Below are 57671 nucleotides of genomic sequence, written 5' to 3'. Positions count from 1 at the left end.
TCAGGGCTGAAGGCTTTTTTCAATGCGCTCTGAATGGTGGATTTCATGATGTCGTCCATATTTTCAGATTTCGCTTTATTCGCAAATCCAATCCCAGCTCCGAAGTCTTTCAAATCTCTTACACCGATATTTGAAGTCATGATGATAATCGTGTTTCTGAAGTCAACCCTTCTACCGAGCCCATCTGTCAAGATACCATCATCCAATACTTGCAGTAGGATATTGAATACATCTGGGTGTGCTTTCTCTATTTCATCTAGCAATACTACTGAGTATGGTTTTCTTCTGACTTTTTCTGTCAACTGACCACCTTCTTCATAGCCTACATAACCTGGAGGTGCTCCTACCAATCTGGATACGGAGAATTTCTCCATGTACTCTGACATATCAATTCTGACCAAAGAGTCTTCTTTGTCAAATAAATAGGTGGCAAGCATTTTAGCCAATTCTGTTTTACCTACACCTGTTGGTCCTAGGAAAATGAATGAACCGATTGGTTTTTTTGGATCTTTCAATCCAACTCTGGTTCTTTGAATTGCTTTGGTTAGCTTCTTGATCGCTTCGTCTTGACCGATGACCTTACCTTTCAAATCCTCAGCCATGTTGAGCAATTTAGCCCCTTCTTTTTGAGCGATCCTTTTGGCAGGAATGCCAGTCATCATCGCAATTACCTCAGCCACATTTTCTTCTTCGACTTTGTAGCGTTTAGTTTTGCTTTCTTCCTCCCATTTTACCTTGGCATTCTCAAGTTGCTCGAGTAGTTTTTTCTCTTTATCCCGAAGTTGTGCTGCCTCTTCATATTTTTGGCTTTTGACAACTCTGTTTTTCTCAATCTTAATCTGCTCTACCTCTTCCTCAAGTTTCAAGATGTCTTCGGGCACATGGATGTTGTTTATATGCACCCTAGCACCCGCCTCGTCCAAGATGTCTATAGCCTTGTCGGGCAAGAATCTGTCAGAGATATATCTATCAGATAACTTGACACAAGCTTCTATCGCCTCAGGAGAATAGATGACATTGTGATGATCTTCGTATTTATCCTTGATGTTGTTCAGGATTTGTACAGTTTCTTCTGGTGTGGTAGCATCTACCATCACCATCTGAAATCTTCTCGCCAAAGCTCCGTCTTTTTCGATGTATTGTCTGTATTCATCTAGGGTAGTGGCGCCGATACATTGGATTTCTCCTCTAGCCAATGCAGGCTTGAACATGTTAGAAGCATCTAAGGAGCCACTGGCGCCTCCGGCACCTACTATGGTGTGTAGCTCGTCAATGAATAGGATTACGTTTGGAGATTTTTCAAGCTCGTTCATGACAGCTTTCATTCTCTCCTCGAATTGACCTCTGTATTTGGTTCCAGCTACTAAAGAGGCTAGGTCCAAAGTGACCACGCGCTTATTGAAAAGCACACGTGAGACTTTTTTCTGAACAATTCTCAGTGCGAGGCCTTCTGCGATGGCTGTTTTACCAACACCTGGTTCACCTATAAGAATTGGGTTATTTTTCTTTCTTCTAGATAAAATTTGAGCTACTCGCTCGATTTCTTTTTCTCTACCGATGATTGGATCTAACTTGTCATCTTCTGCCATTTTGGTCAAATCACGTCCAAAGTTATCTAAAACAGGTGTTCTAGATTTTTCGGCACCTGGTTTTGACGAGCCAGAAGATCCACTTCCAGAAGATCCAAATAGCTTGCTGCTATCTTCATCTGGATCATCAGCCTCAGCTTTTGATCTTGGACCATCTGTTTGAAACTCCAACATTTCCTTCACCGCATCATAATTGGTGTCGAATTTTTGTAAAATCTGTGTGGCAATATTGTCCTCGTCACGCAAGATGGATAGCAATAAGTGTTCTGTACCAATCAAGGCACTTTTGAAGATCTTAGCTTCCAGATAGGTGATTTTTAATACTTTTTCAGATTGTCTTGTCAATGGGATATTGGCAAGGTTCTTTACATTGTGTGTTGCGGTGCCTTTGACAGCACGTTCCACAGAATTACGGAGTTCATCCAATGGAACTCCCAACTTCTTCAATATGGAAACAGCCACTCCTTCCCCCTCACGAATCATGCCCAGCAAGAGGTGTTCTGTACCAATGTAATCATGTCCTAGGCGCAAAGCTTCTTCGCGACTTAGGGAGATCACCTCTTTGACTCTGTTTGAAAATTTTGCTTCCATTTATATCCTTTCTAAATGATTTGAATTCTATTCTAATGTTACCGATTTTGTTTTAAAAACACAATCCTTTTGCTCATTGTTCAATCATTTTTTTGTGATTGGATCAGAATGCTTTTGGATTCTGGACCCATACAAAATAATAGATCGATAATGCTCAGGTTAGGAACAAAGTCTAAGCCAAATAACTGTGGATAAGGTATAGCTCTGTATATGCTCCTCTCTGTATACGACTTTTTGGCATTGATTACCCCCCTGATATCTCTAATTCCTTCATTTGCCATGCGCTCGTCCAGTTTTTGAACCTGAGTTTTGCTTTGAAGCATTTTCAGACAAACTGTCAGTAAGGCCAAGTTCATATCTGCTAATAAGTCAAACTTTTTAGCGAAAACCTTTTCGAAATATGGGAAATAATATTCAAAATATGGGGCTTTTCCATAGGCACTTTGGATACCTCTAAGGTGCACATTAAGCCATTTTTGATCATGATCAATTTTGATTTGACTTGTTTTGATCTTTTTATTTCCTCCAAATACAGGTATGCTTAAGGTTTCTGTTTTGTTGGCTAATTGAATTTGAGTTCTATTTCTGTAGGTTTGTTTCTGATAGTTTTCTTCTAAATCAAGATAGATTACGTCTTCTTCCCAAATTGCCGAGAAATATTCAATCGATGGAAGATAAAACAACTCCGTTATGATTGCCATAAGTAATATCCCCTAATTTTAATTAAAGTAACTCCTCGATACTCCCCAAGCCTTCTCTGATGACTTCTATCTCCTCTCCACTACAATCAATGACTGTAGATGCGACGTTATTCCCATACCCACCATCAATCACGATATCTACCAAATGTTGATACTTTTCAAAAATCAACTCAGGATCTGTACTGTATTCGATTACATCATCTTCGTCTCTGATGGACGTGGTTAGAATTGGTTGCCCTAGCTCCTTGACCAGAAGTCTCGGTATAGCATGATCCGGAACTCTGATCCCTACCGTTTTTTTATTACTATTGAGGATCTTCGGGACAGAATTATTAGCTTCTAAGATAAAGGTATAAGGGCCAGGTAATGCCTTTTTCATCATCTTGAAGACAGGGGTGTTTAGAGCTCGAGTATATTCAGAAATATTACTCAGATCATAACAAATAAACGAAAAGTTATGCTTTTTTGGTTTGATTCCCTTGATTTGACAGATTCGCTCTACTGCTCGCTGATTGTGAATGTCACAGCCCATACCGTACACGGTATCTGTTGGGTAAATGATGATGCCTCCATTCTTCAATACATTGACGATGTGCTCAATTTTCTTGATCTCTGGATTTTCAGGATATAGTTTAATTAGTTCTGCGGCCATAGGTTTAGGTAGTTGGTAAGTTTTATTTTAAAGCGGCAGCTTGTTGTCCGCTTCTAGACTTTTGATTTGAGAGATGATTGGGATATCTGCCTCTGCCCAATCAAGTAGGGCCAGTTTAGAAGGTTTTACCCAAATGATTTGCTGATGCTCTCTGAGTATCAATTTACCTTTTATATAGCGACAAACAAAAGGAATAAGTTCAATTTCTTTGTCAGAATGGTAGCTGTGAAAATTTGATTGGAGCAATAAAAGCGGTTCTATTTCTATGTTTAACTCTTCTTTGATTTCCCTTTTGATACATTCCTCTTTGGTTTCTCCTGATTCAATTTTACCACCAGGAAATTCCCATTTCAGGGCATGTGACATTTCTTGACTCCTTTGAGCGCATAGGATTTTCCCCTCTTGAATGATAATTGCGCAGGTGACTTGTATCCTTAATGACATCAAAATTTGAAATTGAAAAGCTCGCTGAACAAAATTCCCTATTTTTGCGCTTTATCAAAGAGATTTCTTTAAAAATATGTTTGACGATAAGAAAACAAAATATTACCTCGTCGGTGTCATAACCTTCTCTGTGCTTTTGACTTCGTTGTCCTTTTATTTTTATCAGGCATTCTTCAGCCCCAATACTTTATTAGAGAAAGAGGAGCCTTATTTACTCAAAATTCCAAGTAATGCAACTTTTCAGACGGTATCAGATAGTTTGTACTATGCTGAAGCCATTCAGGATGTGATTTCTTTTAGTTTCGTGGCCAAGGTGCTTGGGTATCAAGAATTGGTGAAGCCAGGGCTTTATACCATACAGCCGAGGATGAATAACTTAGCTTTGGTGAGAAAACTACGATCTGGAGATCAGACTCCCGTGAAGATTACTTTCAATAATGTGAGAACAAAAGAGGACCTAGCAGAGAAAATCACCAAGAACATAGAAGTACAAGAGTTGGATTTTTATGGACTCTTAACAGACTCGGTTTATATCAGAAAATTTGGGTTTGAAGAGGAAACCATCATGTCTATGTTTGTTCCCAATACCTATGAAGTATGGTGGAATACCAGTGCAGAGAATCTGTTCGATAGGATGTATAAAGAATACGAGCGCTTTTGGACTGAGGAGCGTAAGCAAAAAGCCAATGATCTTGGACTTTCTCAATTAGAGGTGTCCACCTTGGCTTCTATTGTGCAAGCGGAGACACAAAAGGCTGATGAAAGACCTAAGGTGGCGGGAGTCTATCTCAATAGGTTGAGAATTAACATGCCCCTACAGGCTGATCCGACATTGGTTTTTGCAGTTGGTGACTTTTCTATCAAGCGAGTACTCAATGTTCACAAAGAAATAGAAAGTCCCTATAATACCTACAAATATTTAGGTCTTCCTCCCGGCCCAATCAATCTACCAGAGATATCTGCATTGGATGCAGTTTTGAATTATGAAGATCATAACTATCTTTATTTCTGCGCAAAAGATGATTTCTCAGGATATCATGCATTTGCCACCAATCTCAATGAGCACCTAAACAATGCCAGAAGGTATCAAAATGCATTGAACAAAGCTAAAATTTATTGAGGATGTTCCAAGCAGAAACACAAGTCAGAGTCCGCTATGCAGAGACCGATCAGATGGGTTATGTGTATTATGGCAATTATGCCATGTACTTCGAAGTTGGTAGGGTAGAGGCGCTAAGGTCAGTAGGCTTTTCATACAAAAGGATGGAGGCAGATGGAATCATGATGCCTGTTTTGGAACAACAAACAAAGTATCTTAAGCCAGGAAAGTACGATGAATTATTGACCATAAAAGTTAAAATCCCTGAAATGCCTGGAATTAGGATTACTTTTGAATATGAAGTTCTTAATGAGGCCAGTGAATTGATTACCACAGGAAAGACGACTTTAACCTTTCTGAAGACTGATACACATAGGCCAAGCAGGCCTCCGCAGTACCTTTTGGAAATATTGAAACCTTATTTTGAATAGTGATTTGGTGAAAAAAAGACTCAGACTATTATCGATCAAATTTACAAGAGAGGCAAAGAAATTGCGATCTATTCATTTTGGCAATCCTGACCAGAATGTCTATGATGTAGGCAAGATTTTTCTTGAACAAATTAGAAAAGATGAGATCATAGAAAGAGCTGGCTCAGTTGCATTCAGTTTTACAATTGCAATGTTTCCTTTGTTGCTTTTTTTACTTAATATGATTCCCTATATCGGTTATTTTTTTCCAAATGTGACCACGCAAAACATCCTACTCTTTATTGGGGAGATCATACCACCAAGCATATATGGTGAAGCTGAATCTACGATCATGGATATTGTCAGTCGTCCAAGGCAAAGCTTACTTTCATTAGGTTTTTTTCTTGCTTTATTTCTTGCGACAAATGGAGTCATGTCATTGATGAGTGCTTTTAACTCAGTCTACAGAACAAAAGAAAACAGGACTTTCTTGCAGACAAGGTTGATTGCAGTGGGTATAATTTTTGTATTGGTGATGACTATTTGTGGCGCTGTAGTCATTATGATATTGGGAAGTAGTATTCTTTATAATATTTCGGAGTGGGAAATTGTGTCCAGCAATTTATATTATTATTTGCTAGCCTTTTTTAGGTTTTTTGTCCTTTTGGCAGTCTTTATGGTGGCGACGGCTTATATATTCCGATTCGCACCAGCAGTACATGACAAGTGGAAGTTTTTCTCTGCTGGTTCTGTGACAGCAGGCTTATTGATAACTTTGGGATTCTATCTTTTTTCTTTCTATCTGAATAATTTTGCTACTTACAACAAGCTTTATGGTTCCATTGGAACTATGTTAGCTGTGATGTTGTGGCTTTTTATTACATCCTTGATTATTCTGGTTTGCTTCGAAATCAATGTTTCTTTAGATAAAGCTGCTAAAAAGAAGACAGTAACTAGAGCACTCAAGCATACGCTTTAATATAAAAAAATGTAGATAAGGAATAATGCCAGATAGATAATTTATAGCTGGTCATTGATTCAATTCGATCCATCAATGACAAGTAAATCATTGATACCTATTCCGTAATTGTGGAACCTATCCTGAAGACCAGGGATCAAGTTAAATCAATACAGACCTGCCATAAATTGCTAATTGGAAGATTCCTGGAAACCATATAGTTAAGTTTTCAACATCCTTCCATATTCATGCGAGCAATATCACTTCCCCTATTCGCAGCTTGAATGAGATCATTGCAAGCTGTAGGGTTTCTAAGTACTTTTTTACACATGCCTCTTCTAGCGAGCGCATCTACATGGTCTGGCTTTCTCTTAAGCAAAGCTTCAAAATCTTCCAATGCCCAATGATAGGCACCTGTTGCCATATTGGCTATACCGAGATTGTATAGTGTTACTAGATTGTCAGGATCCAAAGAAAGCGACATGTTAAATGAGCCAGCAGCTCCGAATGTGTCACCTAATGCTGATCTGGCCATGCCCTGATAGAAATAAACCCTAGCGTCCTTAGGTCGCATTTCCTTGGCATAGCCAAGAAACTCTTCCGCACTTTTATAATTTTCATTTTGAAGCATGGCTCGACCTAATAAGAATAAAATTTCAAAATCACCACCATCGTGTTTGGCTGCTATTAATAAGTGCTTTTCTGCTTCCCTGAAGTTATCCATTTTCCAGTATAGCTTACCAATTCCAGCATGTGCTTGAGCATAATTTGGGTCTATGTTGATGATCCTTTTATAATCTTCAAATGCCTCTTCAAAATTTTCCAACTCCTCGTAAGCTCTTGCTCTCAAGTGTAGGGATTTGATGTCTGTCACATGGACAAAAAGTGTTTTAGAAAATTCAGAGATAGCTTTTTCATACTCTCCATTCCTAAAAAGAAGCTCGCCTTCCGAAAAACTACCAAGACACGAGGAAACCACTATGGTCAAGAAAATGAGGATGTTGAGTTGTTTTTTCATGTTGTATCATTTTTTCAAAACTAATAAAATAGACATTCAATTAAAAATTATCTCTTATTTTTTTTAAACCATGAAATCCAAAGCAATTGTCAGGGTCGTATATCTCGAAAATCAAATGAATTGAGCCATGTTTAAAAAAATTGTTTTAGGGTTAATGATTGTTTTCGGAGCGTTGATCGTAACGCTAGCCGTTCATGTGTATATGGTCACTCAACCGAAGCAGGGCGCTATGCCTAATTTGACCATGAGTAGGATTGACTTTGAATCTCCCCTAGATTCTCTCAGTGCGGTCAAAATCAAAACCTACACCAGTCTGATGGAGGGTGTAAAAGATGTGAGGGTCAATAAAGAGTCAGGTCATATAGTTTGTCTTTATGATAGAAACAAAAAAGCTCCTCAGGAGATCGTAGATGCAATCAGTAAAGATTTTTACCTCAGCGCAAGTCTTTATCAGCCATCAGATGAAATGCTTGCCCAAAGTTGTCCAGCTATCAACAAGAATTCTTTGACATGGAAGCTGGGAGCATTCTTCCAAAGAACATTTGAAAATTAACTAACACTAAATTTTATGATTATGAAAAAGTTAAATGTATGGCTAACCGGATCAATGGTAATAGCCGCCCTGGTTTTCACCTCCTGTAATAGAGATGATGATGGGCCGATGATGATGGATGATTCGTTTTATGCTGTTCAGCTTGGTGGAGAAGCGAGAGTCGCTGACCCACTTAATCCAGGACAGACCATAGAGCAAGGTTTCTTGAATCTTAGAACTGTAGTGACCAATACAGTTTTGACAATAGCAGAAAACGAGGGTGGAAAATATGATGCATTGCAACCGTATTTTTCTGTTTTACTAAATGAAGTAGGTAGAGGGGAGACATCTGGTTTTAGTACTTTGGTATTAGATTTCACGGAATTTTTAGCTGAGGCTACAGGGGCAAAGAATTTTCAATACACTGGCTTAGACATGGAAGCAGCTCACGACCCGGTGAGAAATAGTCGTATGAATGGCAGAATCAACAACGCAGATTACGACCTTTTTGTGCAAGCTGTGGTAGAAGGTGCTGCTCAAGCAAATATTACTTCAAGTGAGGTGATCGGTCCTGTAGGTCAATTGTTAGAATCAGTAAGAGAGCCTATCGTACAGCGAGCAGACAATGAAGGCTTAGACCTTTACACTAGATTGGGAGGTTCAGGCTTGATCAATGTAGCTGATGATGGAGAACCAGTAAGATTAGTCGAGGCTGGATATGCACCTCTGGAAGCAGTGGTGACCAGTACAGTATTGGTAATTGCAACCAATGAAGGAGGAAAGTATGATGATCTACAGCCTTATTTCTCTGTTTTGCTAGCAGAAGTGGGAGCAGGTAATTTATCTGGTTTCACCACTTTGGTGACAGATTTCTCTGAGTTTTTAGCGCAGGCAATCGGTTCGGTTAATATTGAATATACAGGGCTGAATATGGCAGACGCTCACAATCCAGCTGTCAATTCGAGAATGACTGGATTGGTATCTGCTGCTGATTATGATTTGTTTGTAGAAGCTGTGGTGGAAGGTGCACTTGAGAATAATGTGCCTATGCCAGTCATCCAAGAATTTGGAGGGCTATTGAATAGTGATGGATTAAGAGGTGCTATTATTCAGCGGTAATCAGTTGATATATGCATTTTAAGAAAAAACCAGCCTTGATGAAGGGCTGGTTTTTTTGTAATTATTTAAACTAGTTAGGCTGAGTGAATTTTGAGGGTTTGATATCGTCCATCCCTATGGGACTTTCCCTTCATCGAAAGTTTAGTGGCTCAGTGTGTTGAAACCCACCGTTATGATGTCGGTCGTGCCCGCCCGGATGCCCGGTCGGACGGGCCGCTGGTACTGGAAAGTCTGGGATATTTCTTAAGATAAGAGTGAGTTTCCGTATCAGTTCCGTAGGAGTGACCGATGTATTAGTCATGGATTTCAATCCATGACAAGAAATTGGCCATAATACCATGAATTCTGCTAGGGGTAAGGGATGTGTTTAATTATCAATCAGCAAATTAAAAAACTGCTGAAAAAATTCTATTCGCCGGATTTGAACGTTGCTTTTTTTTTGAAATTTTTAGCTTTTCTTTTCAAATAATAATCATTTATAATTTGTAAATTAGTATTATGGAATAATTATTAATCGAAACAAAAGATAAGTCGAAGCTTGATCTTGTGAAATCAATGCTTGAAGCAATGAAAATAAATTTTCTTGTTATTTCTGAGGGTTTTAGTGATGAGGAAAAAACCCTTGATAATATTAAGAAAGGCTATTTAGAAGCCAAAGATATGGAGGTTGGAAAGGTGAAATATAAGACTTACTCAATGTTTTCAGAAATGAAAGATGACTTATAAGTTAGCTTTTACGAAAAGTTTCGGGAGAGAATTGAAGAAACTTAAAAAGAAGTACCCTTCAATCTTGAAGGACCTGGACAAAATAGCCGTTAAACTTTTAGAAAATCCATCTTTAGGTGTTCTCGTTTATAAAAACTGCTACAAAGTTAGAGTTCCAAATTTCAAGTATGAATAAAGGAAAGTCAGGCTCTGCTAGACTAGTGACCTATGTTGTTTATTCTGAATCTACTGTGTTTTTAGTGGCTATTTTTACTAAATCAGAGAGGTCATCAATTACAGATAAAGAAATTAGGCAATTGATAAAAGAATTGGAAGGGGATTAGTAGGTGTTGAAATTTAATTTTTTTAAGTGAGATAAACATTACTCATTTTTATCAGCTGCTAAACAAGCTAGTAAGAGAGCAGCGGACAGGAAGTCCGGAGGAATTTGCGGAGAGATTGGGGGTGAGTAGAGCGAAGCTGTATTTGATGCTAGATGATTTAAGAGACGAAGGGATTGAGATTAGATTTTCAAAGCGCTCAAATTCATTTGTTTACGAGAGTTGCAACGGAGTGTCAGTGGTGTTTTCTCTGAAGGTTCTTGGATCAGATGAAGTTCGGAATATCTCTGCTGGAAAAATTTCAAATTATTTTCCAGCGTCTAAATTTTTAGACGGAACTATCATTTCTTTGATATATGATCAATCAGTAAAAAGACACGCTAGCTAATTCGATTTGCTTGTGAGAGATTGGGAGTTCTCAATGCCCGGAAAAGATTGGGAAAGAATGAAAATTTATTTAGATTATGGAAAAGTTTAAGGAATTAAACAAAAATGAATTGATGGAGATTTATGGAGGGAAAGTTGATTATTATGAATATTCTTGGACTGGAACTAACAATCCTATTATTTATACAGCAGAAGCAGTTGTAAATGGAGGTAAGGCCATTGCAAATGCAGGCATTTGGATTTGGAATCAATTAGTAGATTAATTGAAAACAATTCAGAAATTCATAATTGTGCGCATCGGTGCTTTACGGTGCGCACATTCTCTTATCGAAAAAAATCATAAATGAAAAATAATTTTCCTTCTAAAATCTTGCATAGTGCTGAATTAATCGTGGTTCCTTTCTTTATTTCAGCAATAATTTGTATGCCTTTTTTGTTTTTTGGTATTGAAGATTCAATTTATGGATTTACACTTTTTATTATTTATGGAATAACAATAGTTGTTTATGCTTGGTTAAGGAACAAAAGAAAGTGGCCTTTTGATTTTAGTTTTAGGTTACCTAGCATCCGATGGATTGCTTATTCTTTGTTATTTATTGTTACCATGATTCTGGCTATTAGTCATCCTCTGAACTATTTGATTAACCTTTTATTTCAGAATAAAAACAAAGGTATGGCAATGGAATTATTTTCAATCTTCTCATTTGGAGCTGTTTTTATTGGTCCAATAGTAGAGGAATTGATATTTCGGGGTATTATCCTTAATGGTCTTAGAGATAAATATGGAAGTAATTTAGCCTTGACTATTTCTAGTATTTTATTTGCCATTATTCATATTCAACCTGCTCAGATAATTACAGCTTTATTGATGGGACTGGTTTTTGGTTATATATTTATCAAGACAAATAGTTTGGGTTTAGTAATTCTGTTACATTCTGTAGCCAACCTGACGAGTATATTAATTGGGGAGTTTTTGAAAATTGATACTTCCATAGACAACTTGGAAAGTTATATGATTTATGGAAAATGGACTTTCTTCATTATTGGGATCTCTGTTTTGATTTGTGTTTATTTGTTTTTGAAATATTGGAGAAGGAGCGGTGAATTGGAATTTAGCAGAAAGTGAAGATTGATTTTTTTAGAGCAATAATCGTCCATCCCTACGAGACTTTCACCGAGTCGCAAGTTTCGTGGCTAAGTGTGTTGAAACCCACCGTTAAGATTTCGGTCGTGCCCGCCCGGATGCCCGGTCGGACGGGCCGCTGGCACTGGAAAGTCTGGGATAATTCTTAAGATAAGAGTGAGTTTCCGTATCAGCTCCGTAGGAACGACCGATATATTAGTCATGGATTTCAATCCTTGACAATGAGGTAGCCATGCTATTCAGAAGTCACGTAGTGACGACCGATATAGTTTTTGATCAATCAGCAAAAAAAGCGAGACAAATTAATTTGCCTCGCTTTATATAAGTTTTTAATTCTATAAAACCCCTTTCGTACTCGGAAGTTGATTGAGGGCATTTAGATCTCTCTTCACGGCCATTTTGATGGCTCTTGCCATGGATTTGAAAATTGCTTCGATTTTGTGGTGTTCGTTTGAACCTTCGGCTTTGATATTCAGGTTACATTTGGCTGTGTCGGAGAAGGATTTGAAGAAATGGTAGAACATCTCCGTAGGCATTTCTCCAATTTTTTCTCTTTTGAATTCTGCTTCCCAAACCATCCAAGGACGGCCTCCAAAGTCTATTGCACATTGTGCCAAGACATCGTCCATCGGCAAAAGGAAACCATAACGATAGATGCCCTTTTTGTCTCCAAGCGCCTTTAAATAAGCTTCACCAAGTGCCAAGGCTGTATCTTCAATCGTATGATGCTCGTCGATGTGCAAGTCCCCTTTGACTTGAATATCCAAATCAGTACCGCCATGCTTGCCCAGTTGCTCTAGCATGTGGTCAAAGAAATGCAAACCTGTGCTGATATTGCACTTGCCTGTTCCATCCAAATTGAGGCTGATTTTAATGTCAGTCTCTGAAGTTTTTCTATCTACTGATGCTTTTCTCGCTGGAAGTCTGAGGAATTCATAGATTTCATCCCAAGAAGTAGTGCAGAAGTCTGCTTCTCCAAAAGCTTCTCCAATGAAAATGGATTTGGTTCCGAGGTTTTTTGCGAGTTGCACATCTGTTTTCCTATCTCCGATCACATAGGAATTGGCTAAGTCATAGTCGCCGTTTTGATAAGCTGTGAGCATACCGATCCCTGGTTTACGAGTAGGTAAGTTTTCGTGTTCAAATGACTTATCGATATGCACAGCCGAAAAAATGATGCCTTCTCCTTCGAGGGTCTTCATCATTTTGTTTTGGGCTGGCCAAAAGGTGTCTTCTGGAAAAGAATCCGTACCTAAGCCATCTTGATTGGTGACCATGATCAGTTCAAAATCACATTCCTCAGCTATTTTCCTGAGATTGCTCAATGCTTTGGGGTAGAATTCTAATTTCTCCAAGCTGTCAACTTGGAAATCAGTAGGGGGCTCGATGATGATGGTGCCATCTCGATCAATAAATAATGCTTTCTTCATGGCTTGTATTGCGCTAGAGCTTTTAATAATGCTTCGTTTTCATTTCTTGTTCCTACAGAAATTCTCAGACAGTCTTCACAAAGGACTACCTTGGATCTATCTCTGATGATGATGGTTTGTTCGATTAAGTATTCGTAAATTTTTCTAGCTCCCTCGGTCTTGATCAGAAGAAAATTCGCGTGAGAAGGATAGATTGTAGATACAAAAGGGAATTTTTCTAGTTCAGTTTTAAGGAACGCTCTTTCTGCTAGCGTATCTTCAACTATTCTTTGAATTGCACTTGCATTATCCAAAGCTTCTAGTACCTTTTCTTGGGTAAGTCCAGAGATATTGTATGGAGGCTTGATCAGATTGAGGATTTTAATGATTTCTTTGGAAGCATAAGCCATCCCCAACCTCAAAGAAGCTAATCCCCAAGCTTTGGAAAAGGTCTGCATCACCAGTAGGTTAGGATAATTAGTCAGCTCAGTAGTGAAGCTAGGTTCATCGCTGAAGTCGATATAAGCCTCGTCTACCACCACGATACCATTGAAGTTATTCAAGACTTCATAGATATCCGACCTTCTCACTTTATTACCGCTTGGGTTGTTTGGTGAGCAGATGAAGATGATTTTGGTACGTTCATCCACAGCAGCTAGAATTGCTTCTGGTCTCAGTTGATAATCAGTGCTAAGATTGACTCTTTTGATAGCGATATCATTGATCCCAGCACTTACTTCGTACATGCCATAAGTAGGTGGAAGTAAGATGATATTATCTTGACCTGGATTGCAAAATGCCCGCATGAGCAAATCAATAGCTTCATCACTGCCATTGCCTAAGAAAATCTGATTGGCAGGCACATCCTTAACCTCAGCTAGCTTCATTTTGATATCGAGCTGATAGGGGTCAGGATAGCGATTGAAATTTCCTGCTGCAAGAGACCCGTATGGGTTTTCATTGGCATCTAGAAAGATGCCTGCCTTGCCTGAATATTCATCCCTTGCTGAAGAATAGGGTTTGATCTTATTGATATGTGGGCGTAAAAGTTTTTCTAAGTCAAAAGCCATCAGGAATTTTCTTTAAGGTAGTTGAGTCTGATTGTGACCGCATTTTTGTGTGCCTCCAAGAGTTCATTTTCTGCCATGATCTCAATAGTAGGGCCGAGGTTTTGGATTCCTTTGGCACTGATCTTTTGATAGGTGATTTTCTTGGTGAAGCTGTCTAGAGATACTCCGCTGTAATTTCTAGCGTAGCCATAGGTTGGCAAGGTATGGTTGGTGCCAGAGGCATAGTCTCCCGCTGACTCAGGAGTGAAGTTTCCAATAAATACCGAGCCTGCATTGATAATTCTGCCTACTACCTCATCTTCATCTTCTTCTTTGACACAGATGATCAAATGCTCAGGGGCATATTCGTTGATCAGATCGATGGCTTTGTCTTGGTTGGGCATGACCACAGCGACAGAGTTGTCAAGCGCTTTTTTGGCGATTTCTCTACGACTTAGTTGTTCCACCTGAAGATCTACCTCCTTCATCACTTTTTGCGCTACTTTTTCAGAAGTAGCTACTAGAATCACTTGGGAATCTATACCATGCTCAGCTTGAGAAAGTAAGTCTGATGCCACAAATGATGGGATTGCAGATTCATCTGCATAAACCAGGACTTCAGATGGTCCTGCTGGCATATCAATAGCTACCCCTTTTTTTACTGCCAATTGTTTAGCTGCGGTGACGTATTGATTGCCTGGGCCGAAGATTTTGTCTACGGCTGGAACAGTCTCAGTGCCATAGGTCATAGCAGCCACTGCTTGCGCTCCACCTACCTTGACGATCCTATCTATGCCGATCAAGTCAGCAGTGAAAAGGATAGCAGGATGGATATTCCCTTCTTTGTTTGGAGGTGTACAAAGTACGATTTCTTCACATCCGGCAAGATTGGCTGGGATTCCAAGCATCAAAACAGTAGAAAATAACGGAGCTGTACCCCCCGGGATGTACAAGCCAACTTTTTGAATGGCAACTGACTTGCGCATGCAAGTGACTCCATCCATGGTATCCATGATCAAGTCGGGAGTTTGCTGTGCTTCATGAAATTTTTCTATATTTTCTTTTGCTTGAATGATCGCTTGCTTGAGTTCGTCTGCAACTAGCAATTTGGCAGCGGCAATCTCTTCTCTACTTGCTAGTAGGTTTTTGATGTTGACATGATCGTATTCTAAAGCAAACTTTTTCAAAGCTTTGTCACCTTGACGCTTTACCTTGCGTATGATAGGCTTGACAATTTTCTCTATGTCTTTGGTCTTCTGAACAGGTCTAGCCAATTCAGTTTTCCATTCTGATTTGATCGGATTGATGAGTGTTTTCATGATTTAGCAATCAGTTTAGCAATAAAAGTCAGTGCTTAGATGACCATTTTCTCAATTGGAACCACAAGGATGCCTTCTGCTCCAGCTGCTCTGAGCTCTTCTATATTTTCCCAGAATTGGTCTTCACTCAGTACAGAGTGCACAGAAGACCAACCTTCCTGAGCCAAAGGTAAAATAGTTGGACTGCGCATTCCTGGAATCAAGGAGATGATTTTATCTAAAGATTCGTTAGGCGCATTGAGCAATACGTATTTATTGCTCTTGCCTGTTTGTACGGCATTCATTCTGAAAAGTAGTTTGTCTACGATCGCCAATTTTTCTTTATTCAGATTTTTGTTGGCTATAAGAACAGCTTCGGAATTGAAGATTTGCTCTACTTCCTTGAGTCCATTCATCATCAAAGTAGACCCTGAGCTTACTATGTCGCAGATACCTTCTGCTAGACCTATACTAGGAGCTATTTCTACTGAACCAGAGATTTCGTGAATTTCAGCGTTGATGTTTTGAGACTTCAAGTAGTCGCTGAGGATTTTTGGATAGGAGGTGGCAATATTTTTACCCTCAAAATAGGAAACTCCAGGATAGGTTTGTCCTTTCGGAATGGCTAGTGATAATCTACATTTAGAGAATCCGAGTTTCTTAAGGACAGAGACATCCTTATCCTTTTCTACTAGTTCATTTTCTCCTACAATGCCTAAATCCGCCACTCCGTCAGCTACGTAGCCAGGGATATCATCATCTCTTAAAAAGAGGAATTCGATGGGGAAGTTGGTGGAGGTGGATTTCAGTTTGCCTGTGCCATTATAAAATTTGATGCCACATTCTTTGATGAGGCTGAGAGAGTCGTCGCTTAATCTACCGCTTTTCTGAACGGCAATACGAATAATATTTTCCATGTATGCAAATATACGTTTATCAAATACAATACTTAAATAGAATTGGGTTTTTGGGCTGCATCATTATACCAACAGCCAACCATGGGCGATATGTAAATAATTTTCCTCCTTAAGAGGAATGATGCATATGATGAACAGCCACAGCGGGAGCTGTGTTCAAAAAAAGTGCGCTATTGAATTTATTTCTGTTCATCTATACAGCAAAGGTAATCATGGAAGTCTAACTAGCAAAGATCGAGGATTGTTTTTCAAAGATATAAGGAATAGTTTCCACGAATGGTCAAAAGAATATCGCAAGCCACCCACAGAAACCACCAACGATGCTGCCTATCAATAATTCTTCTTGTGTATGCCTCCCAAGATACCATCTTGACCAACCAATCAGAAAGGCGAATGCTAGGTAAATAAATGCAAGAGGAAGCGATAGGCTTAAAATCTTGGTGGCAATAAATAAAGCAATTGCGAGATGTAAGGATGCCTTGGTTCTAAAGTTGATTACAGCCATACAGCACAACATCAATGTGAAAAAAACGGTTGTTTTGACCACGATTTTAGGGAAGTCAAAATAGAAAAAAACAAAAAAACAAACTGTGAATAGTGCGATTGTGAATGGGTAAAAGCCAATCCGTTCTTGTTGATCTGAAACATCAAAGTTACTGTAACTACCATTTTTTAGTTTGATCCAGTTGTGAATAATGATGGGTACTGTCACCAAACCAATGATCAAACCAGAGATTATCCAAGCGGTATTTTGCTCTAATTCATAAAATGAAATGAAGATTACATATACAGTCCCTAGCATCAAAGGATGTCCGATGATAGATATCAGATTTGCTATTTTATTTGACCGTTTCCCCATAGCGTCTATTGCTTTGGCTCTATCAAATCCCATAAATTCCCATAGAGGTCTTCGAAAACCACTACTTTGCCAAAATCTTCCTCAGATCGTTCCCTGAATATTTTTATTTTCTGATCAAGGAGATTTTGATAATCTCTTTCAAAATCATCGGTATGTAAAAATAGGAATACCCTGCCCCCAGATTGATTTCCCACCGCAATTTCTTGTTGACCATTAGCTGCTTTTGCTAAGAGAATCCCACAGCTTTCTTCAGTACTTCCAGGAGGGATTATTCTGACCCATCTTTTATTCTCGGAAATTTGAGTGTCTTCGAGCAATTTGAAGCCCAGTTTTTGGGTATAAAAAGCTATTGCTTCGTCATAGTCCTTGACTAAAAGTGAAAACTGAGCTATACGTTGTTTCATTGAAATATTTTATGTTCAAAATTAGTGATATTTATAAAATGGGTAAGCTTTTTGATCTAGAGTTTTTGAGATTATCTGAAGAATGAGATAATCCATCCACCTCAAAAAATTCGTAAATCAAATTACATAACAAGATTGCCTCTGATTTAAGAAGGTAAACAGGTTTAGTTTGTGGTTCAATTTTTCGGTAAAAAGGCAGTCAGGTTTGGCTGTCTTTTTCTTTTGCCTTTTTTATAGTGGCAGCGACTACTTCCGACATTTTTTGATACCCCAAATCTGAAGGATGAATGCCATCTTTTGCAAAAAAATCAGAGGTGTACCTTTCGTTTTGGTGGATGTATACCACCGACTTGTTTTTGTGAGCTACAAACATCATTTCATGAATCAGCACTTGTCTATGAATTCCTAAGAAGAATTGTAGCAAAGCTGGAATAGCTGGAAATTGATGTACTGGAGGAATCAAAGGGATGGTGATTGATTGGCAGCCATGTTCATGTAAGTGATCGATGCTGTCTTGTAATCCTTTGGAGAACTTCTGTGGACTACTGAATTGAAAGCAATCATTTGCTCCAATGAGAATCACAGCTTGATCAAATTGGTTTGGAAGTCTCTGAGTGTTTTTTTGGAACAACCAACTGAGAGAGCTCGCTTTCAAGCCATTTTTCCCGATGTTGTAGATGTGGTAATCTCGCTGCAATAAGTTAAAAGTATGTGCTGCAAATGTTTGACTTTGATCACTCGCCCCAACGCCCGCTGCAGTCGATTCACCTATGATCAATAATTTCTGAGTTGCACTTGAGTTCGTAAAAGACAAGAAATCGCTATAGGCTGTTAATCTCGTGATTCTTTTCCTGAGCTTTTTTCCAGCTATGATCAAAAAGGGTAAGCAGGGAATCAGCATGATTAATTCGAGTAGGTAATAAATTCTGGAAAGAATCAAATGTCTGCGCATGAAATAAGAAAATATTGAAAGTAAAAATCGCCGACAAAGTCGACGATTTGAATATTTTTGGGTTAGCCTCCTGATTTTTTGGCTTTATAGCCTGCGTTTATCAGAATGCTTAGAATTTTGTCTCGGTGATCTCCTTGAATGAGGATTTCTCCATCTTTTGCTGATCCACCAACTCCACATTTATTTTTGAGCATTTTGCCTAGTTCTTTGAGATCATCATCTGAGCCGATAAAGCCTTCTATAAGCGTGACTTGCTTACCTCCTCTGGATTTCTTATCCAGCATCACTTTGAGTGATTGTCGCTGTGGTGGTAATGTCTCAAATTCTTCTCCATCACCTGAGTCAAATTCAAAATCATCACTCGTAGAGTAAACTACCCCATCTCTTTTTTTCCAATCGTTATTTTTCTTTTTGGCCATGCTATTATTTTACTTTCATTGTCCATACCGGTCTTTTGGCATGATTGACTACATCCTCAGCGATACTACCGCTCAATAAATGTAAGAAACCTGTTCTGCCGTGTGTAGACATTGCTATCATGTCAGCATTGATATCCTCTGCATATTCGATGATGCCCTCTTCTTCTGAGCTACTGTTGTAGACTTCATAGTAGGCGTTCTCCAAATGGTGATCTTTGATGAAGCTTTGCATGCTCTTGATAGCGAATCTGCTATTTTCAAACATGCTTGGTGTGTTGATTTTTACCAAGAATAATTCAGCTCCTAAGGTGCTCTGTAGCTTTTTGAGTTTATTGACCACTTTGAGAGAATCATCAGCGAAGTCACTTGCAAAAACTATTTTTTTGATATTATTGATGTCGCGCTGATCTTTGATAGTAATTACTGGGCATTTAGCATTTCTAACTACTTTTTCAGTATTGCTTCCAATTAGTAGTTCTTCCAATCCACTACTACCTTTGGACCCCATGACTATGAGTTGAGCATCAAAGTCAGTCACTTCTTTGGTGATGCCTGCGTATGGATTTCCAAAAATCAGTTTGGTGGAAAACTTATAGGAAGTATCTGTGTGTTGTGCTTCTAGGTCGGCCAGTTGTTGCTTTCGCTTTTCTACGAGTTCTATTACATAGATTTGATCAATCTCGTGACCTGATTCTACTGTCCCCATAGTGCCTAATGAAGTCATGGTGGGAGTCTCTAGTACATGTAAAAGCTTCAGGTGAGCATTATTCTTTTTGGCAAGCCCCTTTGCAAATTCAAATGCATTTTTAGCTTGTTCTGAAAAATCGTAAGGTACAAGAATAGTTTTCATAAGATATGGATTTGTTTTGAATGGTTGTCTAGTCTAAGAAGTTTAGATATGTCGAGAGAGATTTCCGAGCAAGTCTAGCGCTATTTTTTTATAATTCAGGAAAATACAAAAAATCATGAATCTAATTCAAGATTTAGGTCATTAATTGAAAATAAACCAAGCTGATCCAAAAACAATCACCCACAAAAGCGTAGAAATCGCCATTTTTTTGAGGAAAGGATCAATTGCCTGTGCATCTTTTCCATTGCTAACTCCAAAACCTACCTTGATCATCAAGGGGCTGATCAGTAATGGGGCCAAAGCCCAGAACTGATTTCCTGAAAATGCAAAGATGATGATCGAAATATTCCCTCCTAAAATCAGAATCCAATTATAAATCAAAGCAGCTTTTTTCCCAATTCTAACTGGAATGGACTTTTTTCCAGCCATAGTATCTGACTCAATATCTCTGATATTATTGATGTTCAGTACAGCAGTACTGAATAGACCAAGAGAGACAGCGGGTAGCAAAATCACCCAATCAAAGGTCAATGCGTGAAGAAAATATGTGCCAGATACACCTAATAAACCAAAAAAGATAAAGACAGAAAGATCTCCAAGACCAGCATATCCATAGGGTTTTTTTCCAGATGTATAAGTGATCGCTGCGATGATGGCAAGGACGCCCAAGGCTAGAAACAAAGCGAAGAGCTTCCAATCTTGAAGTGCTATGTATAGCAATACCAGACCTGAGGTCAGTGAAAGGCTTGATAGAAGTATCATGGCATTTTTCATCTCAGCCAATGAAATCACGCCTGATTGGACTGCTCTGATTGGGCCTTGGCGCTCTTGACTGTCGGCACCATGCACACTATCTCCATAGTCATTGGCTAAGTTGGAGAGTATTTGAAGAAATACGGTGGTCAAGGCGGCTAACAAAAAAACATCCCATCTGAAGCTTTGGTTATAAGCAGCTAAGCATGAGCCCATCAAGATGCTGGATAAAGCAAGGGGCAATGTTCTCAATCTGATGGCGTGAAGCCAAGCTTGTTTTTTATTGGCAAGTGTGATATCCACGGTTGTAAAATTTTTCCGCTAAGGTAATAAAAAGACCTGTCTTCGGATGGAAAACAGGTCTTTGGTGAAAAAACGTATTTGATTAAGCTTTGATCAATTGAATGATTTCGTCATCCATTGGATTGACAGATGAAGGGAAGAATTTTTTCAATTCACCATTTTCATCGATGAAGTATTTACAAAAGTTCCAAGAAGGTTCTTTGTCATTCCAACCATTGAGGTCCTTATCTGATAGCCATCTATAAAGCGGGTGCTTGTCTGCTCCTTTTACAGATATTTTATCGAACATTTGGAATGTTACACCATAATTGGCAGAGCAAAACTGCTTGATATCTTCATTGGTTCCTGGCTCTTGACCACCAAAGTTGTTAGCTGGAAAGCCTAAGATTACCACTTGATCACCATATTCTTCATTGAGCTTCTGAAGGTCAGCATACTGGGGCGTGTATCCACACTTGGAAGCTACATTGACCAACAATAATTTTTTTCCTTTGAATTGACCAAAATCAACGGGATTACCATCAATGTCATTCAATGTGAAATCATAAATTGACTTTTCCATGAGCATTTGTTCGAGAGTGACTTTAGATTCATTATTTTTTTCAGGCTTTTGTACACTTGAGGTACAAGCAAAAGCAATGAAAACGAAAATTGCTAATAATTTTTTCATAGGATTACATTCTATCTGGGACATTTATACCCAATAACTTCATTCCTGACTTGATTGTTTTCGCTGTGAGCGATGATAGTGCCACTCTGAAGGCTTGAACCTTATTGTCAGATTCATTGAAGATCGAAAGATCTGCGTAGAATCGGTTGTATTCTTTGGCTAGGTCAAAGAGATATTGAGCAAGTAGCGCTGGGGAGAATTCATCTCCTGCTTGTCTGATTTTCTTCTCAAAATCATTGAGAATGATTATCAGATCCCTTTCAGCATCTTCCAAATGGTCTATACCTGCAAACCCATGCTGGTAATCCACGCCAATTTGCTCTGCTTTTCTTAAGATAGATGCGATCCTTGCATGGGAATATTGAATAAATGGGCCTGTGTTGCCTTGAAATTCAATGGATTCCTTTGGATTGAATAGCATGCGTTTTTTTGGATCTACCTTAAGAAGGAAATACTTCAAAGCACCCAAACCAAGTGTTTCATAAAGTGCATTTGCCTCTTCAGTGGAAAAACCTTCGATTTTACCTAGTTCCTTGGTGTGTGTTTCTGCGGTCTCGATCATTTCACTCATCAAGTCATCTGCATCTACTACAGTACCTTCACGAGATTTCATCTTACCAGTAGGTAGGTCTACCATACCGTAGGAGAGATGGTAAAGACCATCATCGTAAGGTCGTCCAAGTTTGCGCATGATTTTGAATAGGACATCGAAATGATAATCTTGCTCATTTCCTACTACATAGATTGACTTATCAAATCCAAAATCATTGAATTTCAGATCGCAGGTACCCATGTCTTGGGTAATGTAAACAGATGTACCATCTCCCCTTAGGACGAGTTTTTCGTCCAAGCCTTCTGCACTCAGATCAACCCATACCGATCCGTTTTCTTTTTTGAAAAACACTCCTTTGGATAAGCCTTCTTCTACAATGTCTTTTCCTAATAGGTAGGTATCTGATTCAAAGTAAAACTTGTCGAAGTCCACGCCCATCTTTTTGTAAGTGGCGTCAAATCCTGCATAAACCCATTCATTCATTTGCTTCCAAAGTGCCACTACTTCAGTGTCATTTGCTTCCCATTTGCGAAGCATATCTTGAGCTTCTACCAATAGAGGTGCCTGTTTTTTAGCATCTTCTTCTGATAGACCTTGGTCAACAAGTTCAGCAATCTGCTTTTTGTATTCTTTGTCAAAAATCACATAATATTTGCCTGCCAAGTGATCTCCTTTGAGTCCGGAGGATGTAGGTGTCTCACCATTTCCAAAGTGTTGGTATGCCACCATGGATTTACAGATATGTATACCCCGATCATTGACTAGGTTAGCTTTGGTCACTTCATAGCCATTGGCTTTGAGGATCTCTGATACAGAAAAGCCTAGGAAATTATTTCTCAAGTGCCCAAGGTGGAGGGGTTTGTTGGTATTTGGTGAGGAGTACTCCACCATTACCTTTTGGCCATTGGAAGGGAGTTGACCTAGGGATGGATTGCTATAAAGCTTTTCGAATATTCCTATCCAGGATGTCTCGCTGACTGAAAGATTAAGAAAGCCTTTGACCACGTTGAAGCCCGTTACAACATCGGATTGCGCTACCAAATATTCGCCCAGTTTGGAACCACTAGCCTCAGGAGCCATTTTGGTCACTTTCAAGAAAGGAAACATGACAAAAGTATAGGTTCCTTCAAACTCTTTTCGCGTAGGCTGAAGTCCTAGGTCTTCTATACCTACTTCATGATCAAAGAGCACTTTGAAACCTTGTTGGATCGCTGAAATAATCTGTTGTTCTAAGTACATTTTATTTTACATTTTTAACCACAGAGAGCGCATGGATTCACGGAATATTATCTCTGCGTGATCTCTGCGTTTCACTGCGGTTTTTTATTTTTTCAACATTAACCGCGGTATATTATTTTTTTAACCACAGAGGGCGCAAGGGTTCTCGGAGACGATTCTGTGCGTATTCTTTGTGATTCACGGCGGTTTAACATTTTAAATCAATATTGAACTGCGGTTTTTTTAAATATCTTAGAAGTTTTCAACCAGTGATGTGGTGGTGGCTTCTAGGACTTCGAAGGCGTTTTCGGCCATTAGATTTTCTGTATCTAGGGTTGGATTTACTTCGACGATCTCCCAGCAGCATACCCTCTTGTCTTTGATCAATTCTGCATTGAGTTGAATAGCTTCCTCCACAGTCAGTCCATTTGGAACAGGGGTGCCTGTACCCACAGATATAGAGCTGTCCATGCTGTCTACGTCGAAGGAGATATATATTTGATCACAATCTTTCAATACCTCTAATGCTTGTTGTGCAATATTTGCTACGCCTTTTTCTCTCACTTCTTCGGTAGTGAAATTCCTGATGCCGTATTTATTGATCAAATGATCTTCTGGTTCCTCAGTATCTCTTACTGATATAAATACGATATCCTCTGGATTGATTTTTGGGTGTTCGCCTCCTATATTTTTGATTTTTTCCCAGTATTGTAAAGTGTCTTCTGCAGGTTCATTGACTTGACAATCCAGATTATCAGTATGGATACACATCGCTAGGGGCATTCCATGCATATTGCCAGAAGGTGTGGTATAAGGTGTGTGTAAATCAGCATGAGCATCTATCCAAATCACACCAAGTTTTTTATCAGGGTTGGCTGATTTGATCCCCATGATCGTACCTGCTGCGGTGGAATGGTCTCCCGCTAATACGATTGGAAATTTTTTTTCTAATCTTAGAGATTCTACTGTACTGTAGACATTTTTCAGAACCTGATATACGCCATCAATGTATTTGGCGTGTGGATGCTTATTACCTTTCCAAAGGTAATTATTGGCATCAGGGACATTGATAGGATCAAACTTGGTGAAAAAATTAGACTTCTTATCCAAACTCGCAATTTTAAGCGCATCAATGCCTAGGCTGGCACCCCTGGTTCCTGCCGCGATCTCAGAGCGAACTTCTACTAATTTGATTTTTCTCATAAAAGGGTAATTGATAATAATGGGTCTGTATTCTGAAAGCTCTTGCTTGAGCTCGGCAAAAGTAGTCAAAATTGGCAAGATTATCATTTTTGAACTAGGATGAAAAGTAAATTCAAACTTGATTTTTGGCAGTAGAAGGTAGGTTTGAAGAGAAAATCAAAACAAAGAAAGAAAAAAATGTAGGGGTCGAATAGCGCCAACTATAAGTTATAAATAAAAATATAACTATGACCTCTACTTAGAGCAAATCACTAATTATAAAGGGTTTACTGCATTGTCATACACGGTTATCAATTGAAGATGTATCGTAGTCCTAGTTGCATCTGCCATACATCACCGATGTTTGCAGTCCGAGTAAAGCTTTCTAATTCTAAGGTTTGACTAGAAGGGTTTAATTGGTATGTAGGTACATTCGTAACAGGGTCAATATTTACGATTCCTATTGGTGTTTCATTGGTAATGATTTGCCCAACTCCCCAATTGTTATTGATCATATTGGTGAAATTAAAGATATCAGCTCTAACTTGTAAGGTGTTTCTTTTGCCATTGATATTGACAAAGAACTCCTGCATAAATGAAAGGTCTAATCTTCCTACAACAGGAAACTGAACCCCATTTCTGACTGCATACATTCCTCTTCGCGTACTCAAATGAGGGTCTTGCTCAATGAATTGATTGAATGCAGCTCTCTGGTCGCTTGCGCTGAATGTAGACCCATTGATCGTCAATGGTTCGAATTGCATTTCTGCTAATTGACTCGCTGTTGGAACAAATAACAGGTCATTACCCACAATCAAATCCCCATTGATATCAGTATTGTACACATAGGATGCAACACCTTGGTTTCTCAATTCATAAAAGATCGAAATAGAACTAGCAAACTTGTCTTTGTATTCTTTTCTGTATCCCATAGAACTGATTAATCTATGACGCTGGTCATCTAGTGAGAATCCTAAGTCTGGGTAATTGCTTCCTCTCACAGCAGCGATATTTTCATAGGATAGAAAGTGTTGTGTATTGCCATCCACCATGTTTTTGGCAACTGCATAGTTATATGCTGCCATGGCATGAAGCCCATTATAGAAGTTTTTTTGAAGTTGAAATGTCAAGCTGTATGCATAACCTTGGTTTGTGTTGTCAAGAACCACTGCATTGGTGATGTTTTGATTTAATCGGTTTTCTTCATCTCCAAAGCCATAAAGAGGTCTATTGTCAGGGCCTGCAAGATTTCTGGAAGATGGTCTTAGATTGGAATCATAAAAAAGCAAATCACTGACCTGTTGTGAGTAAATGCCTTCGAAGGTACCGATGATGCCACCAAAGAGTTCCTTGTCAATCCCAATGTTTGTTCGCCAAACCTGAGGATTTCTGAACCCAGGATCAATATAAGCAAGATCATAGGTTTCAGGAGCTCCTCCATTGCTAGGGATGTACGCATTCACATCAGGATTGAAAGGAAAGTTGGTGGTATTGTCTTCACGGATTTGTCCTTGTAGAACGCCATTGGTATTGACCATATTAGAGATATTCACATAGATAGGTCGACCAGAAAATAAACCTGATCCACCTCTCACCTGAAAGCTTCTATCTCCAAGGACATCCCAATTGAATCCAAATCTCGGACTCCACATGAATTGTGGCTCAGGAAGCCTGTCTGTCCTAATGCTGATTGGTTCTCCATTGGGTTTTTGGAAGTTGAGATTTTCAACTTGAAGATTTCGCTCCGCAGTCTGACCATAAAAAGGCACATCCAATCGCAGACCCAAGGTCACTTTCAAATTGTCAGTAACGTTAATTTCATCCTGAACATAAGCACTTGCTATATAGGCTTGGGTGACAGCAGTGGGGACACTTCCATCGGGTAGTGCGGAAAATTGTCTCTGAAATCTCCTGAGTTCAACCTCCTCGCCTGCAACATCCCTGTAGAAGTCATCTAGGGAGTTGTATACATAGTGTCCAAAATAGGTAGGAGTGAATGTGTATCTGAAATTAAAATATTCAAAATTGACACCTGCTGTGATGGTATGATTATTCAGATATGCAGTAAAATTGTTTTGAAACTGCCAAGTGTCAGAGTCTAGGCCTCTATTAGGAGATAACAAATCTGTACCAAATGACATGTAATTTCTTCCACCTTCTAAGATGTCTACCATAGGGAAATCTCCGCCTCCCCAAGTTCTTGAGTTTCGATTAGAAGTCAGTCCAAACCTTAATTCATTGGAAAACTTTCCTCCAAAGTTTGATTGCAATTCCACGATTCCAGAATAAATATCGTCATTGAGCAGGTAATTGGAGTTTTGGAAATTGAGCGAAAAAAGATTCTGATTTCTACCACCAAAACCTAAGGACGTACGAGCTACTGGACGATCTCTTGAAGAGAGCAGTGTATTGAATCTAGCACTCAGTTTGTGATTGTCGTTGATATTGTAATCTAATTTGAGCAAAAACTTATCAGAAATCGTAGGGAGGTTATAGTCTTCATAAGCTCCCGGATCATATCCAAAATTATCTATCAGAAATCCTCTCATTTGATCCATATCCGATTGTTGGACTCTAGTGACATTAGCGCCTGTCCTACCGGGTGCTGCCGCTACAAATGGTGAATTTGGATCACTTCGCCTTTCTGATTCACCGCTTACGAAAAAGAATAGCTTGTTTTTGATAATTGGTCCTCCCAATCTAAATCCATATTGCTGAACATTGAAATCCTCTGTGACGACTTCTGAGCCTCTGGCATTGGTTCCTACAAGTCTTTGATTTCTGTTGTTGATGAATGCCGAGCCCCTAAATTCGTTGTCTCCAGAGCGTGTGATGGCATTGATAGCTGCGCCTGTGAACCCTCCTTGGGTGACATCATAAGGTGCAATATTGACTTGTATTTCTTCAATAGCTTCTAAGGAAATCGGTGTAGATTCTGTAGGAGCGCCAGGGATGGAGCCTGTCAGACCAAAAGAGTTATTGAATACACTGCCATCTAAAGAAAAATTGATGGCTTTAGGATCTTGTCCTGCAAAAGATTCCCCTGACGATTGGGGTGTAAGTCTCGTGAAATCTTGTACGCTTCTGCTCAGTGTTGGCATAGTGGTAATAGCCTCACGGTTAATTGTGGTGGAAGCCCCTGTTTTTTCATCATTGAGTAGAGGGTCTTTTCTTCCTTCTATAAGTACTCCTTCAAGTTCGATTCCCTCCTCATCCATATCCACATTGAGCACATAGCGCTGACCTAGTCTAAGTGAAATATTTTTGAATACCCTAGGTTCAAATCCGATAAAAGAAACGGTCACTTCATAGGGGCCTCCTGTTCTCATACCTGAGATGGTGTATCTACCATTCTGCTGCGTGACCATATTGTATTGGGTACCTGAGGGGGTGTGAATGGCTTGAATGGTAGCACCTGGCAAAGGTTCTCCGAGGTCGTCTTTGACCAAGCCGCTCATACTGCCTGTGGTGACTCCTTGAGCAATAGATAAAGCGGGAAGTAGGAATAGGCAAAAGAATGAAATCGATAATGTATGGTATATCAAATTTTTCATTTCTTGAAATTTTAAGTTTAGATTTAGGATAGTTAAGATCAATTTTGGCTTCACTTTATGATCTTCATATAAGTTTCGAATTATTTGAATTCATCTCTTTCTTAGTTTATAATTTGGATATAAAGTGAAATCCACTTTTCTTAAATCGAAGACTGTACCAAGCCAGTTTTAGCTGTTTTTGCCTGTTTTTTGGTGCGGAAATGGGGCGTATTTTCACAAATTGTTGCAAGATGGGGTCATTAAAAAAAATAAACCCTATAAAATTTATAGGGTAATTAGGATAATAGAATTTTTCACTTTACATTTGAAGCATTATTTATTCATGAAGTGTATCAAAATTTCAAAATCATGTCAGTAGCACAATCTTCACAGCGATCCACGACGGAGTTTCAGATCCAAAAGTCCTCCACAGTTCAAAAAGTAAATCAGCTTGTATTGGAGCAAATGGAGATGTGCAGATTTTTTGAGATCCAAGATGTTGGGAGGTTTGACTTTCCAAATTATCCCGAGGCAAGAAAATCATTTAGAGTAGTCTATTTTCAGCTGTCTGAGCAATTTGAAGGTTTCAAAGGCTTGTTGAGAGGATTGATCAGCTTGGGCAATACAGCAGGAGCTATACTTGAATATTCGGCAGAGAGACAATTGTTTTCACTGAAATACTACAAAGCTAATGAGTCCAAGGTCTCTGCTCATATGGAATATTTAGAACGGCAGCTTGATCAGGAATTAAAATTCAAGGCTGTCCTCTCAAAACTGATCGAGAATAAAAGAGCGTTTGAAATAGAACAGTCGCTATTGAAAAGTGAATTGTTTGGTTGAATAGAGGTAAACCATAATGGGTAATAGAAGTTATGAAGGGGAAGTTCCATTGGGATTTTCCCTTTGTTTATTATGAATTCCGAATAATATAAACAAATTTTGTAGCCTCAATTTTATCCAAACCTGATCTAGCGAATGAACAAATACATTGATCTTATCCAACAGACTTTTGACTTTCCTACCAAAGAGTTTACAGTAGAAAACAACGAGCTACATTTCAATGGTGTCAATTTGATGGAAATCATTGAAACTTATGGAACACCACTGAAGCTGAGTTATCTACCTAAGATTTCAGAGAATATTCAGAACGCCAAGACATTCTTTGGCAATGCGATAGAGAAGCATGATTATAAGGGCAAGTATACTTATTGCTATTGTACCAAATCTTCACACTTCAGTTTTGTCTTGGATGAGGCATTGAAAAATGACATTCACATTGAGACCTCTTCCACTTTTGATATTCCATTGGTGAGGAGTCTGTACGAGCAAGGCAAGATCACCAAGCAGACTTACATCGTCTGCAATGGTTTCAAAAGGGAGTTGTATAAGCAATACATTACAGAATTGCTCAATGATGGTTTTGTCAATTGCGTACCTGTTTTGGATAATCTGACTGAGATTGACTATTATCTTGAACATGTCAAGGTTCCTTTTCAAGTGGGAATCAGGATTGCTGCTGATGAAGAGCCGAAGTTTGGGTTTTATACATCTAGATTGGGTGTCCGATACAATGATATCTTGAGCCTATACGAAGAAAAAATCAAGGATAATCCAAATGTCAGCTTGAAAATGCTACACTTTTTTATCAATTCAGGAATCAGGGATACGGCATATTATTGGTCAGAGTTGACGAGATTTATCCAAAAATATGTAGACCTCAAAAAAATCGCACCGAGCCTAGACACCATGGACATCGGTGGTGGTTGGCCGATCAAGACCAATGTGTTTTTTGATTACGACTATCAGTACATGGCTGAGCAGATTATCAAAAATATCAAATGGATGTGCGCCAAAAACAACACTGTCGAACCCAATATCTTCACAGAATTTGGCAGCTATACAGTGGGAGAGAGTGGGGCAGTACTCTATTCTATCCTTGACGAAAAGCTACAAAATGACAAGGAACTTTGGTACATGATCGATGGTAGTTTTATCACACAGCTACCTGATAGCTGGGGACTGAATCAAAAATACATCATGCTGGCCATTAATAATTGGGATGAAGAATATCATAATATCAACTTGGGTGGCTTGACTTGCGATAGCATGGATTATTATAATTCTGAAGCGCATCAGTTCAATATCTACCTGCCAAATCCCAAGGAAGGTAAAAAACAATACCTTGGCTTCTTCCACACGGGAGCATATCAGGAGTCACTTGGGGGATATGGTGGTATTCAGCATTGTCTGATTCCTGCACCAAAGCATGTGATTATCGATAGAGATACTGACGGTAGCATCAAGCATTGGTTATTTGCCCCTGAGCAGACCAGTGAGAGTATGCTTAAGACTCTGGGATACGTGAAATAAAAAGTAAAAGCCTGAAATTTCAGGCTTTTCTTATTTTCATATAGGATGGTTACATTAAAGAAGTTTTATTACTTTATAAAAACAGAATTATTAATTACTGATGTGAGCTGTTCCAGAACCTATTGTGAAAATTTATAAAGAGTGAGGAATTTAATTTTGCCAGATGATCAGCTTTAATTACCAGTTGTTGGTGTAAAATTTAAAATAAACACTAAAATTTTGGACTTTTGGTGTGATTTTTGAAATTTTGTGTCTTGCTAAGTAATTCAGCGCCAACTGTAATTCACCCAACATCAAATTAAGAGTATGCGAAAAAATCAAATATTTCTAGCTTTTGTAATAATCTTTTGTGTAATTTTTCCGGATGCTACTTTAGCGCAAAAAGAGTATAAAGGAGAATACAAGTTTAATAATATCAATGGCGAGGCAACTTTTCAGTTTATAGAAGGGCCAGAAAATTCAGTCATTAGGCAGGGTGATTTTTCATTTCTTAGAAAAGAGAGAGATCCAGAGAATAAAACAAGATTTTTGAGGACGGTTATTTCAGGTGCTTACGAACAAGGAAAAAAAACAGGAACTTGGGAATATTTAGACGAAGATCATCGAGCTGAGTTGAAGGATGTAGTCGACTTTGAGCTTATTTCAGATTTAAAAAGTTCTCAAATCAAATTGAGAGCAAATTACATGGGAGGTGTGCCAAATGGAAGATGGGTTTTTGAAGAGAATGAGTTTTCTGAAGGCTCTTTAAAAAAGAAAGCCCAAGCGGATGAATTCCAGTTTAGAGAAGGAAATATCAGAGGCAAATTTAATTTCAAATCTTTTGTAGGAAGATATACCCATTTTATCAGAGGTGAGTTGAAAGATGATGGAATCATGACAGGCGAATGGACCTTTGTCTATGAAGAGGATGGCAAATTGATCAGTGAAGTTAGGAATTATGAAAATGGATTTTTGCTAGGTCTCGTCAAAAGAGACCTCAACTCGGATGAGGTATTGGAAGAAGTGGTGTTTTTTGAGACGATTGCCAAGTTAAATAAAGTCAATGCAGGGGAAAATCAAGGGTTCAGAATTGCAGATCAGACTTTTGGTATTTTATTTAATGATGGCTTTCTTTCCAACACAGTAGAGTACAAAGCGCAATTGGCTGGAAATTCCTTTATTTCAGATTTTTTGGTAAAAATACTTCGATATGATCCAGCTTTTGTAAATAGTAATTTGGAATTGATTGACTACCCATTACATACTAGAAAATTTGTATTTGAATTGAGTAGGTCACAACAAAAAATCATTGAAGATCTACCTGCTAAATATGATGAGTTGGTAAAAGTGGTGGAGACTTATAAAGATAGAAACGCGTTGAGCTTGAATAGACAACGATCTGATTCATTATCTTCTGCGTATTCATTTTTTGAATTTCAGCATGATAAGTTGATGAAGTTCAATGAAGTAATAGGGAAATTCAGAACTAAAGATATTCAGTTCTATGATGTGAAGTACATGGTAGAAGGAGGATTGAGCTTTATAACTGAAAGAGACGAGGTTGATTATTCATTTGAAGAGGAAGAAAAGGTACTGGAAATCGATTATAATACTGGTGATTTTATAGCTGATTTTTATGGTTCTTTAGATAATTATATTAGTCAAATGGCAGCTACTACAAGGAATTTCAAAACTTATGTAGATAGTCAGTTGAGTAGGATTGAGGAAGATGCTGATCTCAAAACCTTAGAAGAAAGAATACAAGATAAAAAGTCTACAATAGAGGAGTTATATGCTGATCAAGAAGATTTAGATGGATTGACACGAGGCTTAATTAGAGCAATAAAAACTAATGTACTTGGTTCAGGTTTTGAAAAGATCAATGAAAGATATGCTAAGGCGAATCGTTTTTCTGAGAAAAAAGAAGAAGCTAATGTGTTATTGGATCTTCTGAGTGAAATGGAGGGACAACATGAAGTACTTTCTAATGTATCTAGGAATTGGGAAATTCTAGACGAGTTTTATCAAGAGGAAGTATTTAATCCATTTACTTACACAAGATATGATCAAAGGGCTAAACCCAGATTATTTGAGGCAGCTGAAAGGTTGTTTGAGCATTATGTTGAAAGCATTGAGGTAGAAGAGGATTACACGCAAGTAAAAGTTTGGACCAAAAAGATTGAATCCTTGATTATGAGAATGACTGATCTGCGAAATGCAGACACAAGAAGTTTAGAAAGAAGACTCAACAGGAGGTCTTCTATCAGTAAAATTGAATCAGATTTAGAACTTTAATAATTAGAATAATAAATATGTCGGTTAAATTATTAAAGTCTCTGCTTATAATTCCTGTATTAATTTTCGTATTTTCTTTTGCTCAGGCTCAAAATATCACTGTTCCTCAAGAGAAAATTGGTCTTCCAGCGACGACTGAAAACTGGAATGGTTTGTATCTGAAATTGCGATTCAATGATAAATGGTGGTGGTATCAAGAAAACCATTACAGAAGAAGGTCTAGTGCTGATAATAGGTTTGATTTTGTAGGCCGAATGAGTCAGATATACAATCGATTTGGGATGACGTATATGTTTACTGATAATTTTGAAGTAACATTCGGCCCAACGCTTGTATGGAATTTTGCTCCTGAGAGAGGCAATCCTGAGTATGTTGATTCGGTATTAGAGCCTCGTTTTTGGCATCAATGGTTATTTACACAAGGAGTTGGTTCAGTGAAAATTTTGCATCAATTTAGATTTGAACATAGATTCAAAAGGAACAATGATTTAGGAGCTGAATTCAATTACACCGATAGATGGAGGTATAAGATTACGGCTTATATTCCTTTGAATAAGTCTAAAATGGAAAATAAGACTTTTTTCATCGCTCCATCAAATGAGTTTTTCTTCGAAACAGGCAAGCAAGTCTGGAATATTTTTGAAGAAAACAGGGTCTATACAGCTATAGGGTATACCTACAATAATTACATGTTCTTTGGTGGTCATATGTGGACTTATGGACCAACCAACACACCAGGAACATATAGAAACAGACATATCATAAGGTTGAATGTGATGTACACTATTGATTTCAGAGGTAGCAGAAAGCCATTGACCAGAGATTTTGCATTTTAAAATTTGACAAAAATCATGAAAAAGTATCTTTTAATCATCTGTTTGACTTTTGTCTCATATTTTGCAAATGCTCAGTATCAAGGACAATACAGGGGGATTCATGCTTATGAAATGGCTTATGATAAACCTTTCTTCGGATTGAATTTTACAGGTGAGTATTTTCCATTTAATTATTTCTCAGTAGTTCCTTCTTTTACTTTCTTCACACCAGCTACAGGAAATGCACGTGGATTTGATATCAATGCTCGGTACTATTTGACCGAAAAAGAAAAGCAGTGGTATGTTACTGCTGGTTATGGTTTTTATAGAAGAGTATTCGAATTCAATGAAATAGGGAGATTTGATCATAACTCACTCAATCTAGGTGCTGGCGGAATGCTCAAAATCACAGACGAACTTGGGTTCAATCCAGAAGTGAGGTTTCAAGCATTTGGTCGAAATAGCATGATGTTTAAGCTTGGGATTGTCTATTTTATCAATTAAAAGCTAAATCCCTCAGTATGATCAATCCATTGACCATCCAAGCTGAGGTAAGCTTTCATACAGTCAGCTGTCATGCAGCTATGCACAGGTAGGATACCTAGTAGGCCTCCTACCTGTGCTTTTTGTAGGAGTTCTTCAGAGGCTTGGATGATGCCGTGTTCTTGGGAGATGCTTTTGACAAATGATCTTGATTTAGGAATTTCCCAGCCTTCATCGCTTAAAAACACCACTTCACCAAAATTCTTCTCTCCATTCGGCTCAAACAATACATCCTTAGCCAAATGCACGCCACCACCGTGTATCAAAATGGTTTTTTTCTCGGGATTGATATCGACCACAGGCACTGCGAGTGCCACGGCGATATCTGCCTTGGTACAACTGCCTATACCTGCTTGCGTGAGGTCATAGAACACAAAGTTGCCTGGCCCCATTTCATCTATTCCCCCAAAATCATCCATCATGGAGCAAGTCGGTGTATCCCCTGTGCGGGTGACCAAGTCAGGGAATTCAGTGCGGTATTTGTTTTTGAGCATGTTGAGTGCAGCTATATTTTGCTCGTGAATGGCAGCTACATCTTTGGCGTAATAGCTATGACCAGCATGAATATAAAAACCTCTAAATTGCAAATAATCTGATGTCTGACTGATTCGGAGGATTTCTTCAATTTTCCCAAAATCACTGACAGCGACACCTGTACGGCCGTAACCAGCATCGATTTCTATAAAGAAGCCCACTGGACTGCGTAGCTGATTAGCCAACATTTTAGCTACTTCACTATTTACCAGTTGAACAGAGATCTTTTGATTTTGACTGAGCTCATTGAGCTTTTTGATTTCAAGTGGGTTGAATGGAAAAGCGATGTGAATGGTCTCCCAGCCATCTCCACAGAAGTACTCAGCCATCTTGATAGAAGATACAGTGATTTCTGGTACGTTATAGTCTTTGGCCCATTTGCCGATAGCTTTGGATTGTCCAGTTTTGAAGTGAGGGACTAGCTTCATGCTATTGTTCTTGGCCTTAGTTGCCATTCTTGCTATATTATCCCTACAGATTTTTTCATCTATTAGAAGTGTGGGAGAGGTGATCTGCTGGAGGTAAGTCATAGAGTTGGTTTTAAAGGTAATTTCTCACTCGAAAGTAAGCATTTTTGAGCACCGCTAATGCAGGCAATTTTGTAAAGGAGTGAATTTTTTGTGATAGCAGGTTTTTTGTTGTAATATAATGTGCTAAATAAACATCGTGAATGAAGAATTTGAGAAATGCCTTAGCAATTACTTTTGCTATACTAGCCTCGATCGCTTGCCAACCACAGGTTGATAACCTTTCTGAAGTTGAAGAGCAATTTAATGAAAAACATAGACCTCAATTTCATTTTACCCCACCAAGCAACTGGATGAATGATCCAAATGGGATGGTGTATCATGATGGAGAGTATCACCTTTTCTATCAGTATCATCCTGATGGCAATACTTGGGGTCCGATGCATTGGGGGCATGCGATTTCGGAGGATTTGGTTTCATGGGAGCATTTTCCCATAGCGCTTTTTCCAGATGAGCATGGTACCATTTTTTCGGGCTCTGCTGTAGTTGATCACCAAAACTCCTCAGGTCTAGGAACGGTGGATAACCCTCCTTTGGTGGCGATTTTTACTTATCATGACGCAGAGGGGGAAAAAGCTGGTAAAAATGACTTTCAAACACAGGGCATAGCATTCAGTCTGGATAAGGGACGCACTTGGGAAAAATACGAAGCTAATCCAGTTTTGCCTAATCCTGAGATCATGGACTTCAGAGATCCGAAGGTGATGTGGCATGAAGAGAGTAGCAGGTGGGTCATGTCTCTGGCTGTGAAAGACAAAATTAGTTTTTATACTTCTCCAAATTTGATAGACTGGATTTATCAAAGTGACTTCAACCCTACTTGGGCAGCCTACGGGGGCGTGTGGGAATGCCCAGACTTGTTTCCATTGAAGACTGTAGAGGGAGAGGAAAAATGGGTGCTTTTGGTAAGCATCAATCCTGGTGGGCCTAATGGAGGATCCGCTACGCAATATTTTGTAGGGGACTTTGATGGAGAAGTATTCAAAAGTGAAACTACAGCAATCAAATGGATTGATTATGGTGCGGATAATTATGCTGGTGTGACTTGGTCTGATATTCCTGAGGAAGATGGAAGAAGGCTTTTCATAGGCTGGATGAGTAATTGGCTCTATGCGCAAGAAGTCCCAACGGAGACATGGAGATCAGCGATGACCTTACCAAGGTCATTGGAACTTATCAAATTAGGAAATGACTTCAATCTTGCTTCAAAGCCTATAGCAGAGCTCAAGAAGTTGAGGAACAAGTCTATGGTAGTGTCAGGAGAATCGATCAATCTAGATTCTGATCTATTAGAATTAGAATTAGCCTCTCTGGGTGATGATTTCGAAATGGTGTTTTCCAATGATGAAGGGGATAAGCTTCTGATTAAAAAATTAGGAGATGAAATCAGCTTCAATAGGAGTCAATCAGGGTTAGTTGATTTTTCAGATCAATTCCCTGCTTTACATAGGATTCCGCTTTTTGGTATTGATGTGAAAGATATTCGTGTTTTTCTTGACAGATCCTCCATTGAGATTTTCATCAATGATGGTGAGTCTGTGATTACAGAACTGATCTTTCCAAAATCAGCTTATACAGCGCTAAGCCTAAAGGGGATGGATTCAAAAGTTAAAATTCACCACCTCAAATCCATATGGGGAAATTAACTTTTAATAATACACATGCTTACTATTTTAAACATCCAACATAAAAACACTCAATAACCCAATAATTCAATCAACCAATCCCTAATTACCCAATAACTCAATCAACTAATCCCTAATAACCCAATCCCTAATAACCTAATAACTCAATCAACCAAATCAACTAATCCCCAAAATATGCAAAGTAAAAACTACGTGCTTTTTCTATCTATTACCGCAGCGCTTGGCGGGTTTTTGTTTGGTTTTGATACCGCAGTGATCTCAGGAGCGGAGCGGGATATTCAGACGCTATGGCAATTATCCGACTTGAAACATGGTTTGGCAGTAGCTATAGCACTCTATGGTACAGTGATAGGAGCATTATTTGGTGGGATTCCAGCAGATCGCTTGGGAAGGAAAAAATCACTCTTACTGATTGGTTTGCTTTATTTGGGTTCAGCCTTGGGTTCAGCACTAGCGCCAGAGGTTAATAGCTTTATGTTTTTTAGATTTCTGGGTGGGTTAGGTGTAGGAGCGTCTTCAGTAGTGGCTCCACTTTACATTTCTGAGATTGCACCTGCGGGAAGGAGGGGACAGCTTGTAGCACTTTACCAGTTCAATATCGTCTTTGGGATCTTAATGGCTTATTTTTCTAATTACCTGATCGGAACGGCTGATCTAGTCAATGCTTGGAGGTGGATGCTGGGTGTGGAGGCCTTGCCTGCATTGATTTATTGTCTTTTGATCGTGAGGGTACCCAAAAGTCCAAGGTGGCTAATTGCCAAATACAAGGATTTTGAGGGAGCTAGGGTGATCTTGACTAAGACCGATCCAGAAGGAGTAGATGAAGCCATCGCCTTGGCGATAGCAGAGAGTAAGGTGATCAGAGAAAAGGCAAGTTTGAAAATGCTTTTTGGGTCGAAGTTTAGAAAAATCAGCCTGATGGCAGTTTTGATGGCTTTTTTCAACCAACTCTCTGGGATAAATGCCATCATCTATTTTGCACCAAGGATATTTGAATCTGCCGGGATTGCTACAGAGGATGCCTTGATTTCTACCATTGGAATCGGTGCGATCAATCTTTTTGCGACGATGATGGGATTGTATTTGATCGATAAGTTGGGAAGGAAGATGTTGATGTATATCGGTTCTATAGGTTATTTGATTTCACTTTCGTTGATGGCTTATAGTTATTTTGGAGGTGCGATAGATAGCAGTTGGTTGCCTTATTTTGTATTTGTTTTTATTGCTGCACATGCCATAGGTCAAGGTTCAGTGATATGGGTGTTTATCTCTGAGATCTTTCCTAACGAACTCCGAGCTTACGGGCAGTCCTTGGGGTCATTTACCCATTGGATCTTAGCGGCGGTGATAGCCAATGTTTTTCCATTATTTGCCAATCAGTATGGAGCGGGAAATATTTTTGCTTTTTTTGCATTGATGATGCTGTTCCAGTTGCTCTGGGTCATATTTAGAATGCCGGAGACGAAGGGCAGATCATTGGAAGAGATTCAGAGAGACTTATTGAAAGATCATGGCTAAAAAAGTAATTTGTTTTGGAGAAATGCTTTGGGATGTATTTCCCGATGGCGCAGTGGCTGGTGGTGCACCGATGAATGTAGCGCTCAATTTGCAACAGTTGGGAGTGGATGTGACGATGATTTCCCGTGTGGGGAAAGACGAGGATGGGCAAAAACTCCTTGACTTTGTCAAAGGGTATGGATTGTCAATTACTTCTATTCAGGAGGATGAGAGTCAGCCTACTGGCAAAGTCATCATTGATCAAGCTGATAAGGAAAATATCCAATATGACATCCTTGAGCCAGCAGCTTGGGATTTTATCAGTTTGACCACAGAAAATCAAGAAATGGTTGCTAATGCGGATGCCTTGGTTTTCGGAAGTCTAGCCGTGAGGAATGAGCAATCTTGGCAAACACTCTATCACCTGGTACATCAACCGCTCTTGACAATATTCGATGTCAACATGCGTGAGCCATACGTAGATTTCTACAAGATTGATAGCTTGCTAGGATATACAGATATTTTGAAGATCAACGAGGATGAATTAGAAATTTTGGCAGCATTCTTTGAGTTGAAAAAGACAGGAGATATCGCTGGGCAGCTTTGTGAATTTTTGGTGGAGGAGTATCCTATTGAAGCAATCTGTATCACATTGGGTAGTAAAGGAGCCATGCTCTATCAGCATGGCAAATTCACCCGACACCCAGGCTACAGCGTGCAAGTGCGAGATACCGTAGGTGCAGGTGATGCTTTTCTGAGTGGGTTTGTGAAGATGTACCTAGACGGCAAGCCTCCAAAAGATATCTTAGACTTCGCTTGTAAGCTAGGTGCATTTGTGGCTACTCAAAAAGGCGGAACTCCGAAGTATAGTTTGGATGGGAAAGACACAACCATAAGGGTAAGGTAAACTCTTAGCCTTAAAAGACATAATACGCTCAATGTATGATTTGGTCTTTAAAACTTTAACCTGATTTAAACTTCAGTGAGTCAAAACAAATAGCTTGTAATTGACGTACTAATATTTTATAATTGTACGTACAGTAATATTGATTGTCATGGATACTAAATTAACGCTGAAATTAGATAAAGATGTAATTGAAAAAGCAAAAGAATATGCTTCTTCCCATCAAAGGAGTTTGTCCAATTTGGTTGAGTCATATTTAAAAGTTTTGATTGATAAAGATGAAACTAAATCGGAAGATGGTATCGAGATTTCCCCCTTTGTAAAAAGTCTGAGAACAGGTGTTAAGCTTCCTGCAGATTTCTATGAAAAAAAGGCTTATAGAGATTATTTGGAAGAAAAATATAAATGATGATTCAGAAACTTTTTCTTGATACCAATGTAGTAGTTGATTTATTAGGTGAGAGGGATCCTTTTTATGATGCAATTTCAAAAATCACTACGCTTGCCGATAAGGGGAAAATAAAATTAGTTGTTTCTTCACTGACTTTTTCTACAACTTATTATTTACTGTCAAGATTTGAAAATAGAAATTTGGTCAAAGAAAAAATCAGAAAATTCAAAGTGATTATAGAAACTGCGGATTTGACTAATCAAATTATTGAGAAGGGTCTTTCTTCAAATTTTCCAGATTTTGAGAATTCACTCCAGTATTATTGTGCCTTAGCTACAGGTTGCAATCTGATAATTACCAGAAATGGCAAAGATTTTAAAGAATCAGCAATACCAGTGCTATCTCCTAAGGAGTATTTGTTAAGTTTAAGAGTTTAATAACCAATTTCGTTTAGATCAGACTACAAGTTGAATTTAAACTTTTCCAAAGTTGGGTTAAAAGTGAAAAACAAGAATTGTTTACAAATCTGAACTTTGGAAAAGTTACCCTACACTAAATGACATTGGTTTAATAACTGATATTCACCCAAAACTCCAAGCCACTATCCTGCTAATTTTATTTCCCTGACTCATATCTATTGTTTTGATGGATTTTGCTTGCACTACATCCAGCACTTTATAGATTTGGGGCAGGTTGGCTTCTTTGGAAACTAAGCTGGTAAACCAGCTGCACTGCTTGCCAAATCTCCTGCTTTCATAGATCATATTGGTCAAAAGATCAAAATCATACCTTTCTCTGAGTTTGTTTCTTGGGTGAAGACTGGATTTGAACGGTGCATGTGCTCTTTTTTCTTTTGATATCATTCGGAAGCCTTATGTGAAACAATAGTATTCATTTTTCACCTACCATCAATTATTTCAAATTGGTTAAAACCAAATGAAAGATTCTGTGTTGGATACCTATTGAATCATAAACAACAAAAACATGAAAATCTTTAGAATTTTATCCCTAGCTGCAGCTTGCAGCGCAACAATCTTCGCAGTGAGTTGTGGAGGTGGTACTACAGAGACCACGGAAACAGAAGTAGTGGAAGAAGTAGTAGTTGAAGAAGCTCCAACTACAGTAGTAGACATTGCAGTAGGATCTCCTGATCACACTACATTAGTGGCGGCGGTTTCAGCAGCTGGCTTGGTAGAAACGTTGAGTGGCGATGGTCCTTTTACTGTTTTTGCTCCTACCAATTCAGCTTTTGCAGCTTTGCCAGAAGGTACAGTGGAAAGTCTTCTTGAGGAAGCAAACAAAGATCAGTTGACTGCTGTACTCACTTACCATGTTGTAGCTGGTAATGTATTGTCTAGTGACCTTTCTGACGGTCAAGTAGTGACTACTCTCCAAGGTCAGGAATTGACGGTTTCAATCAAAGACGGAAAAGTTATGATCAATGGTGCTACTGTAGTAGCAGCTGACCTAGCTGGTAGCAATGGCGTAGTTCACGTGATCGATGCTGTATTGTTGCCGAAATAAGTTTTAGAAAAATTAAATTATTTTCATCTATGGGATTTTGTCAGTAGACTTCAATTTAGCTTATTATTGATAAATATTTGTCAATAGCCTCTGTTAAATCCAAAGAGTTGATATTTTCCGCAAAGTAACTTACAATCTTGTTAAATTAATAAAGCCCGCCTCAGAGTGGGCTTTTTTTTGGATTAGAAATCGATTAGGTGTTACATTTTAAATTAAAGCAAGATTTTTTCGCAATTTCCTTGCATCCTAAAATTTCCTGAATTTACTTTGCAGTATCCTTTCACTTTTTAGGTGTTGGGATTTATAAAGAAGAGGCGAGAGACAGGCTCTAAGACCCTCTGGCAACCTGGAAAATCCAAGGTGCCAATTCCTGCCGAACGAGAATATCCTCTTTCGGAAATATAAATTCTTAACAAGATGATTTATATTCCACACATTTCAGATTTCCAAAATTTCCATTTGACAAGTTCAAACAATTTAGCAATGCAAGCTATCTTGATGCGCTGTCCCATGTGTAGGTAATTTTTTACCCTACTCTATTTCCTGTTATTTCCTTCAGAAATTTTGCAAAAAGGATTCCCAAATTCAATTTACAATCCTATAAAACCTATCAATTATGTCTACTAATTATCGTTTTGAAACACTGCAACTTCACGCAGGACAAAGTCCAGATACTGCCACCAATTCCAGGGCGGTACCCATCTATCAGACTACTTCTTATGTGTTCAATTCAGCTGAGCATGGAGCCAATCTTTTTGCCCTAAAGGAATTTGGAAATATCTACACCAGGATCATGAATCCGACCACAGATGTGTTTGAGCAGCGTGTAGCGGCACTTGAAGGTGGTGTAGCTGCGGTGGCCACTGGTTCGGGGCAAGCAGCTCAATTTTTGGCGCTGAATAACATTTTGCAAGCTGGCGAAAACTTTGTTTCAACTTCTTATCTCTATGGCGGCTCTTATAATCAATTCAAAGTTGCCTTCAAAAGAATCGGTATTGAAGCGAGGTTTGCAAAGGGAAATAACCCCGAAGATTTCGAAAAATTGATTGACGACAAAACCAAGGCGCTCTATCTGGAGACGATTGGCAATCCTGAGTTTAATATCCCTGATTTTGAGGCTATCGCTGCGATTGCTAAGAAGTATGATATTCCGCTCGTGGTGGATAATACTTTCGGAGCTGGTGGCTACTTAGCCAATCCAATCAAGCACGGAGCCAATGTGGTTACTGCATCGGCCACCAAGTGGATTGGCGGACATGGTACTTCAGTCGGAGGTATCATAGTAGACGGAGGCAATTTTAATTGGGGCAATGGTAAATTCCCTCAATTTACAGAGCCTTCTGAAGGATATCATGGTTTGAAATTCTGGGAGGTTTTTGGTGAAAATAACCCACTGGGTCTTCCTAATATCGCTTTTGCTATTCGCGCTAGGGTTGAAGGTTTGCGTGATTTTGGGCCAGCCCTGAGTCCTTTCAACTCTTTTCTATTACTCCAAGGATTGGAGACGCTTTCTTTGAGAGTGCAAAGGACAGTAGACAATGCGCTAACAATAGCGGAGTGGCTTGAAGCACATCCTCAAGTAAAGAAAGTCAATTATCCTGGATTGAAATCCTCTCCCTACCATGAATTAGGGAAAAAATACTTGAAAAATGGGTTTGGCGGAGTATTGAGTTTCGAAATAAACGGAGACAAAGAAAGTACTTCAGAATTTATCAATAAGCTTCAGTTAATTTCCCATCTGGCCAATGTGGGGGATGCTAAGACTTTGATTATTCAACCTTCGGCAACTACACATCAGCAGCTCAGTGATGAAGAGCAAGCTGCTGCAGGTGTGACACCTACATTGTTGAGATTGTCGCTAGGGATTGAACATATTGAGGATATCAAAGAAGACCTTCAACAGGCTTTTGATCAAATCAAGTCATAATTAGTAAAGTAATTCAAGTCTATACACCCCTCAATGAATCTAGCAAGTCCATACTTGATTATTGATATGAAGCAAGAGACCTTTACATATGAAGGTGATTTTCAACTGGAATCTGGAGAGGTACTCCCTGGATTTCAGCTGTCTTATACTACTCAAGGCCATCTGACTGCAGCCAAAGATAATGTTGTCTGGGCAATCCATGCTTTGACTGGTGATGCCCAAGTGCAAGACTGGTGGTCTGGTTTGGTAGGAGAGGATAAATTCTATGACCCTACCCGACATTTTATCGTCTGTGCAAATTTACTTGGATCTTGCTATGGGTCTACTCAGTCCCTTTCTGAAAACCCACTTTCAGGGAAGCCTTATTACTATGATTTCCCTAATTTGACTAGCCGTGATATGGCTGCTGCTTTGGATTTGCTCAGAATTCATTTAGGTATAGCATCTATCAATACATTGATCGGGGGTTCTCTTGGTGGTCAAGTAGGGTTGGAATGGGCTTACCTGCTTCAAGAAAAAGTGAAAAACACCATTATTCTAGCCTCCAACGCCAAAGCTACACCATGGATCATTGGCTTCAACGAAACACAAAGAATGGCTATCTCAGCAGATCAAACTTGGGGAGAACGGCACGAAGACGCCGGGAAGAAGGGCCTGGAGGCAGCTAGAGCGATAGCGATGTTGACCTATAGACATCCTGAAAACCTCGCAGAAAAGCAAGCAGATCTAGGTGAAAGCCTAGATGACTATAGAGCGAGCTCTTACCTAAGATACCAAGGACAGAAATTAGCCAATCGTTTCAATGCCTTTTCTTATTGGACGCTAAGCAAAGCGATGGATAGTCATGATTTGGGAAGGAAAAGAGGAGGAGTCGCAGTGGCACTATCTCAAATACCTTCTAGGGTATTAGCCATTGGTGTAGACAAGGATTTACTCTTTCTCAAAGAAGAATCACAATATATTGCCAATCATGTCCCTAGAGGGACCTATCGTGAAATTCAATCGGCTTATGGGCATGATGCCTTTTTGATTGAATATGGACAGTTAAACTACATTCTCACCTCATTTTACCTAGAAAACAATGACTAAACGAATCGGACTCTTTGGCTTTGGCGTAGTGGGCCAAGGCTACTATCAAATCGCCAAAAAACAAAAAGAACAATGGATTCCTGATACCATTGTGGTGAAAAATAAATTCAAAAGGAGACCTTCTGACATCAAGTTCTCTTACAATCCTCAAGAGGTTTTTGATAAAAATCCTGACTATGTTTTGGAACTTATTTCCAATACTGAAGAGGCTTATCAGTATGTGACAGAAGCGCTCAAGAGAGGAATCACTGTCATCTCTGCTAATAAAAAATTGCTTTCTGCCCACTTGCCTGAATTGATTCAGCTCCAAAGAGTTTTTGGTGGCAAACTTCTTTACGAAGCCGCCGCCGCCGCTGGCATTCCTGTGATCACCAATTTGGAGACGCATTTTGAAGAGGATAATATCGTAGCATTGGAAGGGGTACTCAATGGTTCTTCAAATTACATCTTATCTAGGATTTTTAATAATGGACTTTCATTTTCTGATGCGCTGAGGTTGGCTCAACAGAAGGGTTTCGCTGAAGATGATCCGAAGTTTGACATCAATGGTAGTGATGTAGCTAGCAAATTAAATATCCTATGTTTGCATGCTTTTGGGAAGTTTATAGGGGAAGCGCATATCCCTACTTTTGGTATCCAACACCTAGGAGAGGAAGAGATTGCTTTAGCCAAAAGTCTTGGTTTGAAGATCAAACTGATCGCAAAGGCTGAGAAGGATTATCGAGGAATTTCTGCATTCATTATCCCAACCTTAGTGGCAGAGTACAATCCTTTTCATGGAGTGGAAAATGAATACAATGCTGTAAAAATCACCTCTGAGCATCTTCAAGAGCAGTTTTATCAAGGTAAAGGCGCTGGTAGTCTACCTACAGGGGCAGCCGTATATGGAGATTTGATCAAAGCAAAAAATGGATTTGGGTATAATTACTCCAAGGTAAATTTTGATAAACCTTTGGAAGAGAAACTGCTGAATTTGGGTGTTAGGGTGCTGATCAAAAGTAAATCTGAGAGTCAGATTGAGTCTGTGTTATTTTCTCCAGAGCTAAATCAGCACATTGATGGCTATCACTTTGCTGTGGGAAAAGTCAAACCTAAAAACTTCAACAGACTCAATGAAAGTGGAGAGGTATCCATCATCGCTTTGCCAGATGATCTCAGCGCTGACCAAATTTCGGAAGGCTTAAATTGTGCTCAAAATGCTGAAGAAATGGTTTGAAAAATTTAAAAGCATGTATATCCGCAATTATACAACTAACCAATTTAAATAAGGGTCTATATAAATCCGATACTAATAGATATTGGATCCGCCTCGGCGGACAAGTTATTCATTGATATTGACTATAAACCACAGGTTTGTTCCATTATGTAGGTTCTACTTGTAAGTAAGCGGATAATCATGTTTAAAAGTCTGTAAATATTCTAGAATCCTGACCCAATTTATTTTGGGTCAGGATTTTTTTTGAGTATTGAGTTTTTTAAATTGTAAGATGAATTATATTCAAATAAAGGAAACCTGCTTATATATTTCAGACTTGGACATCGCCGAAGATTTTTACTTTGGAATTTTGGAAATGTCAGTCATTTCAAAAGTGACTGATAGACATATATTTTTCAGGTGTGGAAGTTCAATACTTTTGTGTTTTCTTCCTGAGGTTACTAAAAACGAATCTACTTTGCCTCCCCATTTTGCTGAGGGCAAGCAACACATTGCCTTTGAAGTCAGTCAAGAAGATTACGAGGAGTCTAAGAAAAAGCTACAAGTTAAAGGTGTACAAATCACCCATGAGCAATCTTGGTCAACAGGGCAAAAAAGTATTTATTTTGAGGATCCTTTCGGCCATGTACTAGAATTGGTACCAGTGGGGATCTGGGAACCTTGAAATAGGAAAGGAATAAATTTTTCTTTTGCTTATTTCACTTTAGTCCATTCTACAGTTCTTCCCACTAGCGAAATACCGATATATCCTCTTACTTCTAGCGTTTTATCATTTTTCTTTTTGAGGGTGCAAGAATAAGTTTTTCCATTGGTAGGATCGTAGATGGTGCCGTTTTCCCATGTGCCATCTTTAAACTCAAAACCTTCCAAAAGCTCCATTCCTAATATTTTCCTGTCTCGCTTCGATTTATCAGAATTGTTTGCATCAAGGATAGGTTTACCGTTTTCAGTGGGTTGCTCCAGCCAGGTGATCTTGCCATTGTATTTTCCATTTTCCTTATAGATTTCTACTTTGGCATCTTTCTCTGTGGTATACCATTCACCTACGATGGCATCTGCATCTTGCGCTATACTTGTATAAGAAGCGAAGAAAAACAAAGAAAAGGTAAGGAGTTGAGTAAGAGATTTCATGAAACAATTATTTTGTGGTTCTTCTAACTTACAAGTACAATACGAATTCTTTAAGGAATGTTTGCGATTGTAAGAAATCATTTTACAAATTTGTGCCTGTTGTTGAATTTGGAATGTAAAGTCAGAGCATGCAGGATAATACATTGAAGGTGGTTATGGAAGAGTTTGGTGAGTTTCATTTTTTACCTCAGAAGGCTTTGTTTTTGCCTAAGTATAAAGCCTTGCTGATTGCTGATCCACATTTTGGTAAGGCTGGACATTTTAGGAAGGCAGGTATTCCCATTTCTGAATTGCTCCATGATGAAGACCTAGATAGAATAGCGAAGATGATTGCAAATACACAAACCAAAAGCGTTTACTTTCTAGGGGATTTATTTCACTCAGATTTGAATGAGTCTTGGTGGGGCATAGAGGCTTTTATTGATCAGTTTTCTGAGACCAATTTTCATTTGATCAAAGGCAATCATGATATTTTACCTCCTGCTTGTTACCAATCAGGGAAATGGGAGATTCATGAGGAACCACTGACTCTAGGAGGTTATCTTCTTTCCCACGAGCCACTCGAGGATTTCTCAAAAGATAAAATTAATATTTGCGGGCATATTCATCCTGGCATCTCACTTCGAGGTAAGGGAAGGCAGAAAGTCACCTTGCCTTGTTTTTTCTATTCTGAAAGAAGATTGATCATGCCTGCATTTGGGAGGTTTACAGGATTGGTAGCCATGCCCTGTACCAAATCTGATCAAGTTTACGTTATTGCAGAGGAAAAGGTAATTCGGGTCAATTAAATCAAGATTGATTGGTATTATACCATAAGCTGATTAATTTTGACCAATTCTCTTTTAGCAGTTGTCATTGCCATAGAGAATTTATAAGAAAAATGCTTCAAGAGCTATATGAAAGGCAAATCAAGGAAGAAAACCAAAGTAGGTAAATTCAAATTCATTTCTGTACTATTCAGTACGACCTTGTCTCTTTTTATTGTAGGCTTGTTTGGAGTGATTTTTATCCAAGCCAAGACACTCACCAAGATCATCCGAGAAAACATTGAGATTCAAGTTTTTTTGAATAAAAATATCTCTGATGCACGAAATCCGAAATCGGAAAGCAATTAGCAACAAAACCTTATGTGATGAAAAGAGAAGAAGGTACTTCTTTGCTTTTTATTTCTCAGGAGGAAGCTGCGGCCAGTTTTCTTGAAGATACAGGGGAGGATTTTACCAAGTTTTTGGATGATAATCCACTGCGTGACAGCTACACGCTGGCAATAGCTGAAGAGTATCAGACTTCAGAAGAAATTCAAGAGATCGTCACCGCTATCAGAGACATGGATGGAGTTTTTGAAGTGACTTACATGTCTGACTTGGTAGAGTCTATCAATGAAAACTTGCTGAAAGTCAGTTTGGTCATGGGAGGTTTTATAGCTATCCTGATCATTACTGTGATCATGTTGATCAATAATACCATTAGACTGGCACTTTTCTCTCAAAGGTTCTTGATCAGAAGTATGCAGCTTGTGGGTGCAACAAGAGGTTTTATTCGAAAGCCTTTTCTAAGCAGGGCATTCTTCTTTGGTGCACTTTCTGGCATTTTGGCTTCAGCGATTCTCTATGGTATCATTGAGTATACCAAAGCCAATATTGATGGTTTTGCCATGTTACAGAATTATGAGCTGCTCTATTATTTGTTTGGAGGATTAGTTTTGGCAGGCGCCATGCTTTCAGTATTCAGTACTTTGAGAGCCGTAAATAAATATTTAAACATGTCTTTAGACGAACTTTATTAATCATATGAGCAATCAACCTTTTCCATTTTCTAAGAAGAATTATACCTTGATGTTGATCGGTATAGCAGTCATTGTCATTGGGTTTACGATCATTGGGCTTGATCCGGAGCCACATGGATTTGGATTTATGGGCTTGACTTTAGGACCTATCATTGTCTTGGCTGGTTTTGTTTTTGAGTTCTACGCCATTTTCCATAAGGCCGAAAAATAATTTGTAATGGATATTATAGATGCGATTATCCTTGGAATCATCCAAGGTTTGACGGAGTTTTTGCCTGTTTCGTCTAGTGGACACCTTGAGCTAGGAGCTGCATTGCTTGGGGATTCAAAGCTACCTGAGGAGAGCATGATGTTCTCCGTGATTCTTCATTTTGCAACAGCACTAGCTACTATTTTGGTGTTCAGAAAAGACATTGCTGAGATTTTTAGAGGGCTTTTTCAGTTCAAATGGAATGAAGAAACCCAATTTTCATTGAAGATCGTGTTGTCCATGATTCCAGCAGCTATTGTTGGTGTTTTTTTCAATGACCAACTCGAACAATTCTTTGGAGGAAAGATCGTCTTTGTAGGGAGTATGCTATTGCTCACGGCGGTTTTGCTCTACTTGGCAGACAAGGCAAAGCATACAGATAAGCCAGTGAACTATGGAAATGCCATATTGGTGGGAATAGCTCAAGCTATCGCCATACTTCCAGGAATTTCTAGATCAGGCGCTACGATATCGACTTCAGTATTACTTGGGATTGATAAATCAAAGGCAGCTCGATTTTCATTCTTGATGGTAGTTCCTTTGATATTGGGTAAGATTGCAAAGGATATTTTGGATGGGGCTTTGGCTTACAATTCGGATAGTTTTGGATACCTGTCGGCAGGTTTTATTGCTGCATTTATTGCTGGATATTTTGCATGTACTTGGATGATTGCATTGGTGAGGAAAAGCAAGTTGACTTATTTTTCTATTTATTGTGCCATAGTTGGATTGATTGCTATTGGAGCTGGATTGTTGAGATAAGATGCAGGAAAAAGAACCATACGGAGAAGTGTTTCTGATCAATAAACCATTGGAATGGACTTCCTTTGATGTGGTCAAAAAGGTGAGAAATGTCTTGAAAATCAAAAAAGTTGGTCATGCGGGTACTTTAGACCCCTTGGCAACTGGCTTGTTGATAGTCTGTGCTGGGAAAAAAACCAAAAGCATAGAGACCTATATGGGTCAGGAAAAAGAATATATCGGGACATTTGTACTTGGAAAGACCACAGAGAGCTTTGATAGAGAGAAAGAAGTGATCGCTGTAGCGGATCCATCGCATCTCACATTAGATCAAGTGAAAGCCGCCGCTGTACAATTGACAGGGGATATCATGCAGGTGCCCCCCATGCACTCTGCGATCAAAGTAGATGGAAAACGTGTCTATGAATCCGCTCGAAAAGGAATAGAAGTGAAAATGGAGGCGAGACCAGTGCAAGTTTCGGAGTTTGAAATTACCAGATTTGAATTACCAGAAATAGACTTTAGAATCGTCTGCTCGAAAGGAACTTACATCAGAAGCCTTGCTAGAGATATGGGTGAGATTTTAGAAGTTGGGGCATATATGTCCGCTTTGACACGAACAAGGATCGGTGACTTTATGTTAGAAGATGCAGAAGAATTGCCCAAATTAATAGAAAGTATAAAATCACGTCCGAATGAGGATTTATGAAGGAATTGAGGATTTTGGACCAGTAAGAAACCCAGTGGTGACCAGTGGAACCTTTGATGGGGTACACTTGGGACACCAAAAGATCCTAAAACGAATCAGAAACATAGCAGATGAAATAGGAGGGGAGACCGTTCTGATTACCTTTTGGCCGCACCCCAGGTTGGTACTCTATCCCAAAGAGCACAATTTGCTCTTGCTTTCTACTTTTGAGGAAAAAGCCAAATTTCTACGCGAATCAGGAATCGATCATTTAGTCACGATTCCTTTTACGAAGGAGTTTTCTCAATTGAGTTCTGAAGAATTTATCCAAAAAATCATCATCAATAAGATCCAAACCCGTAAATTAGTCATAGGCTATGATCACAGGTTTGGAAAGAATAGAGAAGGTGGATTCGATTATCTTAAGACACACATAGATCAATATCCATTTGAACTAGAGGAAATTTCAAGACAGGATGTAGACGATGTGGGGGTTTCCAGTACCAAAATCAGAGCAGCGCTCCAGGATGGGAGAATTGAGATTGCCAACGAGTATCTTGGCAGAGCTTACGAAATCAATGGAATCATCATCAAGGGGCAGCAGGTAGGTAGATCCATCGGCTTTCCGACCGCCAACGTGCATGTGCCCAATGATTACAAATTGATTCCTCACGATGGTGCCTACGCTGTGCAAGTCAATGTGGAGGGGGAGTTTTACAATGGTATGCTCAATATCGGTAACCGCCCCACTGTAAATGGTCATAGCAGAACAATCGAAGTAAATCTGTTTGATTTTGAAGGAGACTTGTATGATAAGCGTGTTTGTGTCAAACTCAAAGCTTATTTAAGACCTGAGACTAAGTTCGAGAGCCTCGAGGGTCTTAGAGCACAATTGAAGGTGGATAAAGACAATGCATTGAAAATATTAACCCAGATATAACCCAATAATCATGATCAATAAAACTGTAGCCAATGCCGAAGAAGCCGTGAAAGATGTTTTTTCCAATGCCGTCCTGATGTTTGGAGGTTTTGGACTTTCTGGAATTCCTGAAAACAGTATCAAAGCACTATTAAAAAAAGATCTGAAAGGTTTGACTTGCATATCAAATAATGCTGGAGTAGATGATTTCGGAATTGGACTGATGCTCCAAAAAAGGATGGTCAAAAAGATGATTTCCAGTTATGTAGGCGAAAATGCGGAATTCGAGCGACAACTCCTAAGTGGAGAGCTCGAAGTGGAGTTGATTCCTCAGGGCACACTTGCAGAGCGAGTGAGAGCAGGTGGAGCAGGGATACCGGCGTTTTTTACCCCTGCTGGGGTAGGGACAGAGGTGGCAGAGGGAAAGGAAATTCGCGAATTTGATGGGAAGCTTTACCTTCTTGAGCGCTGGCTCAAAGCAGACTTTGCTTTTGTAAAAGCTTGGAAAGGTGACACTGCTGGGAATTTGATTTTCAAAGGTACTGCGAGAAACTTCAATCCAATGATGGCTGCCGCAGGTAAAATTACCATCGCAGAAGTAGAGGAACTGTTGCCTGCCGGAGAATTGAATCCAAATGAAATCCATACTCCTGGCATCTATGTGCAGCGGATTTTCCAAGGAAAGGATTACGAAAAGAGAATTGAGCAAAGGACGGTAAGGAAATAAAGTGGAAATATGCCTTCGGCGAAATAATGTAGAAATATGCCTTCGGTGAAATATAGTTGAAATAGACTTCGTGAAATAAGATGGAAATATTTCTATTGTATTTCTATCATATTTCAACTTTATATCAATTGTATTTCTACTGTATTTCGATTTTATATCTTTTAAAAATTAGAATCAAACCCAAATAAATCATAAAGCCATGCTAAATAAAGATCAGATAGCCCAGCGAATAGCCAAAGAGGTCAAAAATGGTCAATATATCAATCTTGGAATAGGGATACCTACATTGGTGGCCAATTATATTCCTGATAATTTGGAGGTGGTGTTGCAATCAGAAAATGGACTTTTAGGCATAGGGCCTTTTCCTACGGAAGACAAAGTAGATCCAGATCTGATCAATGCAGGTAAGCAGACCATCACCATGACCAAAGGGTCGGCGCTTTTTAGTTCGGCAGAATCTTTCGCAATGATCAGAGGAGGTCATGTGCAATTGACAATTTTGGGAGCAATGGAAGTGTCCGAGAATGGTGATATTGCCAATTGGAAGATTCCAGGTAAAATGGTCAAAGGCATGGGAGGAGCAATGGATCTGGTGGCCTCGGCGGATAATATCATCGTTGCCATGCAGCATTGCAGCAAGGATGGCCAGTCTAAACTACTGAAAGAGTGTAGTCTCCCGATTACAGGAATCAGGTGTGTTAAAAAAATCGTTACAGATCTAGCTGTTTTAGATGTTTTGCCTGAAGGAGGGTTCAAGTTATTGGAAAGAGCTCCTGGAGTGAGTGTGGAGGAGATTCAATCCAAAACAGAAGGTAAATTGGTAGTAGAGGGAGAAATTCCAGAAATGACCTTCGAAGTTTAGTATCATCTCGGAACTATGGGGCTTCTTTTGTAGTTTTGTGGCATTAAATAACAAGCAATGAAAAGTTCAGAAATAAAATTCACGGTCAACCTTGACGATAAAAACCTTCCAAAATCCATACAGTGGGATGCTTCAGATAAAGAAGGAGAGGGAGCAGAAGCGACAAAAAGTATCAGTTTGAATGTTTGGGATAATTTGAATCACAGTACGCTGAGAATCGACCTTTGGACAGAGGATATGTCGGTAGCTGAGATGAAGCGTTTCTACATCGATATCGTTGGTGGTATGGCACAGACTATCCTGAATGCAACTGGAGATGAATACATGTCCGAAGAGATGAAAGAACTCTGCGATAGACTAGTCAAACATGTCAATGAAGAGAATAAAAAAGCCAGCCAATAAGCATTAAATACCTGATGAAAGTCAGGTATTTTTTTTTAGATAAATAATGTTTAAAAAACTGTTTTAGAAGAGCGTTAATTAAAAATAGCCTAGAAAGCGTTACATTTTTTTAATATAAAACTAAAGATCAGTCAGGTTTTTATCTGATTTTCAACAGGTTCCTAGAAAGTGTTAGGAGTTTCTGATTTTTATTTTTAATTTTTATTTGAATTTGTAAAGGATTATTGGGAAAAAAATCTAATTTTCCCAATAATTATCACCTATTATCCCTAATCAACAAAGTATTAACAACTAACCCAAGATTAACTTATGCAAAATTTTACTAGAAAGATTTGGCAGGTAGTTTTATCACTACTTGTCATAGTTTCCTTAAGCACATCTTCGGTTTATGCACAGACAACTACCATCAGCGGTACAGTCACTGAAGCAGGAACCAAGGAGACACTCGTAGGGGTGAATATTGTGGTGAAAGGAAGAGTAATCGGTACTGTGACCGATTTGAGAGGGAATTTCAACCTGAGGGTAAGTCAGGCTCCACCGCTGACATTGGTTTTTTCTATGGTGGGCTTCACTTCGCAAGAGATTGAGATCACGGAAGCAAATGTGTCCAACTTACAAGTCGCGATGCAAGAGCAATTTATGCTTGGGCAAGAAGTGGTCGTATCTGCTTCGAGAGTAGAAGAGAGTATTCTGCAGTCTCCGGTATCAATCGAGAAGATGGATATCTTGGCGATCAGAGATACTCCTGCTGATAACTACTACAAGGGTATTGCCAACCTCAAAGGAGTCGATGTAACTTCTTCTTCCATCAATTTCCAAATTATCAATGCTAGAGGATTTAACTCTACTGGTAATACCAGATTTGTGCAATTGACAGACGGGATGGATACTCAAGCACCAGCCTTGAACTTTCCTATTGGTAACCTCAATGGCCCATCGGAATTGGATGTGGAATCAGTTGAATTTATCCCTGGTGCATCTTCTGCGCTATATGGACCAAATGCCTTTAATGGTATTTTGCTAGTGAATAGCAAGAGTCCTTTTGAGTATCAAGGTCTCAGCGCTTTCTATAAGCAAGGAGTCAACCATATCAATGGCCAACCAGGGGAGCCTAGCAACCCTCAGCCAATGTATGAAGGGTCGATTCGTTATGCAAAAGCATTCAACAACAAGTTTGCCTTCAAAGTCAACGCTTCATATATGCAAGCACTTGATTGGCATGGAACCGATCAAACAGATCTAGGATTTAGAAACCAAGGTGACCTTCCTTTCAATCCAGGGGCAAATAGGGTGCACGTCTTTGGCGACGAAGTGTCAAATAATGTTGGCCTATTGAGAAATTCTGCTGGTTTTCAACAATTGGCTCAGCAGAATGGTCTTGGAGATTTTCTTCCATTTTTACCAGATCAAGTTGTGTCTAGGACTGGGTATGAAGAGAGGTTTTTGGTGGACTACAATGCAAAAAACTTGAAATTAAATGGTGCATTGCATTATAGAATCAATGATAGATCAGAGTTGTCTTATACGATGAACTATGGAGCAGGGACTTCAGTCTACACTGGCGCACAAAGATACTCATTAGCTAACTTCTCCATCATTCAGCATAAATTGGAACTGAAGGGAGCTAATTATTTCCTAAGAGCTTATACTACAATTGAAAATTCTGGTGATTCCTACATAGCAGACCTTACTGGTGTAGCTATCAATGATCGTTGGAAAAATAATACTCAATGGTTTGGGGAATATGGATTAAACTATCTAGGAGCACTGGCTGCTGGAGGTTTTAACCCAAATTCTGGAGGAATGCCATCAACCCAGCTCATGGCAGGCGCTCACCAATTTGCTAGAGGAGCTGCCGATACAGGAAGATTCTTGCCTGGCACTCCAGAATTTGAAGCTGCAAAAGCTGCTGTAAGAGGGGATGTGATACCAAATGGATCGCTATTCAATGATCAATCTCGCATGAATATGCTTGAAGGTCAGTATGACTTCAGCAATGATATTGACTTTATGGACTTACAAGTTGGCGGTTCTTACAGAGTATATGACTTGAGATCCAATGGAACCATCTTCGCTGATGTGGAGGGTAATGATATCACTATCCAAGAAATTGGAGCTTTTGCACAAGGCTCCAAGAGATTTATCCAAGATAAATTGAAGTTGACTGGATCCTTGAGATATGATAAAAATGAAAACTTCCAAGGTCAGTTTAGCCCGAGGATTTCTGGTGTATTCACAGAGGGTAATAGCAATATCAGATTGTCTTATCAAACTGGTTTTAGAAACCCAACCACGCAAGGTCAACACATTGATTTGAATGTGGTGTCAGCGAGATTGATTGGTGGGTTGCCTTTTTACAGAGATAAATATGATATTTTCACCAATGCTTATTCTTTGGCTTCTGTAAATGATTATGTAGCTGCTGTAGGTGGGGGATTATCTCCTGTTGATCCAAGAGCAACGGGTTTGCTAGAGCAAGTAACTTCCCTTCCAGAGCTCAGACCTGAGCGCGTTCAGTCCTTCGAGATTGGATACAAGAGCTTGTTGGCAAGCAACAGGTTGTTGATAGATTTTGCTTATTACTACAATATCTACAATGATTTCATTACTCAGACAGCTGTGAGAAGAGCACCAGGGCCAGTATTCCCAGGAGCAATGCCAAATACAGATCAAGGAGCAATCAATGCGATCAATGCGCCTACTTTGTTGACGCCGATCACAATTCCTGGTCAGGAGAATACTTTCCAGACTTACACCAATATCGTAGATCAAGAAGTTAGAGCACACGGAACTGCTCTAGGTTTGACTTACAACCTTCCTAAGAACTTCACTTTGGGTGGTAATTATAACTTCAATAGGTTGATTTCTGATATAGGGGAAGATTTCTTGAATGATTTCAACACACCAGAGCATAAGACCAATATTACTTTTGGTAATAGAAAGGTGACAGAAAAATTAGGCTTTGGAGTGACTTACAGGTATCAAAGTGCTTTCAGATGGGAATCAACTTTTGCACAAGGAGATGTGCCAGAAATTCACACTTTCGATGCACAGGTAAGCTACAGATTGAAGGACTTGAAGTCAATTGTAAAACTGGGCGGATCAAACCTTTTCAACAACCGTTACTTCCAGAATTTTGGAGGTCCGACTATTGGAGCGATCTACTACATCTCCATCACATTTGATGAATTGTTGAACTAAAAAATCGGCTAAAATGAAATATATCAATAAATTATTACTCTTACTGGTACTGGGTGCATTCGCAGCTTGTACCTATGAATTTCCTGAGCCGCAGATTGATGAGCCAACCTCCGGTTCGGCTGATTTGACCAAGATAGTTTCCGTAGGTAATTCTCTTACAGCTGGATTTATGGACGGCGCACTCTATAATAGGGCGCAACAGAATTCCTTTGCAGTGATTCTTGCGGAACAAGCAAGAGCGGTGGGAGGAGGAGACTTCAATGTGCCAAATATCAATTCAGTAAATGGCTTCTTTCAAATGGGACCTCAGGGTCCACTAGGAAGGCTTGTACTGACAGTGAACCCACAAACTGGAGCTACTGGTCCAGCCCCTATAGGTGCGGGAGATTTGCCTAGTGATTTCACTGGCAATAAAGCTGCTTTGAATAACTTCGGCGTGCCTGGAATTACTTTGCTAACTGCATTGATCCCTCAGACAGGAGGGCCTGCTTCACCAGCCAATCCAGCTTATAATAGACTCTACGAGAGGTTTGCATCTAATCCTGGTACTTCCACGATCATCGGTGATGCGGCAGCAGCCTTGGCTAATGGTGGGACTTTCTTTACTTTCTGGTTGGGAAACAATGATGTGCTAGGATATGCAACTGGTGGGGCTTCCAACCCTGCTATATTGACCTCAAATTCAGATTTTCAACAGCGGTTAGCAGCAGCTTTGGGAGCTATGCTCGCAGCGAATCCTAATGCAAAAGGAGCAGTAGCGAATATCCCGAGTTTGGCTGTATTGCCATATTTCACATTGGTTCCTTGGAATGCATTGCCCCTGAGCCAGGCACAAGCTGACCAAGCCAATCAAGGTTATGCTGCTTATAATGGTGGATTGGCCATGGCAAGAGCTGGTAATTTAATCACAGCAGAGGAAGAACAGAGAAGAAGAATTCAATTCCAAGCTGGTCAAAATGGCTTTGTGATGGAGGATGAGTTTCTGACTGATTTATCAGCGCTTGGACTTCCTTCTATCAGACAAAGTAAGTCTACTGATAGAGCTACATTGCCTTTGTCTGCAGCACTTGGTCAGCCAGTTGGCGGAAACCCTGCTTTGATTAGAGGGATTAGCTTCCCCGTAGAAGATCAATTTGTCTTGACACCTGAGGAGCAACTTGAAATCAGAGATAAAATCACCGCTTTCAACGGATTCATCAATGCTGCTGTACAAGCGAATAGTGATCGATTGGTATTGGTAGATGTAAACAATCTGTTAGACAGAGTCTTTCAAGGTCAAGTTTCTTCAGGTGGTGTTGGACTGACTGCTTCTATTATTCCACCGAATGGTGGGTTTTCTCTAGATGGTGTACACCCTAATGCAAGGGCACATGCTTTTGTAGCTAACCTCTTCATCGATCAAATCAATCAAAAATGGGGAGCAAATATTCCAAGAGCAAACCCTAATGAATATATAGGAAATGATCTTCCTAGATAATTCTTATCCAAATTATCAATCAATTAAAAAACCACCCAAATCGGGTGGTTTTTTGCTTTTCTCTCTTTGTTAAATCTTTTCCTGTTTTGTGCGATGGGACACCCACTCTAAATTTTCATGATAATAGAGATAAGTTCCTGTTGTTGCTCTGTGGGTTTTAGTGGTATAGTT

The 57671-nt window shown here is 39.2% G+C and carries 56 protein-coding genes, 1 pseudogene and 1 riboswitch (1 of these 58 running past the window's edge); of the genes and pseudogenes, 35 read left to right on the top strand and 22 right to left on the bottom strand.

The features are described from left to right. The 4 genes from BW935_RS14280 to BW935_RS14265 all read right to left on the bottom strand — a co-directional run. A protein-coding gene (locus tag BW935_RS14280; RefSeq protein ID WP_076502464.1) for an ATP-dependent Clp protease ATP-binding subunit crosses the window boundary here: on the bottom strand, window positions 1–2180 show its 5' portion. 346 nt of this gene lie to the left of the window's left edge; only the first 2180 of its 2526 coding nucleotides appear in the window; it begins with the start codon at window positions 2178–2180; its stop codon lies off the left edge, out of view. 80 nt (window positions 2181–2260) lie between these two features. Further along, complete coding sequence (locus tag BW935_RS14275) at window positions 2261–2881, bottom strand: WbqC family protein (RefSeq protein WP_076502463.1); 621 nt, start codon at window positions 2879–2881, stop codon at window positions 2261–2263. Between the two features lie 22 nt (window positions 2882–2903). Further along, on the bottom strand, window positions 2904–3533 hold the full coding sequence (locus tag BW935_RS14270) for an L-threonylcarbamoyladenylate synthase (RefSeq protein WP_076502462.1): 630 nt from the start codon (window positions 3531–3533) through the stop codon (window positions 2904–2906). Window positions 3534–3560: 27 nt separating this feature from the next. Beyond that, window positions 3561–3977: a (deoxy)nucleoside triphosphate pyrophosphohydrolase gene (locus tag BW935_RS14265; protein WP_076502461.1), complete on the bottom strand. Its 417-nt coding sequence runs from the start codon at window positions 3975–3977 to the stop codon at window positions 3561–3563. 76 nt (window positions 3978–4053) lie between these two features. Here BW935_RS14265 and mltG point away from each other — a divergent pair, with 76 nt between their 5' ends. Genes mltG through BW935_RS14250 form a run of 3 tightly spaced genes read left to right on the top strand, consistent with a single transcriptional unit; the run spans window position 4054 to window position 6465 of the window. Next, window positions 4054–5097 carry an endolytic transglycosylase MltG gene (gene mltG, locus BW935_RS14260; RefSeq protein ID WP_076502460.1) on the top strand — a complete coding sequence of 348 codons (1044 nt, stop codon included), beginning with the start codon at window positions 4054–4056 and terminating at the stop codon, window positions 5095–5097. Between the two features lie 2 nt (window positions 5098–5099). After that, window positions 5100–5507 (top strand): acyl-CoA thioesterase, encoded by a 408-nt coding sequence (locus BW935_RS14255; RefSeq protein ID WP_076502459.1) that lies wholly within the window; start codon window positions 5100–5102, stop codon window positions 5505–5507. A gap of 7 nt (window positions 5508–5514) precedes the next feature. After that, complete coding sequence (locus tag BW935_RS14250) at window positions 5515–6465, top strand: YihY/virulence factor BrkB family protein (RefSeq protein ID WP_076502512.1); 951 nt, start codon at window positions 5515–5517, stop codon at window positions 6463–6465. Between the two features lie 208 nt (window positions 6466–6673). Here the strand turns inward: BW935_RS14250 and BW935_RS14245 are convergent, their stop codons facing one another. Further along, a complete protein-coding gene (locus BW935_RS14245; protein WP_076502458.1) occupies window positions 6674–7462 on the bottom strand; it encodes a tetratricopeptide repeat protein in 789 nt (262 codons plus the stop codon). Window positions 7463–7589: 127 nt separating this feature from the next. Between BW935_RS14245 and BW935_RS14240 the strand changes: the two genes are divergently transcribed. From BW935_RS14240 to BW935_RS14215, 6 genes are all read left to right on the top strand, one after another. Next, the gene (locus BW935_RS14240; RefSeq protein ID WP_076502457.1) at window positions 7590–8015 is read left to right on the top strand and encodes a hypothetical protein; all 426 of its coding nucleotides are present in this window, start codon (window positions 7590–7592) and stop codon (window positions 8013–8015) included. A gap of 21 nt (window positions 8016–8036) precedes the next feature. Then, the gene (locus tag BW935_RS14235) at window positions 8037–9113 is read left to right on the top strand and encodes a globin family protein (RefSeq protein ID WP_076502456.1); all 1077 of its coding nucleotides are present in this window, start codon (window positions 8037–8039) and stop codon (window positions 9111–9113) included. Window positions 9114–9659: 546 nt separating this feature from the next. After that, the gene (locus tag BW935_RS18225; protein ID WP_139325554.1) at window positions 9660–9839 is read left to right on the top strand and encodes a hypothetical protein; all 180 of its coding nucleotides are present in this window, start codon (window positions 9660–9662) and stop codon (window positions 9837–9839) included. Window positions 9840–10307: 468 nt separating this feature from the next. Next, the gene (locus tag BW935_RS14225) at window positions 10308–10547 is read left to right on the top strand and encodes a hypothetical protein (protein ID WP_245802710.1); all 240 of its coding nucleotides are present in this window, start codon (window positions 10308–10310) and stop codon (window positions 10545–10547) included. 76 nt (window positions 10548–10623) lie between these two features. Next, window positions 10624–10809, top strand: a complete 186-nt coding sequence (locus BW935_RS14220) for a bacteriocin (protein WP_014772744.1) — start codon at window positions 10624–10626, stop codon at window positions 10807–10809. Between the two features lie 80 nt (window positions 10810–10889). Next, window positions 10890–11672: a CPBP family intramembrane glutamic endopeptidase gene (locus BW935_RS14215; RefSeq protein WP_076502454.1), complete on the top strand. Its 783-nt coding sequence runs from the start codon at window positions 10890–10892 to the stop codon at window positions 11670–11672. A gap of 353 nt (window positions 11673–12025) precedes the next feature. Here the strand turns inward: BW935_RS14215 and hisB are convergent, their stop codons facing one another. The 14 genes from hisB to BW935_RS14145 form a co-directional block, all read right to left on the bottom strand. Continuing rightward, window positions 12026–13120, bottom strand: coding sequence for a bifunctional histidinol-phosphatase/imidazoleglycerol-phosphate dehydratase HisB (hisB, locus tag BW935_RS14210; protein WP_076502453.1), 1095 nt, complete (start codon window positions 13118–13120; stop codon window positions 12026–12028). After that, entirely contained in the window at window positions 13117–14169 is a 1053-nt protein-coding gene (gene hisC / locus BW935_RS14205; protein ID WP_076502452.1) for a histidinol-phosphate transaminase, read from the bottom strand. Before hisC ends, hisB begins: the two co-directional genes overlap by 4 nt. After that, window positions 14169–15467, bottom strand: a complete 1299-nt coding sequence (gene hisD / locus BW935_RS14200) for a histidinol dehydrogenase (RefSeq protein WP_076502451.1) — start codon at window positions 15465–15467, stop codon at window positions 14169–14171. The genes hisC and hisD overlap by 1 nt, the downstream gene beginning before the upstream one ends. Window positions 15468–15502: 35 nt before the next feature. Next, window positions 15503–16363, bottom strand: a complete 861-nt coding sequence (gene hisG, locus BW935_RS14195; protein ID WP_076502450.1) for an ATP phosphoribosyltransferase — start codon at window positions 16361–16363, stop codon at window positions 15503–15505. 280 nt (window positions 16364–16643) lie between these two features. Continuing rightward, window positions 16644–17255: a phosphatase PAP2 family protein gene (locus BW935_RS14190; protein ID WP_076502449.1), complete on the bottom strand. Its 612-nt coding sequence runs from the start codon at window positions 17253–17255 to the stop codon at window positions 16644–16646. Beyond that, the gene (locus BW935_RS14185; RefSeq protein WP_076502448.1) at window positions 17228–17626 is read right to left on the bottom strand and encodes a VOC family protein; all 399 of its coding nucleotides are present in this window, start codon (window positions 17624–17626) and stop codon (window positions 17228–17230) included. Before BW935_RS14185 ends, BW935_RS14190 begins: the two co-directional genes overlap by 28 nt. 199 nt (window positions 17627–17825) lie before the next feature. Beyond that, a complete protein-coding gene (locus BW935_RS14180; protein ID WP_245802709.1) occupies window positions 17826–18527 on the bottom strand; it encodes an SGNH/GDSL hydrolase family protein in 702 nt (233 codons plus the stop codon). Between the two features lie 113 nt (window positions 18528–18640). After that, window positions 18641–18997 carry a translation initiation factor gene (locus BW935_RS14175; protein ID WP_076502446.1) on the bottom strand — a complete coding sequence of 119 codons (357 nt, stop codon included), beginning with the start codon at window positions 18995–18997 and terminating at the stop codon, window positions 18641–18643. A 4-nt stretch (window positions 18998–19001) separates the two neighbouring features. Further along, window positions 19002–19847: a universal stress protein gene (locus tag BW935_RS14170; RefSeq protein WP_076502445.1), complete on the bottom strand. Its 846-nt coding sequence runs from the start codon at window positions 19845–19847 to the stop codon at window positions 19002–19004. A 141-nt stretch (window positions 19848–19988) separates the two neighbouring features. After that, the gene (locus tag BW935_RS14165) at window positions 19989–20903 is read right to left on the bottom strand and encodes a 1,4-dihydroxy-2-naphthoate polyprenyltransferase (RefSeq protein ID WP_076502444.1); all 915 of its coding nucleotides are present in this window, start codon (window positions 20901–20903) and stop codon (window positions 19989–19991) included. 82 nt (window positions 20904–20985) lie between these two features. Then, window positions 20986–21573, bottom strand: a complete 588-nt coding sequence (locus BW935_RS14160; RefSeq protein ID WP_076502443.1) for a glutathione peroxidase — start codon at window positions 21571–21573, stop codon at window positions 20986–20988. 4 nt (window positions 21574–21577) lie between these two features. Beyond that, entirely contained in the window at window positions 21578–23365 is a 1788-nt protein-coding gene (gene argS, locus BW935_RS14155) for an arginine--tRNA ligase (RefSeq protein WP_076502442.1), read from the bottom strand. 231 nt (window positions 23366–23596) lie between these two features. Further along, window positions 23597–24547: an arginase gene (gene rocF, locus BW935_RS14150; protein WP_076502511.1), complete on the bottom strand. Its 951-nt coding sequence runs from the start codon at window positions 24545–24547 to the stop codon at window positions 23597–23599. Window positions 24548–24837: 290 nt separating this feature from the next. Then, window positions 24838–28080 (bottom strand): TonB-dependent receptor, encoded by a 3243-nt coding sequence (locus tag BW935_RS14145; protein ID WP_076502441.1) that lies wholly within the window; start codon window positions 28078–28080, stop codon window positions 24838–24840. 348 nt (window positions 28081–28428) lie between these two features. On the opposite strand from BW935_RS14145, the gene BW935_RS14140 reads away from it, so the two are divergent. The 5 genes from BW935_RS14140 (at window position 28429) to BW935_RS14120 (ending at window position 34022) form a co-directional block, all read left to right on the top strand. After that, window positions 28429–28899 (top strand): hypothetical protein, encoded by a 471-nt coding sequence (locus BW935_RS14140; RefSeq protein ID WP_139325553.1) that lies wholly within the window; start codon window positions 28429–28431, stop codon window positions 28897–28899. A 135-nt stretch (window positions 28900–29034) separates the two neighbouring features. Then, window positions 29035–30429, top strand: coding sequence for an arginine decarboxylase (locus tag BW935_RS14135; protein ID WP_076502439.1), 1395 nt, complete (start codon window positions 29035–29037; stop codon window positions 30427–30429). Window positions 30430–30735: 306 nt separating this feature from the next. After that, entirely contained in the window at window positions 30736–32703 is a 1968-nt protein-coding gene (locus BW935_RS14130) for a hypothetical protein (RefSeq protein WP_076502438.1), read from the top strand. Between the two features lie 17 nt (window positions 32704–32720). Further along, window positions 32721–33539 (top strand): DUF2490 domain-containing protein, encoded by an 819-nt coding sequence (locus tag BW935_RS14125; protein ID WP_076502437.1) that lies wholly within the window; start codon window positions 32721–32723, stop codon window positions 33537–33539. 15 nt (window positions 33540–33554) lie between these two features. Continuing rightward, window positions 33555–34022, top strand: a complete 468-nt coding sequence (locus tag BW935_RS14120; RefSeq protein ID WP_076502436.1) for a hypothetical protein — start codon at window positions 33555–33557, stop codon at window positions 34020–34022. On the opposite strand, the gene BW935_RS14115 is transcribed toward BW935_RS14120, so the two are convergent. Then, window positions 34019–35125: an alanine racemase gene (locus tag BW935_RS14115; protein WP_076502435.1), complete on the bottom strand. Its 1107-nt coding sequence runs from the start codon at window positions 35123–35125 to the stop codon at window positions 34019–34021. The genes BW935_RS14120 and BW935_RS14115 overlap by 4 nt on opposite strands. A gap of 140 nt (window positions 35126–35265) precedes the next feature. On the opposite strand from BW935_RS14115, the gene BW935_RS14110 reads away from it, so the two are divergent. From BW935_RS14110 to BW935_RS14090, 5 genes are all read left to right on the top strand, one after another. After that, complete coding sequence (locus BW935_RS14110; protein WP_076502434.1) at window positions 35266–36768, top strand: glycoside hydrolase family 32 protein; 1503 nt, start codon at window positions 35266–35268, stop codon at window positions 36766–36768. A 174-nt stretch (window positions 36769–36942) separates the two neighbouring features. Further along, window positions 36943–38286: a sugar porter family MFS transporter gene (locus tag BW935_RS14105; RefSeq protein WP_076502433.1), complete on the top strand. Its 1344-nt coding sequence runs from the start codon at window positions 36943–36945 to the stop codon at window positions 38284–38286. Further along, window positions 38279–39172, top strand: coding sequence for a carbohydrate kinase family protein (locus tag BW935_RS14100; RefSeq protein WP_076502432.1), 894 nt, complete (start codon window positions 38279–38281; stop codon window positions 39170–39172). The genes BW935_RS14105 and BW935_RS14100 overlap by 8 nt, the downstream gene beginning before the upstream one ends. A gap of 148 nt (window positions 39173–39320) precedes the next feature. After that, window positions 39321–39578 carry a DUF6364 family protein gene (locus tag BW935_RS14095; protein ID WP_076502431.1) on the top strand — a complete coding sequence of 86 codons (258 nt, stop codon included), beginning with the start codon at window positions 39321–39323 and terminating at the stop codon, window positions 39576–39578. Beyond that, on the top strand, window positions 39575–39997 hold the full coding sequence (locus BW935_RS14090; RefSeq protein WP_245802708.1) for a type II toxin-antitoxin system VapC family toxin: 423 nt from the start codon (window positions 39575–39577) through the stop codon (window positions 39995–39997). The genes BW935_RS14095 and BW935_RS14090 overlap by 4 nt, the downstream gene beginning before the upstream one ends. 144 nt (window positions 39998–40141) lie before the next feature. On the opposite strand, the gene BW935_RS14085 is transcribed toward BW935_RS14090, so the two are convergent. After that, window positions 40142–40423 carry an RlmF-related methyltransferase gene (locus BW935_RS14085; RefSeq protein ID WP_076502430.1) on the bottom strand — a complete coding sequence of 94 codons (282 nt, stop codon included), beginning with the start codon at window positions 40421–40423 and terminating at the stop codon, window positions 40142–40144. Between the two features lie 121 nt (window positions 40424–40544). Between BW935_RS14085 and BW935_RS14080 the strand changes: the two genes are divergently transcribed. The 5 genes from BW935_RS14080 (at window position 40545) to BW935_RS14060 (ending at window position 45980) form a co-directional block, all read left to right on the top strand. Continuing rightward, a complete protein-coding gene (locus tag BW935_RS14080) occupies window positions 40545–41084 on the top strand; it encodes a fasciclin domain-containing protein (RefSeq protein ID WP_076502429.1) in 540 nt (179 codons plus the stop codon). Window positions 41085–41382: 298 nt separating this feature from the next. Further along, window positions 41383–41492, top strand: a riboswitch (SAM riboswitch). 208 nt (window positions 41493–41700) lie between these two features. Beyond that, window positions 41701–43011 (top strand): O-acetylhomoserine aminocarboxypropyltransferase/cysteine synthase family protein, encoded by a 1311-nt coding sequence (locus BW935_RS14075; RefSeq protein ID WP_076502428.1) that lies wholly within the window; start codon window positions 41701–41703, stop codon window positions 43009–43011. Window positions 43012–43044: 33 nt separating this feature from the next. Beyond that, a complete protein-coding gene (locus tag BW935_RS14070; RefSeq protein WP_076502427.1) occupies window positions 43045–44100 on the top strand; it encodes a homoserine O-acetyltransferase family protein in 1056 nt (351 codons plus the stop codon). Continuing rightward, window positions 44093–45316 carry a homoserine dehydrogenase gene (locus BW935_RS14065; protein WP_076502426.1) on the top strand — a complete coding sequence of 408 codons (1224 nt, stop codon included), beginning with the start codon at window positions 44093–44095 and terminating at the stop codon, window positions 45314–45316. Before BW935_RS14070 ends, BW935_RS14065 begins: the two co-directional genes overlap by 8 nt. Window positions 45317–45587: 271 nt before the next feature. Then, on the top strand, window positions 45588–45980 hold the full coding sequence (locus tag BW935_RS14060; RefSeq protein ID WP_076502425.1) for a VOC family protein: 393 nt from the start codon (window positions 45588–45590) through the stop codon (window positions 45978–45980). Window positions 45981–46009: 29 nt separating this feature from the next. Here BW935_RS14060 and BW935_RS14055 read toward each other — a convergent pair whose 3' ends face one another. After that, on the bottom strand, window positions 46010–46447 hold the full coding sequence (locus BW935_RS14055; protein WP_076502424.1) for a DUF2147 domain-containing protein: 438 nt from the start codon (window positions 46445–46447) through the stop codon (window positions 46010–46012). A gap of 128 nt (window positions 46448–46575) precedes the next feature. On the opposite strand from BW935_RS14055, the gene pdeM reads away from it, so the two are divergent. The 11 genes and pseudogenes from pdeM to BW935_RS14000 all read left to right on the top strand — a co-directional run bounded on the left by pdeM (window position 46576) and on the right by BW935_RS14000 (window position 57500). Beyond that, window positions 46576–47235, top strand: coding sequence for a ligase-associated DNA damage response endonuclease PdeM (gene pdeM / locus BW935_RS14050; protein WP_076502423.1), 660 nt, complete (start codon window positions 46576–46578; stop codon window positions 47233–47235). Window positions 47236–47343: 108 nt separating this feature from the next. After that, a pseudogene (locus tag BW935_RS14045) lies at window positions 47344–48233 on the top strand (cell division protein FtsX). A 4-nt stretch (window positions 48234–48237) separates the two neighbouring features. Next, complete coding sequence (locus tag BW935_RS14040; RefSeq protein ID WP_076502422.1) at window positions 48238–48444, top strand: DUF3098 domain-containing protein; 207 nt, start codon at window positions 48238–48240, stop codon at window positions 48442–48444. Between the two features lie 6 nt (window positions 48445–48450). After that, entirely contained in the window at window positions 48451–49245 is a 795-nt protein-coding gene (locus BW935_RS14035) for an undecaprenyl-diphosphate phosphatase (RefSeq protein WP_076502421.1), read from the top strand. 1 nt (window position 49246) lies between these two features. Next, a complete protein-coding gene (gene truB / locus BW935_RS14030; protein ID WP_076502420.1) occupies window positions 49247–49933 on the top strand; it encodes a tRNA pseudouridine(55) synthase TruB in 687 nt (228 codons plus the stop codon). After that, window positions 49920–50852, top strand: a complete 933-nt coding sequence (locus BW935_RS14025) for a bifunctional riboflavin kinase/FAD synthetase (RefSeq protein WP_076502419.1) — start codon at window positions 49920–49922, stop codon at window positions 50850–50852. Before truB ends, BW935_RS14025 begins: the two co-directional genes overlap by 14 nt. 10 nt (window positions 50853–50862) lie before the next feature. After that, window positions 50863–51558 (top strand): CoA transferase subunit A, encoded by a 696-nt coding sequence (locus tag BW935_RS14020; protein WP_076502418.1) that lies wholly within the window; start codon window positions 50863–50865, stop codon window positions 51556–51558. Between the two features lie 199 nt (window positions 51559–51757). Further along, the gene (locus BW935_RS14015) at window positions 51758–52420 is read left to right on the top strand and encodes a CoA transferase subunit B (RefSeq protein WP_076502417.1); all 663 of its coding nucleotides are present in this window, start codon (window positions 51758–51760) and stop codon (window positions 52418–52420) included. A 57-nt stretch (window positions 52421–52477) separates the two neighbouring features. Then, entirely contained in the window at window positions 52478–52822 is a 345-nt protein-coding gene (gene gldC / locus BW935_RS14010) for a gliding motility protein GldC (RefSeq protein WP_076502416.1), read from the top strand. 309 nt (window positions 52823–53131) lie between these two features. Further along, the gene (locus BW935_RS14005; protein WP_076502415.1) at window positions 53132–56023 is read left to right on the top strand and encodes a TonB-dependent receptor; all 2892 of its coding nucleotides are present in this window, start codon (window positions 53132–53134) and stop codon (window positions 56021–56023) included. 13 nt (window positions 56024–56036) lie between these two features. After that, window positions 56037–57500: a hypothetical protein gene (locus BW935_RS14000; protein ID WP_076502414.1), complete on the top strand. Its 1464-nt coding sequence runs from the start codon at window positions 56037–56039 to the stop codon at window positions 57498–57500. Window positions 57501–57671 lie beyond the last annotated feature (171 nt).

This window comes from Belliella pelovolcani (assembly GCF_900156785.1).
Taxonomy (GTDB): Bacteria; Bacteroidota; Bacteroidia; order Cytophagales; family Cyclobacteriaceae; genus Belliella; species Belliella pelovolcani.
The sequence above is the reverse complement of the archived record's forward strand: the minus strand, read 5'-3'. Positions and strand labels throughout refer to the sequence as shown.

What these genes read in the sequence shown, in the direction of transcription:
- BW935_RS14020 (WP_076502418.1), top strand. Translation starts at nt 50,863, where the DNA reads ATGATCAATAAAACTGTAGCCAATGCCGAAGAAGCCGTGAAAGATGTT.
- hisB (WP_076502453.1), bottom strand. Translation starts at nt 13,120, where the DNA reads ATGAAGAAAGCATTATTTATTGATCGAGATGGCACCATCATCATCGAG.
- BW935_RS14075 (WP_076502428.1), top strand. Translation starts at nt 41,701, where the DNA reads ATGTCTACTAATTATCGTTTTGAAACACTGCAACTTCACGCAGGACAA.
- BW935_RS14070 (WP_076502427.1), top strand. Translation starts at nt 43,045, where the DNA reads ATGAATCTAGCAAGTCCATACTTGATTATTGATATGAAGCAAGAGACC.
- BW935_RS14025 (WP_076502419.1), top strand. Translation starts at nt 49,920, where the DNA reads ATGAGGATTTATGAAGGAATTGAGGATTTTGGACCAGTAAGAAACCCA.
- BW935_RS14220 (WP_014772744.1), top strand. Translation starts at nt 10,624, where the DNA reads ATGGAAAAGTTTAAGGAATTAAACAAAAATGAATTGATGGAGATTTAT.
- BW935_RS14040 (WP_076502422.1), top strand. Translation starts at nt 48,238, where the DNA reads ATGAGCAATCAACCTTTTCCATTTTCTAAGAAGAATTATACCTTGATG.
- BW935_RS14000 (WP_076502414.1), top strand. Translation starts at nt 56,037, where the DNA reads ATGAAATATATCAATAAATTATTACTCTTACTGGTACTGGGTGCATTC.
- BW935_RS14185 (WP_076502448.1), bottom strand. Translation starts at nt 17,626, where the DNA reads ATGAAACAACGTATAGCTCAGTTTTCACTTTTAGTCAAGGACTATGAC.
- BW935_RS14110 (WP_076502434.1), top strand. Translation starts at nt 35,266, where the DNA reads ATGAAGAATTTGAGAAATGCCTTAGCAATTACTTTTGCTATACTAGCC.
- BW935_RS14085 (WP_076502430.1), bottom strand. Translation starts at nt 40,423, where the DNA reads ATGATATCAAAAGAAAAAAGAGCACATGCACCGTTCAAATCCAGTCTT.
- BW935_RS14215 (WP_076502454.1), top strand. Translation starts at nt 10,890, where the DNA reads ATGAAAAATAATTTTCCTTCTAAAATCTTGCATAGTGCTGAATTAATC.
- pdeM (WP_076502423.1), top strand. Translation starts at nt 46,576, where the DNA reads ATGCAGGATAATACATTGAAGGTGGTTATGGAAGAGTTTGGTGAGTTT.
- BW935_RS14145 (WP_076502441.1), bottom strand. Translation starts at nt 28,080, where the DNA reads ATGAAAAATTTGATATACCATACATTATCGATTTCATTCTTTTGCCTA.
- BW935_RS14120 (WP_076502436.1), top strand. Translation starts at nt 33,555, where the DNA reads ATGAAAAAGTATCTTTTAATCATCTGTTTGACTTTTGTCTCATATTTT.
- BW935_RS14160 (WP_076502443.1), bottom strand. Translation starts at nt 21,573, where the DNA reads ATGAAAAAATTATTAGCAATTTTCGTTTTCATTGCTTTTGCTTGTACC.
- hisG (WP_076502450.1), bottom strand. Translation starts at nt 16,363, where the DNA reads ATGGAAAATATTATTCGTATTGCCGTTCAGAAAAGCGGTAGATTAAGC.
- BW935_RS14080 (WP_076502429.1), top strand. Translation starts at nt 40,545, where the DNA reads ATGAAAATCTTTAGAATTTTATCCCTAGCTGCAGCTTGCAGCGCAACA.
- BW935_RS14255 (WP_076502459.1), top strand. Translation starts at nt 5,100, where the DNA reads ATGTTCCAAGCAGAAACACAAGTCAGAGTCCGCTATGCAGAGACCGAT.
- BW935_RS14135 (WP_076502439.1), top strand. Translation starts at nt 29,035, where the DNA reads ATGAACAAATACATTGATCTTATCCAACAGACTTTTGACTTTCCTACC.
- BW935_RS14270 (WP_076502462.1), bottom strand. Translation starts at nt 3,533, where the DNA reads ATGGCCGCAGAACTAATTAAACTATATCCTGAAAATCCAGAGATCAAG.
- BW935_RS14275 (WP_076502463.1), bottom strand. Translation starts at nt 2,881, where the DNA reads ATGGCAATCATAACGGAGTTGTTTTATCTTCCATCGATTGAATATTTC.
- BW935_RS14235 (WP_076502456.1), top strand. Translation starts at nt 8,037, where the DNA reads ATGAAAAAGTTAAATGTATGGCTAACCGGATCAATGGTAATAGCCGCC.
- truB (WP_076502420.1), top strand. Translation starts at nt 49,247, where the DNA reads ATGCAGGAAAAAGAACCATACGGAGAAGTGTTTCTGATCAATAAACCA.
- rocF (WP_076502511.1), bottom strand. Translation starts at nt 24,547, where the DNA reads ATGAGAAAAATCAAATTAGTAGAAGTTCGCTCTGAGATCGCGGCAGGA.
- BW935_RS14105 (WP_076502433.1), top strand. Translation starts at nt 36,943, where the DNA reads ATGCAAAGTAAAAACTACGTGCTTTTTCTATCTATTACCGCAGCGCTT.
- BW935_RS14090 (WP_245802708.1), top strand. Translation starts at nt 39,575, where the DNA reads ATGATGATTCAGAAACTTTTTCTTGATACCAATGTAGTAGTTGATTTA.
- BW935_RS14095 (WP_076502431.1), top strand. Translation starts at nt 39,321, where the DNA reads ATGGATACTAAATTAACGCTGAAATTAGATAAAGATGTAATTGAAAAA.
- hisC (WP_076502452.1), bottom strand. Translation starts at nt 14,169, where the DNA reads ATGGCTTTTGACTTAGAAAAACTTTTACGCCCACATATCAATAAGATC.
- BW935_RS14140 (WP_139325553.1), top strand. Translation starts at nt 28,429, where the DNA reads ATGTCAGTAGCACAATCTTCACAGCGATCCACGACGGAGTTTCAGATC.
- BW935_RS14265 (WP_076502461.1), bottom strand. Translation starts at nt 3,977, where the DNA reads ATGTCATTAAGGATACAAGTCACCTGCGCAATTATCATTCAAGAGGGG.
- BW935_RS14130 (WP_076502438.1), top strand. Translation starts at nt 30,736, where the DNA reads ATGCGAAAAAATCAAATATTTCTAGCTTTTGTAATAATCTTTTGTGTA.
- BW935_RS14060 (WP_076502425.1), top strand. Translation starts at nt 45,588, where the DNA reads ATGAATTATATTCAAATAAAGGAAACCTGCTTATATATTTCAGACTTG.
- BW935_RS14035 (WP_076502421.1), top strand. Translation starts at nt 48,451, where the DNA reads ATGGATATTATAGATGCGATTATCCTTGGAATCATCCAAGGTTTGACG.
- BW935_RS14240 (WP_076502457.1), top strand. Translation starts at nt 7,590, where the DNA reads ATGTTTAAAAAAATTGTTTTAGGGTTAATGATTGTTTTCGGAGCGTTG.
- BW935_RS14170 (WP_076502445.1), bottom strand. Translation starts at nt 19,847, where the DNA reads ATGAAAACTATTCTTGTACCTTACGATTTTTCAGAACAAGCTAAAAAT.
- BW935_RS14015 (WP_076502417.1), top strand. Translation starts at nt 51,758, where the DNA reads ATGCTAAATAAAGATCAGATAGCCCAGCGAATAGCCAAAGAGGTCAAA.
- hisD (WP_076502451.1), bottom strand. Translation starts at nt 15,467, where the DNA reads ATGAAAACACTCATCAATCCGATCAAATCAGAATGGAAAACTGAATTG.
- BW935_RS14225 (WP_245802710.1), top strand. Translation starts at nt 10,308, where the DNA reads ATGCTAGATGATTTAAGAGACGAAGGGATTGAGATTAGATTTTCAAAG.
- BW935_RS14100 (WP_076502432.1), top strand. Translation starts at nt 38,279, where the DNA reads ATGGCTAAAAAAGTAATTTGTTTTGGAGAAATGCTTTGGGATGTATTT.
- BW935_RS14245 (WP_076502458.1), bottom strand. Translation starts at nt 7,462, where the DNA reads ATGAAAAAACAACTCAACATCCTCATTTTCTTGACCATAGTGGTTTCC.
- gldC (WP_076502416.1), top strand. Translation starts at nt 52,478, where the DNA reads ATGAAAAGTTCAGAAATAAAATTCACGGTCAACCTTGACGATAAAAAC.
- BW935_RS14190 (WP_076502449.1), bottom strand. Translation starts at nt 17,255, where the DNA reads ATGGGATTTGATAGAGCCAAAGCAATAGACGCTATGGGGAAACGGTCA.
- BW935_RS14175 (WP_076502446.1), bottom strand. Translation starts at nt 18,997, where the DNA reads ATGGCCAAAAAGAAAAATAACGATTGGAAAAAAAGAGATGGGGTAGTT.
- BW935_RS14115 (WP_076502435.1), bottom strand. Translation starts at nt 35,125, where the DNA reads ATGACTTACCTCCAGCAGATCACCTCTCCCACACTTCTAATAGATGAA.
- mltG (WP_076502460.1), top strand. Translation starts at nt 4,054, where the DNA reads ATGTTTGACGATAAGAAAACAAAATATTACCTCGTCGGTGTCATAACC.
- BW935_RS14055 (WP_076502424.1), bottom strand. Translation starts at nt 46,447, where the DNA reads ATGAAATCTCTTACTCAACTCCTTACCTTTTCTTTGTTTTTCTTCGCT.
- BW935_RS14125 (WP_076502437.1), top strand. Translation starts at nt 32,721, where the DNA reads ATGTCGGTTAAATTATTAAAGTCTCTGCTTATAATTCCTGTATTAATT.
- BW935_RS14005 (WP_076502415.1), top strand. Translation starts at nt 53,132, where the DNA reads ATGCAAAATTTTACTAGAAAGATTTGGCAGGTAGTTTTATCACTACTT.
- BW935_RS14065 (WP_076502426.1), top strand. Translation starts at nt 44,093, where the DNA reads ATGACTAAACGAATCGGACTCTTTGGCTTTGGCGTAGTGGGCCAAGGC.
- argS (WP_076502442.1), bottom strand. Translation starts at nt 23,365, where the DNA reads ATGTACTTAGAACAACAGATTATTTCAGCGATCCAACAAGGTTTCAAA.
- BW935_RS14180 (WP_245802709.1), bottom strand. Translation starts at nt 18,527, where the DNA reads ATGCTGATTCCCTGCTTACCCTTTTTGATCATAGCTGGAAAAAAGCTC.